We start from the raw sequence: 57,671 nt of genomic DNA on the forward strand, positions 1-57,671 counted from the left end.
TCAGACGATTAGCTGATGTTTGTAGGCGTTTGGCATTACGATCTGGTCTGAAAAAGTTAGCGCCACCATCCTTACGACCATAAACCTTCAAGCCTTCAAAAATATTTTGACCATAGTGTAGGCCGGTTGCAGCTTCGTTTACGGGGATATTTGAGTCAGTTTCTAGTCCACCTTCGTTCCACTGACCGTCTTTATAGTAAGCACGGAAACGATATGGCAAATCATGGTATTCAAATCCAAGTTCGGACCAGTTAAAATCTGAGGGTTTTACTTTTTCTTGTGTCATAAATATTCTTCTTTCTTATCAAAATATAATAATTATACTATAACGCTTAAATTATAATTAAACAACGTCTAAATGTAAATCGTTTACCTTTGTTTTGCCAGCTTTTTTAAGGAAATAGTACATGACCATACTGCTTACAACTGGAATAACAACACCGAATACAGCTACTAGTACCAAGCCACGTGGATCTGTTGCGGCGAGGGTTAGTGGTGCAATAAAGCCATTCAAACCTAATCCAGCTATCGCAAATGGTACCTTCAAATGGAATACACCAACAGCAACCATTGCTGACAATCCAGCAATAACTGCTGGGCCAACCATTAGTAACGGACTTTTAAGTAAATTAGGAAATTGTACTTTTGGTGTAACGATTGTTTGGGCAAAGTTAGCACCAAGATTATTTTGTGTCCATCCCATTGCTGTATAAACAACAAATCCAGCAGTAGTACCAACTAATGCAGCACCACCAGATAGTGGGTCTAACATAACAGCAATTGCCAATGCAGCAGACGAAGCGGGTGTCATTAGGAATAGGAACCATACGACTGAAACAACAAATGCACCAAGAAATGGGTTAACGCTCATTGTTGATGCCAATGATTCTGAAACCCAATTTAGAAACGGTGTTGTAACTGCAGCTGTGCCTAGTCCAAAAAATGTACCAGCTAATGTTGCACCGAAGGGCACCAATATCATATCTAGTGGTGTTTTGCCGGTTAACCAATTACCAACAAATACGGCAAGCAATGCTGCTAAAACTGCAGATACAGGTTGACCAGATGTCAAAACCAGAGAGCCTGCAGCTTGATCAGCAACCCAACCTGTTGCAGTGTGGGTTGCTGGTGAAACAGCCGATGTGAAATAAACAGCGTTTGAGCCAACTGTTGCGGAAATAAGTGCGGCTCCTGTTGTTAAAATATTTGATCGCATCATAATCGCAATACCGACACCAAGAGCGGGGGCGAGCATTTTTTGTCCCATTAATCCTGCTTGTACAAGCGGTGTATAATGAAGTATATTACCTAGTGATGCTAGTAGCAGTCCCATACCTAGCACTGCAAGAATAGCATTTGAGATGCCTGTTGAGACATCGAAAACGACCTCACGTGTAGTGCGTGGTTGTTCCTTTTTGTCCATTAATGTCATGTTGCTTTCAGACTCTGATGGTGTAGTTGTGCTCATGATGATTTCCTCCGTGTTCGCCTTGCAATACATATTACAAAGTCAGTAGTATGTTACGATACTGTGAATTTAAAAACTCAAAAGAAAAAGAGACGCTAGAATTCTAGCGTCTCCTGAAAATGTTAAATGCCAACATTTTGGACGCCAGTCGAAGTAACTTTCCGACTGGTGTGCAAAAACAGACCAGCGGAAAGTCAAATAATAATGACTACGTTGATCTTGACATTTTTTGTGAAGTTGTATGAACTTAACATGTGCATTGACATAATTTCCTTTGAGTTAATAAATAGTATTATGGCATCTACATGAAAAAATGTCAATACTTTCATTAAAAATTCATCTTGTGTCAATTGTATAATGATTTGCTATAATGATAGAAAATAGATTGGAGCTAATATATGTTACTTTTAGCTGTTAAAGCAATTAACGCCTCGAATCGTGAATTTTTATCCCAAAATGGTATTACTGTTGTAACGCCAGATACAATTACTGATGAACAAATTCCCAAAATTGTAATTAGTTATGCTTGGGATAATGATATTGGTGAAAAAATTTTGAGTGATCCAAATTCGAAATTGAAATGGATTCAAGCGCAATCTGCTGGTGTTGATTACTTACCTTTAGCGCAATTAAAGGAGCGCCATATTATTGTCACAAATGCCAGCGGTTTGAAAGCGACACCTATTGCACAAACGGTTTTAAGTTATATTTTATATTTCTCACGTGGCCTTAATGTTTATGCCACGCGACACCATTGGGAACCTTTTACAAATCAATATTTAATTAATGAATTACCTGTTTTAGTTTTTGGTACAGGAAAAATTGGACAACAGATTGCTGCACATATCAAAGCATTTGGGGGTACAGTGTATGGTGTCAATACGACGGGACATGATGTTCCAGGATTTGATGCAGTGTATTCAATGTCAAATTATCAAGAGGCTTTGGTAAAATCACGTGTCGTTGTTGATGGATTGCCAGGTACAAAGCATACTGAAAACTTTTTTGATAACCAATTTTTTGAGCAAGTTAATCAGCTATACTTATTTATTAATATTGGTCGTGGCACGACTTTAAATCAAAATGACTTACTTTCAGCTATTGATGATTCGCGAGTAAAATACGCAGCACTTGATGTGACAACACCTGAACCTTTACCAAAAAATCATCCGTTATTTGAGCGGCCACAGGTATTAATTACACAACATACGAGTTGGGGTGAACATGTTAATGCCGGACGTACTGGTGGCCTTTTTCATTTGTTTGAACTAAACGTACCGTCTTTCGTTTCACAAGGCATAATTGAACACAATGTTGTTAATCTTGAAAAAGGTTATTAGCTGTGAAATTAGAAACATAAATCAAAATAAATATAAGTTAAGTAGTGGTAAAATTAGTTTTTGTAAATCAATGAGGGGATATTATTTTATGAAAAAGATAGCACACCGTGGTATTTCAGCGCAAGCACCAGAAAATACGCGTGCGGCATTTGAAAAAATGATAGAGGTGGGGGCAAAGTGGCTTGAAACTGATATTGATATGACATCTGATGGTGAATTAGTTTTAATTCATGATGACAAAGTTGATCGTACATCGGATAGCCAGGGATTCATTAATGATATGACATTGGCTGAACTACAAGAAATTGATTTTGGTCAATGGTTTAGTAACGCATACGGAGATGAAAAAATAGTAACACTTAGTTGGTTGATTGATTTTATCAACAAGCATCATCTCAATGTTAATTTTGAATTGAAAACTGAATTAAAGGGCAAAAGACAAACTGACTATTTAACACGTGTTCATCAGGCTTTAAGTCATGTTACTACAGAAAGCAAAATGATTGTTTCCAGTTTTGATGTGGATTTATTGGCAAAATTTCATCAATTAATGCCTCAAATTGAAATAGGATTACTTTTTGAAGACAAGTTACCTGACAATTGCGTTGCTCTTGCTAATTTGGTTGGTGCAACATACATTCATCCTGATGTAACATACTTGACACAGGAACAAACTAAATATCTTATCAAAAATAATTTTGGTGTCAATGTGTGGACGGTTAATGAACGAACCACTTTTGATCGTCTAAAAAGATGGGGTGTTACGGCTATTTTTAGCGATTTTCCAACGGAAAGTCCTAATTGAATGATGGTGTTTTACTTGTTTGGAGAAGAAAATGGCAAAGTTAGTAGAGAAACGTGAAGCACATATATCAGCACGTTATAAAAGCATCCTGAAAAGTTTAGATAATACATGGCATCCTCTTGACGATTCGCGTGTAAAAATTGTGCGCGAAGTACTAGAATGGTTGGAACACCCTGATGAGAAGTTAAAGATAATACATATTGCTGGAACAAATGGTAAAACGTCCACAGGTGCGATGTTGGGATCGATTTTAAAAGCAAATGGTTATTCTTATGGTCATTTTTCGAGTCCATTTATCATATCGTCACGTGAACAAATTTGTATCGATGACGTCATGATTACGAAAAGTGAATTTATTGTTTATTATGAAAAATTAGTCACATGTTTTAAATTACATGGTGTTACAGCCAATCATCTATCTTATTTTGAATATTTTACTGTCATCTCGTTACTTTATTTTGCTGACCATCAAGTTGACTTTGTTTTATTTGAGGCTGGTTTAGGTGGTCTTCGTGATGCAACAAATGCGATTGCATCACCATTATTAACAGTGTTTACAAAAGTTAGTATTGATCATCAAGGTTTAATAGGACGTAATTTAACGGAAATAGCTGAAAATAAGGCAGCCATTATCAAACAAGGAACATGGGTGATAGATTATCCAGGACAAGAATTAGCGGTTCGTCAAGTATTAAAAGCGCGTACAGCAGCCGTAAATGCTAAATGGTGTGAATATCAGCCAGATCAAATAATTATTGCCAAAACAACGCTTTTGGGTTTGGATCTGATTATTAATGGCACACCTGGGTATTTTTTAAGTATGCCGGGGGCATTTCAGGTTCATAATTTTAGTATTGTGTTAAAAGTAAAAACAGCACTAGAAGAGATGGGATATAAATTTGAACAGGACAAAACACGTGAAGGTTTAACCAATGTACATCTATTAGGTCGCATGGATTATCATAAGGATTCAAATATTTTGTTTGATGCCGCTCATAATGTTGACGGTGTTACTGCTTTGGTGTCGGCAATTAATGCTTGGCACTTAAAAATTAAACCAACTTTGATTTTGGGTGTGTTAAAAGATAAAGATTATCATGGTATGTTGGACACAATTGTTCCCATTGTACAACGTATTATTACAATTACACCAAGTAATAAAACGCGTGCTTTGTCGGCAGAAGAATTGGCTGCAGAATTACTTGCAGATTATCCAAATATTGATGTTGAAATTGCAAGCGATGCTTCTGCAGCTATCTCACTTGCAATGCGTGTGCGTGAATCTTCTCAAGCTTTGATTGTTGTTACAGGTTCTTTTTATACATTGAGCGCAATACAAGCGGACTATAGAATCTAATTTTTTTATTTTTAGTTGTCTTAATAGTATGCGAAAATAATAAAAATATGTTATGGTTTATTTACTTACAAAAAACAAGGAGAATGTATATGACTTTAGAGTCTCCTCAAAATACTTTCTGGGATAATGTTGTTCAAACAGCGCAAGCCGGGCATAATAGCCTTGATAAACAGCCATTTTTTAGTATGGCACCAATGGAAGCAGTGACAGACACAGTTTTCCGACGTGTCATAGCGCAAGCTGGGGCACCAGATGTCTACTATACTGAGTTTACTAATGCTAGTTCAATGGTTCATCCACAAGCTAAATTTTCTGTTCAAGGTCGTTTGGCTGTCGCTGAAGATGAAACACAACCAGTAGCACAAATATGGGGTTCAAGGCCAGCTGAAATAGCAGGATCTGCTAAAATTCTAGCAACAATGGGTTATCATGCCGTTGATATCAACATGGGTTGTCCAGATAACACAGTGATTAAAAATAGTTCTGGTTCAGATTTAATTCGTCATCCAGAATTAGCAAGAGAAATCATAACTGCAGCTAAAACTTCCGGTCTGCCAGTATCTGTTAAAACACGTTTAGGTTTTTACAAGGCTGAAGAGTTTCGCGAATGGTTACCAATTATCCTACGTGAGCAGGTGGCTGTGTTAACAATTCATTTACGGTCACGAAAAGAGATGTCAAAAGCGCCGGCGCATGTCGAGTATATAGATGAAATATTGTCTATGCGTGACGAATTAGCACCTAAAACTTTAATCCAAATAAATGGTGACATTAAAACTCGCGAAGCGGGAATACGTCTTGTAAAAGAGCATCCTGGTGTAGATGGTATCATGATTGGGCGTGGTGTATTTGAGAATCCGTACGCTTTTGAAAAAATACCGCAACAACATACATTGGAAGAGTCAATTGCACTATTGAGATTGCAATTGGACTTATTTGATGACGTCAATAAAAATGTTGTGCCTAAGCATTTTGAAGCTTTGAAACGATACTTTAAAATCTATCTACGAGGTTTTGCGCATGCATCGGCATTACGACAAATGTTAATGGAAACGCATGCCACTAACGAAGTACGTGACATATTAAACCGTGAATTAGCAAAAGTCTACGCAACAGTTGCCTCAGATGAGCATATATATCGAGATAATAGTGCAGCGAGTGAAGATATGGCTGCTGCTAATGCATTGAAATTAGTGCGCAATGTCTAATGGACTAAAGTGGTATTTTCGTATATCAATGGGATAAGCGTCTGATCTTTCAAGTTGAGCAAAAAAACAACATTTTATTTAAAATGTTGTTTTTTTTGCTAGTTTGGTAGACACTGTAAATTTATTCCCACAGCGTTGCAACTTTTTTGTATAATAATACTATGAAACTCACCAGTAAAACAATTGAACAGTTATTAACAGAGCATGATTTATTAATATCAAAACCAGATATTGATCTGACTTTTGATTTTTTGCACTATGACACACGTCAAGTTAAAAAAAATACTTTATTTGTTGTTAAAGGGGCATTTCGAATAGAATACTTGCAATCAGCAACTGGCATAACAGGTCTGATTACAGCTGATTTATTAGCTGTAGACATACCGCAATGGCAAGTAACCGATGTTCAAAAGGCTTTATCTATCCTGTCAATGGCTTTCTTTGATGACCCACAAAACCTTTTGTGGATTGGTGCGTTCACAGGAACAAAAGGGAAAACCACTGCAGCATATATGGCTTACAATATTTTAAAAGATGCTACTCAAAATCATACCGCGTTATTTTCTACAGTTGATCGGATTACTGGTCCTAAACCAGCAGATAAGAAAAAATCAGATTTGACAACGCCAGAATCATATGAATTGTTTAAAGACATGCGTAGAGCGGTAGATAATGGGATGACACATTTAATTATGGAAGTCAGTTCTCAAGCTTATTTAAAACAACGGGTTTATGGCTTACGATATAATGTTGGCGCTTTTTTGAATATTTCTCCAGATCACATTGGTCCTAATGAACATCCCACGTTTCAAGATTACCTAGCGCATAAAATGATGCTCTTTGACCATTCAGACCAAGTGATTATTAATGCTCAAACTGATCATCTGGCCGATATCATTGCACATGCTCGTCAAACGCATGATAAGATATATACCTACAGTACAACTGGTAATGGCGGTCATTACACTTATGTTTCAAAAGAAAGTGCGATTCATGAAAGTCGGTTAGTTGTTGCACCCAGTGATTTGGAAGAACTGACTGGCAATTATCGCTTAAATTTGCCTGGTGACTTTAATGAATCAAATGCCATGGCTGCTTTGATTATGTCGTCATTTGCTGGTGCAAAACACAAAAGTATGGTTCATGGTTTAGATGTTGTGTTTATACCTGGTCGAATGCTAAGTTTACCAATTGCAGGACATGGTGTTGCGTTTGTCGACTATGCACATAACTATGCGTCAATGCACGCACTGCTTAGTTTTGCTCAAACACAGTATCCTGAAGGCAGAGTATTGGTTGTTATTGGCTCTCCTGGTAATAAAGGTGTATCACGGCGGGCGGATTTTGGTAAAGTAGTGTCTGAGCTTGCTGATGTTGTTTATTTAACAGCTGATGATCCACAATATGAATCACCGCTGGCGATTGCCAAGGAAATTGCTCAAAATATTACTAACGAAAACCTTGAAGTGCATTTTGAAATGGACCGTATTCAAGCAATAAATGCGGCTATCAAAGAAGCAGGTGAAAGTGATATTGTCATAGTTGCTGGTAAAGGTGAAGACCCTTATCAAAAAATTAATGGTATTGATGAACCGTATATTGGTGATTATGCTGTTGTAAAAAATTATCAAGATTAAGAAACCTAGAACGGAGTATGATATCATTAAGATATGAAAAAAAAGATAGTATCAAATAGTAAATCGGGGAAAATTCCTTTGCGAATTAAACCAGAATTACATGAAATGCTTGTTGAACGGGCAGATAAAGAGGGGCGCTCTCTCAATAGTTACTTGACAAAAATATTAGAGGCAGGTATACAGCCAAAAACTTTTGAGGATCGTCAATTTGTTGGACAAGTGATATTGGGCGAAAATTTTGACCTGTCTAGTCGATTAGTGTCAGTGTCAGGTATATATTATCGATATTTAATTGATAATGCTGACATTGCAAAAGCGGATGCACAATACGTTGTGATTGAAGCAAATGGAAATATTTTAACATTGCGAGAACTAAAATAAATAGTTGTTTTAGTTCAAATAAGGGAGAATGATATGCTTTTTTTTAGAATTGTACCGCAAAATAATGCAGGATTAGTTGAAACGTTGGGTAAGTACAGTCGTCGTAAAGAGGCTGGTTTGCACTTTTACATACCGTTCTTTCAAACAATTCGAAATGTTAGTTTGGCCATGAGACCATTACGTTTGCCAGATTATTCAGTCATTACCGCAGATAATGCTGATATTAAAGCAAGTGTTACATTGAATTACCATGTTACAGATGCTATAAAGTATATGTATGAAAATACTGATTCAGTTGAATCGATGGCACAATTGGTGCGTGGGCATTTACGTGATATTATTGGGCGTATGGAACTCAATGAGGCCTTAGGTTCAACGACAAAAATAAACGTTCAATTGGCTGAAGCAATAGGTGATTTGACAAATACCTATGGAATTAATGTTGACCGTATTAATATTGATGAGCTAAGACCTTCAGCGTCCATTCAAGAAGCAATGGATAAACAATTAACAGCTGATCGTGAACGTGTTGCCACAATTGCTAGAGCTGAGGGGCAGGCACGATCCATTGAGTTAACAACAAAAGCAACTAATGACGCCTTAATGGCTACAGCAAAAGCTGAAGCTGATGCAACTAAGACAAGAGCTGATGCAGAACGTTACCGTATTGATACTGTTCAAGCTGGTTTGGCTGGAGCCGATGATAAGTACTTTCAAAATCAGTCAATTAATGCCTTCTCTACCTTAGCTGGTTCTGCAGCTAACTTAGTGGTTGTTGATGGAAAAGATGTATCTCAATTAGGTCAACTACCAGTTGTTGGAAAGTTACTTGAAAAAGGATCAAAATAATCAAAATATTGAGCTAATCTATAAAAAACAAATGTGGCTCATGTTGTAGTTGTTTTGTTAAGATAACATTTGCTTATCGTGATAGTAGCATAATAAATCTGTAATTGTGGTGGAATGATGTTTAAAGGAAAAAATGTTTTAGTAATGGTTACAGGAAGCATAGCAGCCTATAAGGCTACGACACTTGTACGCCTTTTAATTAAATCTGGTGCGCAGGTTCGAGTTGGTATGACTACATCGGCACAAGAATTTATTACTAGCAAAACCTTGTCAATTTTATCTGGACAAGATGTGTTAACAGATTTATTTATTGGACACACATCACAAGTGATACATATTGAGTGGGCGAGATGGGCAGATGTTATTTTTGTTGTACCAGCTACTGCTAATATTATTGGTAAAATAGCAAATGGCATAGCAGATGACGCGGTCAGTGCAACAATTATTGCATCATCTGCAGACAAAGTCATTGCTCCGGCGATGAACGATGTGATGTTTCATAATCCAGCTGTTGAAAGAAATTTAGAGATACTTAAACAAGACGGTTGGTTAGTTGTTGAACCAGTTGTTGGTTATCTAGCTGAAGGCTATGAAGCATCTGGTAGGTTACCTGAACCAATCGATATTTTACAACAGGCTGATATTCGTTTAAGGGCAAAAAAAGGTCAGTTAATTGGTAAGAAGGTGGTCATCACAGCTGGTGGCACAAAAGAAGCTTTAGATCCAGTTCGTTATTTGACAAATCGTTCTAGTGGAAAAATGGGCTATGCATTGGCACGAGCTGCTGTTGAAAAAGGTGCAGAAGTTAAATTGGTTACAACAATAGATCGAGAAAATATTTTTGGTGTTGAAAAAATTATTGTCAGCTCAACGCAAGAAATGTTTGATGTGGCAACGCATGAGTTTACGGATGCTGATATTTTTATTGGGGCAGCAGCAGTCTCTGATTTTAAACCGGCTAAATTAGCTGAACATAAAATTAAAAAACAAGCGGATGGCGGATTACAGTTGACACTTGTGCAGAATCCAGATATCTTGAAAACAATTGGTTTTTCGAAGAAGGATCATCAAATTGTAGTAGGATTTGCGGCAGAAACAAAAGAAGTGATAGCATACGGTACAGATAAACTTGTTAAAAAGCATGCAGACATGCTAATTACAAATGATGTTAGTAACTCTGATACAGGTTTTTCATCCGATGACAATGCGGTCACAATTTTAGTGCCAGACCAATTACCTGAAGCATTACCAAAAACAACTAAAATAGAAATTGCGCGCGCAATTATAACCCGGATTATAACATTGAAATAAAGCACTATTTGTGATAGAGTAAGATGTTAGATATTGTTTACAGGAGGAAATGTGTTAAGGTTATCGCGATGGCGAAAGACACCTTTGCATACTAAAAAAATGGCAGACGAAGAAGAAAGCAAGGCTTCAAAATACAGCGTTGGCGACATTTTACTTGCACCAGCATATGGTAATTTGGAAAAGCCATTTACTGGACAAGTAGAAAAAGTATATGAAAATGCATTATTAGTTGAAATTACTGAAAATGATCCTGCAGATCAACCAGCAGTTAATGAAATGAATCATCGAGCAGTTGTTCGAATGGATGAAGTTGAAGTGATTAAGCATGCACCGAAGCCTGAAAAGGCTGATGAAGACGTTGAAGAGTAAATAGTTTCACAAAAATTCATGTTAAGCGAATCTGAGAAGGTGAGAGTCAGATGATGAATGAAACAGCGCGTACTCGGAGTTTACAATATTATATAGAGTGGCGAAAGCTATTAGAGTGGTACCGCGGGTGATAGCTCGTCTCTTGTTATTTTGTGACAAGGGGCGATTTTTTTATTCAATTAATCAAAGTAAGGTATAATGATAGTCAGAAAAGGTATAGGAAATATGGTAAATAATGAATTAATCGTTTTAACACTGGCACATGTGTTGCCTGATTTAACGCCAGAACAAATTTCAGAGAAACTTGAGTCACCAAAATCATCAGATTTAGGTGACGTAGCTTTCCCAACATTTTCATTAGCAAAGTTATTACATCAAGCACCACAAAAAATAGCAACAGATATTGTTTCAAAAATTGATCAAACCAAATTTGAAAAAATAGTTGCCACAGGTCCATATGTAAACTTTTTCTTAGATAAAAATGAAACAACGCGGACAGTTTTAAGTACAATTCTTAAAGAAGAATCTGATTTTGGTAGAAATACAGATGGTGATGGTCATAATGTTACAATCGATATGTCTTCACCAAATATTGCAAAGCCGATGTCTATGGGCCATTTACGATCGACGGTTATTGGGAATGCTTTGGCTAACATTACTCAAAAAAATGGCTATGTTCCTGTTAAAATTAACCATTTAGGTGATTGGGGAACACAGTTTGGTAAGTTGATTTACGCGTATAAAACGTGGGGATCAGAGGATGAAGTTAAAGCAGACCCAATTGCAACGCTTTTACGCTACTATGTTGAGTTTCATGAAAAGGCTAGTATTGATGAGACGCTAAACGATGAAGGGCGCGCTTGGTTTAAGAAACTAGAAGATGGTGATTTAGAAGCACATGAATTGTGGCAATGGTTCCGTGAAGAATCTTTAAATGAATTCACAACAATTTATGAACGTTTGAATATTGAATTTGATTCATTTAATGGCGAAGCCTTTTATAATGATAAAATGGATAAAGTTATTGATATCTTGAAAGAAAAAGAATTATTGGTAACTTCACAAGGGGCTCAAATTGTTGATTTATCTGATGTTAATCCTAATCTAACACCAGCTATGATTAAACGTTCAGATGGCGCAACATTATATATGACGCGAGATTTAGCAGCGGCTATTTATCGTAAAGAGACGTATGATTTTTCAAAATCTTTGTATGTAGTTGGTGGTGAACAGCGCGAGCACTTTGTGCAAATGAAAAGTGTTTTGTCACTGATGGGATTTGACTGGGCAACAGATGTTGAGCATATCTCATTTGGTTTAATTACATTTAATGGTAAGAAAATGTCAACACGTAAGGGCGATGTTGTCTTGCTAAAAGATGTTTTGGACGATGCGCATGATTTGGCGTTAAAACAAATTCAAGAAAAAAATCCAGCACTTGGTAATAAAGATGTTGTTGCGGAACAAGTTGGCGCTGGTGCGGTTGTGTTCCATGATCTCATGAATGATCGCACAAATAATTTTGATTTTAATTTGGAAGAAGTGGTACGTTTTGAAGGTGATACAGGACCTTATGTACAATACACTAACGCGCGTGCCAAATCAATTTTGCGTAAATCAAATCACGACGTAATAGGAAATTATTTAGTCCTAGATGATAATGACACATGGGATATTATTACGACGCTGAATGCCTTTCCAAGTACTGTTCAACGCGCATGGCAACAACGTGAAGCTAGCATTATCGCTAAATACTCACTTAATTTAGCTCGCGCCTTTAACAAATATTATGCAAATTCAAAGATTTTGACAGATGATGCACATTTAAATGCACGTTTGGGTCTTGTCAAATCAGTGACAATTGTTTTAACTGAAAGTTTACGTTTGTTAGGTGTTCAATCACCAGAAGAAATGTAATGTTGAAGTATGCAACACGATTACTGTATAAAATTTGAATATGGCAATTCTTCAATTAGGAGAAATATATGATTTCAAAACAACAACGTCAAGAATTGATTCTTGATATTATTCAAAATACACCAATTGCTAGTCAAGAAGATTTGCTTGAAGAACTTTTAAAACATCAGATTGAGACGACACAAACAACTGTTTCTCGTGATATTAGAGCACTTGGAATTGTGCGGATTAAAGACATGAATGGTGATTTACGTTATCAACAACTAAAAGAGCCAGTTCAGTCACCAGAATTAGTTACCACAAAAAATGCAATTGATGCTGCGATTATAGAATACGCAGTTACCGTACAACGTGTGCAATTTATGACGATTATTAAAACAACTGATTCTAGTGGCAATGCTGTTGCAGGAATTATTGATGATGCTAATTTACCAGAAGTTATTGCAACATTAGCTGGGTTTGATACAATTTACGTGGCGAGTCCAGATGAAGCGAGTGCAGAAGCGTTAACAAAACGTTGGTCAGCATTGATAGGGTAGTCTATGAATTGGTTGAAAAGTATCTTTAAAAATATTCGTGAAAAATTAGGCCCTATCGCAAAACGATGGCAAATTGGTCGCTTAGTGATTGTTATTTTTTTGACCGTATTTTTATTTATGAGTGTTTATTTAGTTGGTTTAGCTAAAACGGCTCACGTCAAGAGCTTACAAGCAACACTAGCTCAAACACCTACAGTTTATGATGATTCTGGTGCAAAAGCTGGAGAATTGTATTCACAAAAAGGGACGTACGTGAAGTATAGCAAAATATCTCAGAACATGAGAGATGCTGTAATTTCTAGTGAGGATCGTAATTTTTATCATGAATATGGTTTTTCAGTAAAAGGCATTATGCGTTCAGCAGTTCTGAATCTCCGAAATAAGTTGTTAGGTTCATCTGCAATTGCTGGAGGGGGTTCAACCTTAACACAGCAGCTTGTTAAGAATGCTTATTTAACACAAGAGCAAACAATAACACGTAAAGCTAAAGAAATTTTTTTATCCATGCAAGTTGAGCAAGATTACACCAAAAATCAAATTCTCACAATGTATTTGAATAATGCCTGGTTTGGTCATGGCGTTTGGGGTGTTGAAGATGCAGCGCAAAAATATTTTGGTGTTCATGCTAGTGAATTAACAACATCACAGGCTGCAACGTTAACTGCAATGCTACCCAATCCAACATTATATAATCCAATTGATCATCCCAAAACCTCGAAAATCCGTCGAAACGTCGTATTGGGTACGATGGTTGAAACTAAACGTCTATCAGAATCCCAACTAAAGGTAGCGCAAGCTGCACCGATGATTTTAAATGATACTTATGATAGTTCCAATAAGTATCAGTATCCTTGGTTTTTTGATGCCGTTATCAGTGAAGCGATTAAAACATATGGTTTATCAGAGTCTGATGTTATGAACCGAGGATATAAGATATACACCACGTTAAATCAACAGGATCAAACTAATTTACAACAAGACTTTAATGATAGTGCGATGTTTAACTATAACACGGATGCACAAGCAGCCAGCGTGGTACTAAATGCTAAAACAGGTGGGGTACGGGCATTAGTTGGCGGTCGTGAACAGAGTCACACTTTCCGTGGCTTTAATTTTGCAACACAATCAAAATTGTCACCAGGATCTGCAATTAAACCAATTGCCGTTTATGCGCCGGCCTTGGAACGCGGTTATAGTATTGATACGAGTTTACCGAATACGACACGTACGTTTGGTACCAACGACTGGGAGGTTCACAATGCTTTGAACGTGGAAACTGACAATGTACCTATGTACGCTGCTTTAGAACACTCATATAATGTGCCAGCCGTTTACTTATTAAACAAAATTGGTGTCAATGCTGGATATGCTAGTGCTGAAAAGTTTGGTTTACCCTTGTCAAGCAAAGATAAAAATTTGGCTTTAGCTTTAGGTGGTCTAACTTCAGGTGTTTCACCTATACAAATGGCGCAAGCATACACAGCCTTTGCTAACGATGGTGTGATGAGTGATTCACATTTTATCACGAAAATTGTGGATGCAACGGGAAAAGTCATTGTTAGTCGTCCTAAAGCCAAGCAAAAACGTGTTATTAGCTCTCGTGTCGCAGATAACATGACGCGTATGATGTTAGGCACTTATACAAATGGTACGGGACTAGGTGCAGCACCCGTTGGCTTTACCATTGCTGGTAAAACTGGTACAACGGAAAATCCTAATGATACAGCTAATACGCAATCATCAAAAGATTCCTGGGCATTAGCCTATACAAAAGATGTTGTGCAAGCCACGTGGATGGGACTAGATTCAAAAAGTGAAAACAATAGTTTACCACTTGGTCTAACAGCGACAATGGGACCATTGGTGAAAACATCATTAGAGCAAATTTTGCCTAATACGCCAGGCACTGATTTCACTGTAACTAATCCTAACGAAAGTGTTAAAACGTCGAACAAGCCTTTTGACTGGTCAAATATAGGTTCTGATTTCTCAAACGGTGTTAATAGTGTCGTAAAGGGCGCTAATAAAACTTGGCAGACAGTTAAAGGATTGTTTGGTGGTAATTAGTATTTACAGATTAAAAAGTAGTATAGAAAAAGAAAACAGAGGAAAAAAACATGACAGTTAATATTTACGATAATGCCAACGAGATGAGCAATGTGCTTAAGGAAACACAACAATATACAGCTTGGCAAGCAGCTTTTGATAATATTCAAAATGATGAGACAGCTAAAAACCTGTTTGGTCAATTTCAAGAAATCCAAATTGCAGTACAACAAATGATGCAATCTCAACAGCAGCCAAAGCCTGAACAGGAAAAAGAATGGGATGCAATCGCTGCTGAAGTTCAGAAAAATGAATTAATTACAGTCCTTTTGACAGCCGAACAAGCGTTGAACACATTGTTGACAGAGTTAAACGATATTATTACTAAACCGGTTGCCGATTCTTACGCAAAATTGCGAAATTAAGTGTTGAAACAACTGTTTTGATGAATTATATCACGTAAAAGAAAGAAATCTTATGCAGAATAAATTTATTCAGTTTCTAAAAGAATGGGTATTGCCAGTCGTAGTGGCTTTTATTGCAGTGACCTTGGTTCGTACCTTCCTATTTTCATTTGTATTAGTGAATGGCTCGTCAATGGCACCCAATTTACAAAATAAGGAACTTGTTGTTCTCAGTAAAATTTCAAAGTATCAGCATGGTGATGTTATTGTTTTTAATGCAAAACATGAGGATCCTCGAATTAGAGCCGGTGAAAAAGATTACGTTAAGCGTATTATTGGTATGCCAGGTGATACAGTATCGTATAAAAATTCTAATTTGTATGTTAATGATAAAATCATCAATCAAGACTATATTGGTATCAATGAGCGGACACAAGGAACAGAAATGTCTTTTGGAAATGATTGGTCATTGAAAAGTTTATCATCGACTAATCAATGGCAAAAAAAGGATCGTAACCAAACCAAAGTACCAGCCGGTGAATATTTTGTCATGGGGGATCATCGCTCAGTATCTAATGATGGTCGATACTTCGGATTTGTTGATAAAAAACATGTTACTGGTAAAGTGATTGTCCCATTTTGGAGCTCTAATCAAGAAGCCAAACAAAATATTAATGGACAAAATAAGAAGTTCTATGCAAAGTAAACGTTGCATAGTTAAAAAAAAAATGATAGTATATGAGAAACGATAAAAACCTTTAATTAAGTCCAGAGAGACTTGCAAGGCCTTTAGATACTCTGAGTTAAAGTCTATACTTTAACCATAATTTTCTAGAACCGCGTAAGTCATCTGACTTCGCGGTTTTTTGTATATAAAGGAGTATTATGCGACATTTTTTGAATATAAATGCACTCAACAAAATTGATGTGCTAGAATTAATTCAGCGGGCGTTAGAGCTTAAGGCAGGTGCTAAACCTAACTACAAGAGTTTGACGGTCAGTAATTTATTTTTTGAAAATTCTACCCGCACGCATAGTAGTTTCCAAATGGCAGAAAACAAATTGGGATTGCAACAAATTAAAATAGATCCACAAAGCAGCTCAATGTCAAAAGGTGAGAGTTTGATTGATACGCTAAAAACCTTGAAGGCAATTGGAGTTGATATTGCAGTGATAAGGCATAGTGTAACGAGTTGGTATGATGATGTTTTGAACTTAGAGGGGCATGCGATACCTCAACTTGTAAATGCTGGAGATGGTAGTGGCCAACACCCTTCACAAAGTTTGTTAGACTTAGTCACTATTTATGAACAATTTGGACATTTTAGTGGCTTGAACATTAGAATTGTCGGTGATCTCAAACACTCTCGAGTAGCAAGATCAAATGCAGAGGTATTAAAAAACTTAGGGGCAAAGATGACGTTTTCAGGGCCAGAAAGTTGGCGTCCAAAAGATTTTGAACAGTTTGGTGAATTTGTCGGAATTGATCAGGACTGGTCTCAACTTGATGTTGTCATGTTTCTGCGCGTACAGCACGAACGCATCACTCAAACTGAAAATCAAACATTTTTAGCTAGGCAATATCATGAACAATATGGGCTTAATATAGCCCGTTATGAACAATTAAAAGAGCATGCCATTATCATGCATCCTGCACCAGTCAATCGAGATGTAGAAATCGCTGATGAACTTGTGGAATCAGATAAATCAAGGATTTTTGAGCAAATAACTAATGGTGTTTTTGCCCGAATGGCAATACTAGAATACGTAATGGAGGCAGATAATGCAACTGATTAAAAACGCCAAGATTCTGGAACATGGCAATCTGGTCAAACGTGATGTGTTAATTGAAGCAAAAAAAATTATTCAAGTAGCTGAAAATGTTACTCAAGAAGATGCCGATATTTTTGATGCTAAAGGTGCATTTTTATCCAGTGGCCTTGTTGATGTACATGTCCACTTTAGAGAACCAGGTTTTAATTATAAAGAGACAATTGAAACGGGTTCAAAAGCGGCCGCGCACGGTGGCTTTACTACAGTTTTGGCAATGCCAAATCTTAATCCGGTTCCTGACACTGCGGCGCGTGTCGCATCACAAATTAAATTAAACAATAAAAGTAGTAATATACATATTGCACAATATGGCGCAATTTCAGCAAACTTAACACATCAAAATATTTCAGATATTGTAGGCATGTCAGAAGCTGGAGCAGTTGCATTTAGTAACGATGGCAAAGGTGTGCAAACAGCAGATACTATGCTTCAAGCAATGATTGCGGCAGCTAAAGTTGACAAACCATTGGCTGCTCACTTAGAAGATGATAGTTTATTACATCACGGTGTTATGAATGCTGGCAAGCAATCTGAAAAATTAAATTTACCAGGAATTACTGGTTTGGCGGAAAGCTCGCAGCTCGCTCGTGATTTGGTATTAGCCAAGGCAACAGGCGTACATTATCATGTAGCTCATATTTCTACAAAGACATCAGTTGAATTAGTTAGGATTGCAAAACAGCAAGGCATAAATGTTACAGCTGAGGTCTCGCCACACCATATATTACTTGCAGATACGGACATTACCAATGACAATGCTTTGTATAAAATGAATCCACCATTGCGATCACAAGCGGATCGGCAAGCGGTTGTTGCAGGTCTATTGGATGGTACGATTGACATGATTGCAACGGATCACGCACCACACGGATTAGATGAAAAAAGCAAATCATTTGTAGAAGCGCCATTTGGAATTACGGGCATTGAAACTAGTTTTCAATTGCTTTACACACATTTAGTTAAATCAGGTATCATGACACTAGAAACGCTCTTGGATCGTATGATTACTGCACCAATAACAGCTTTCCATCTTAATGCACCTAAAGTGATTAAATCAGGGAATACAGCGGATTTGGCACTGTTTGATTTAGATCACACCGTCACCATTGCTACTGAGGATTTCGAATCAAAAGGAAAAAACACGCCGTTTATTGGGTGGCAAATTTATGGTCAAACGATCGCAACTTGGGTTGATGGCGTAATAGTATATACCAATAACTTTGAACTATAATACATGAATGAGGATAATGAGACATGAAAAAACGCTACTTAGTACTTGAAAATGGTTCGGTATATGAAGGGGAGTCTTTCGGATCTGATACGGACGTTATGGCAGAACTAGTTTTTAATACGGGAATGTCAGGTTATCAAGAATCAATTACAGATTTGTCTTACCGTGGGGAAATGATTGTCTTTACTTATCCACTCATTGGAAATTACGGCATTAATCGTGATGATTTTGAAAGTTTGAGACCAGCTGCTTCTGCAATTATTGTTCACGAATTAGCACGTCGGCCAAGTAACTGGCGTAAAATGATGAGTTTAGGAGAATGGGCTGAACGCACTAACATGCCAGGTATAACAGGCGTTGACACCCGTGAATTAACACGTGAATTACGTGATAATGGGGTTATGAAGGCTGCTATAGTGAGTGAAGTAACTGATGGCATTATTGATGACATTAAAAACTTTGAACCTTCAAAAGATATGGTTATCAATGCAACTACAAAAACACAATATCAAAATCCTACGGATGGTGTTTCAATTGCATTAATAGATTTTGGTCTCAAAAATTCTATTTTACGATCACTAGCAAAACGTGGTGTAAACGTTATGGTATTTCCTGCAAATGTTGATGCTGAGACAATTTTGGCAGCTAATCCTGATGGTATTTTGTTATCTAACGGTCCAGGTAATCCACAAGATGCGGCGTACGCTATTCCCACAATACAAACATTGCAAGAAAAGTTGCCACTCATGGGTATTTGCTTAGGTCATCAACTATTTGCTATAGCTAATGGCGCAAAAACGTACAAATTAAAATTTGGTCATCGTGGTTTTAATCACGCTGTACGTCATTTGTCAAAAGAACGATTAGACTTTACATCACAAAATCATGGTTATGCTGTGGATCGTGACAGTTTGTCACAAACATCCTTAGTTGTAACGCATGAAGAAATTAATGATCATACTGTTGAAGGTGTACGATTAAAGAATCATCATGCCTTCTCTGTACAATTTCATCCAGATGCAGCGCCTGGACCACATGATGCTGAGTACCTATTTGATGACTTTTTGAATATGGTTGCAGACTCAAAAAAGGAGACAACACAAAATGCCTAAACGTAGTGACATCAAAAAAATATTAGTGATTGGTTCAGGTCCGATTATTATTGGACAAGCAGCGGAATTTGATTATTCTGGCACACAAGCAGCACTCAGTTTAAAAGAAGAAGGCTATTATGTCATTTTAGTTAATTCTAATCCAGCGACAATTATGACAGATGCTGAAATTGCCGATAAAGTTTATATTGAGCCACTATCAATCAGTTTTATTGAACGCATTTTGCGTAAAGAAAGACCAGATGCTATTTTACCAACGCTAGGTGGACAAACTGGTTTAAACATGGCTAAAGATCTATCTGAGGCGGGCATTTTAGATGACTTAAACATTGAATTGTTAGGAACTAAATTGTCAGCTATTGAAGAGGCTGAGGATCGTGAAGAATTCAAATCTCTCATGGAGCGTTTAGATGAACCAGTGCCAGAGTCACGAATTGCAACAACTTTGTCTGAAGCTTTAGATTTTGCTGATACACATGGCTATCCTGTAATTGTCCGACCTGCCTATACGCTGGGTGGAACTGGTGGTGGTATCGCTGAAACGCATGCAGAATTGATTGAAATTGCAACGAACGGCTTAGATTTGTCTCCAGTAACACAAGTGTTAATTGAACGTTCAATTGCAGGGTATAAGGAAATAGAGTTTGAAGTGATGCGCGATGCACATGATAATGCATTAGTGGTTGCATCGATGGAAAACTTTGACCCAGTAGGAATCCATACTGGGGACTCAATTGTTACTGCACCTGTACAAACTTTATCAGATCGTGAAGTTCAGATGATGCGCGATGCTGCCTTGAAAATAATACGTGCCTTGAAAATTGAGGGTGGTGTTAATATTCAAATGGCGTTAGATCCAGAATCATATAAGTATTATATTATTGAAGTGAATCCGCGAGTCTCTCGATCCTCTGCTTTGGCATCCAAAGCAACAGGATATCCGATTGCTAAAATGGCAGCAAAAATTGCTGTTGGTTTGACCCTAGACGAAATTATTAATCCAGTAACTGGAACGACTAAGGCTGAATTTGAACCCGCATTGGATTATGTTGTCTTTAAGATACCACGTTGGCCTTTTGATAAATTTGCCACAGCGGACCGCCATTTAGGAACACAAATGAAGGCGACGGGGGAGGTAATGGCAATCGGTCGTAACATGGAAGAAGCATTGCTGAAGGCTGTGCGATCATTGGAAATCGGCGCCATTGGTTTAGATGATATCACTTTTGATGAGATGTCCAATGAGGAATTACTACAAGCCTTAATGCCTGCTCGAGATGATCGTTTATTCATGATTGCTGACTTGTTACGCCGAGGGGTAACGATAGAAACCATCCACGATAAAACTTTGATTGATGAATTCTTTTTAGATAAATTACTTCACATTATCGAAATTGAAAAAGCATTGGCACAACACGTCGGGGAAATAGATTATCTAACATATGCTAAAAAGAATGGTTTCGCTGATGAAACAATTGCTAATATTTGGCAACAAACGACTGCTGATGTTCGCGCGTTAAGAAAACGTTCTAAAATTCTGCCAGTTTATAAAATGGTAGATACAGTTGCTGCTGAATTTGAGTCACAAACACCATATTATTATGCTACCTACGAACGCGAAAATGAATCCAAAAAATCTGATAAAAAATCAGTTATTGTGTTAGGATCAGGTCCAATTCGTATTGGGCAAGGTGTCGAATTTGATTATGCTACCGTTCATGCTGTAAAAGCGATTCAAAGAGCAGGTTATGAGGCGATTATTATGAACTCAAATCCTGAGACAGTTTCAACTGATTTTTCAATTTCTGATAAGTTGTATTTTGAGCCATTGACTTTAGAAGATGTTTTAAATGTGGTTGATTTAGAGCAACCCATTGGCATTGTTGTGCAATTTGGTGGTCAAACAGCAATTAATTTAGCACAACCTTTAGTCGAAAATGGCGTTCATATACTAGGTACGACTGTTGAAGATTTGAATCGTGCAGAAGACCGTGAAGCATTTGATCAAGTTATTAAGCAATTACAGCTACCACAACCTCTTGGCCGAACTGCAACAACAGTTGAGGGTGCATTAGCAGCTGCACAAGAGGTAGGCTATCCTGTCTTAATTCGCCCATCTTATGTTCTTGGTGGACGTGCTATGGAAATTGTTGCCTCAGATGACGAGTTGAAGGATTACATGCAACGAGCTGTTAAAGTATCAAATGATCATCCTGTATTAATTGACTCATATTTGGTGGGACAAGAAGCAGAAGTCGATGTGTTATCAGATGGACATACTGCAGTGATTCCTGGAATAATGGAACATATTGAGCGAGCAGGTGTTCATTCAGGAGACTCAATGTCTGTGTATCCACCACAATATTTGTCACAAAAAGTGCAAGATGAAATGACACAAGCAGCTATTAGTTTGGCGCAGGCCATGCACACTGTTGGTTTGATGAATGTGCAGTTTGTCATTCATGAAAATACGGCCTATGTCATTGAAGTAAATCCACGTGCATCGCGTACAGTACCATTTATTTCTAAGGTGACACATCTGCCATTAGCGCAATTAGCTACGCGTGTGATGTTAGGTGAAAAATTAGCAGACATGGGATTTGAGACAGGACTTGTACCTGCAGATGATATGGTGCATGTTAAGGCACCTATCTTCTCATTTACAAAGCTACCCGACGTTGACTCACTGCTTGGTCCCGAGATGAAATCAACAGGTGAGGTTATGGGGTCAGATACAACGTTACCCAAAGCACTTTATAAAGCTTTCGTCGCTTCAAATATTAAAGTACCTGAGTATGGCAATGTATTATTCACAGTAGCCGATGATGATAAGGATGAAGCGCTAATTTTGGCAAAACGTTTCAGTGATCTAGGCTTTGCATTATTTGCTACATCGGGCACTGGTGCATATTTTGAGTCACAAGACATGTCTGTTGAAATTTTAGATAAAATTTCTGAATCAAATAATAACTCCGTGGAAGCACTGCGTTTGCAAAAGTTACAAGTTGTAATCAATACAACACAAGCAGATGATCGTGCGGAGTCAGATGGTCGCTTAATTCGTAATGCTGCAATTGAAAATGCGGTACCATTATTTACAGCATTAGATACTGTTAATGCTTTCTTGGATGTTCTTGAAAGTCGAAGCTTTACTGTAAATGAGATGAAGTAAGATTTATCACATTTATTATTCTATGTTCATGCTAATAAAATTGTCCAGTGAGATAAATTAGGAGAAAAAATGAAAACAAAAAACCGCCTAGCAGTTAACTTACCGGGTTTAAATTTGAAAAACCCAGTGATGAATTCATCAGGATCTGTTTACTTTGGGCTGGATGAAGCAGGTTATAGTATAGAAAAAGCAGGGGCATTAGTTACAAAAACTGTGACGATGTCATCACGTGCTGGTAATCCACAACCGTGGATAGTTGACACACCAAGTGGTCGTCTTAACTCCGTTGGTTTGTCGAACCCAGGCATTGAAAAAGTATTGTCCGATTTTTTGCCGGCTATTCATAACAAGTATGGATCTGGTTTTCCTGTGATGGTTTCAATAGCTGGTGAAACTGTACAGGAATATGTTGAATTAGCTCGATTATTAACGCGTGTAGATTATGTGACAGCGCTAGAAATAAATTTATCGTGTCCAAATGTTGATCGTGGCGGTATTGCTTTTGGCGTTGATGCGCAGTTAGCTTCAGAAGTCATTTCGGCAATCCGTTTGGCAACAACACTACCAATCTACGCGAAGTTGTCACCAAATGTTAGTGACATCAAACCCATTGCCAAAGCAGTGGCACAAGCTGGTGCGGATGGCATTGTACTGATTAATACAGTTATGGGGATGAGCCTAGACTTAGAGAAACGGCGACCCCACTTGGTTCGTGGTGTTGGTGGTATGTCTGGTCGTGCAGTTCATCCAATTGCTGTTCGATTTGTTTATGAGGCCGCTCAAACAGTTGATATTCCAATCATTGGTGTTGGTGGCATTAATACAATAGAAGATGCCTTAGAACTCCTGATGGCTGGTGCGAGTGCTGTGCAAGTTGGCGAGGCATTAGCTCATGAGCCAAACACTATGTTAAATATCATCAATGCACTACCAGATGCTTTAGATAATTATAATTTTGAAAATGTTGACGAGGTTACCCAAACATTTAAAAAGTAGTCGTTATTGCTGTTATAAAGTAGAGAGGATTATTATGTCAAGACCAGTATTTATAGCTTTAGATTTTCCTGATGCAAAAACAACAATGTCTTTTTTAGAGAAGTTTAATGACTTGTCGGAAAAGCCTGCTTTAAAAGTTGGCATGGAATTATATTATTCAGAAGGTGCAGATTTTGTTCGTGAACTGCGTAAACAAGGTTTTACAATATTCTTAGATCTAAAATTATATGATATTCCCACAACTGTTGGGCATGCAGTTGCTAGTATTGCAAAATTAGATGTGCAATACTTAACTGTGCACGCAATTGGTGGTTCAGTTATGTTACAGCAAGCCGTTAAAAATAAGGGACAAAAGATGAAATTGCTTGCAGTAACGCAGCTAACTTCATTTTCAGAAATAGATATACAAAAAACACAGCTTACTACGGCTACCATGCAAGAAAGTGTACTTCATTTAGCTGACATAGCTTACCAAACTGGCATTGATGGTACTATTAGTTCAGCACAAGAAGCCGAACTAATACGGCAAAAGATTAATGATACATTTTTACGTGTAACACCAGGTATTCGGTTGACAGGTGATTCGGCTGATGATCAAGCGCGTATTACAACGCCTTTAAAGGCAAAACAAATGGGAGCAACCGGATTGGTTGTTGGACGATCAATTACAAAATCTGATAACCCAGTACAAGCATACCAACGTATTTTAACAGAATGGGGTAATTAAATGTCAGACTATGCAAAAAAAGTAGCTAACGATTTATTAGCAATTGGAGCAGTTAAGTTTTCGCCTGATTCACCTTTTACTTGGGCATCAGGAATTAAAAGCCCTATTTATACGGATAATCGCATGACAATTGGCCATCCAAAAGTTCGTAAAAATATCTATAACGGCTTATCTGAGTTAATTCAATCTGAATATGGTGAGGTTGAAATTATTGGTGGGGTTGCCACAGCTGGTATTCCTCATGCTGCATGGGTTGCTGAAAAATTAGATAAGCCGATGATTTATGTGCGATCTAAACCTAAAGACCATGGTGCAGGACGCCAGACGGAAGGTGCAGATATTGTCAATAAAAAGGTTGTACTTATCGATGATCTTATTTCAACTGGAGGTTCAGTGCTAGGCGCCGTTGAAGCAATTCGGAAGGAAGGCGCTGATGTATTGGGCGTTGTCTCGATTTTTTCATATGAATTACCAGCTGGTGTTTTAAATTTTAAGCAAGCACAGTTGACTTTCAAGTCGTTAACTACATATTCTCAGTTGATAGATGCAGCGATTCAACGAGGAGATTTGAATATATCGCAAGTATCAACATTGCAAGAATGGCAGGAGAATCCAACGCAATGGTCACTGTAGATTAAAGCATAAAAGCAGCTCCGGATTTTTATCCGGAGCTGCTTTTATGCTTTAATAAATTGCATCTCGATACAGACCAATAACTTTGCCCAAAATGGTAACATTCTTGAGAATAATTGGTGCCATTGCATCATTTTCTGGCTGTAGTCGAAAATGATCTGACTCTCGAAAAAATCGTTTAACTGTTGCTTCATTGTCATCGTTCATTGCAACAACAACATCGCCGTTATCAGCATTATCTTGTTTACGGACGATAACCTTATCGCCATCCAAGATGCCAATATTGACCATAGAATTCCCCCGCACATTTAACATGAACATATCACCATCAAATTGCATTAAATTATCTGGAATTGGAAAAAATTCAGTTGCTTCTTCTTCAACAGCTAGAATAGGTGTACCTGCTGTTACAAGTCCTAATACAGGAATACGGCCTGGTGTAGTAGCCACACCTAATGCTTCTAAGCCTGAATCCGTGACTTCAATAGCACGTGCCCGTGGTTTAGATGCGTCCTTTAAAAGGTATCCTTTTTTAACTAATCGTTCAATATGACCGTGAATTGTGGATGATGAAGACAAGCCAACCGCTTCACCAACTTCACGAACTGTTGGTGGATAACCATTTGTTACTTGGGCATCGTGAATAAATCGTAAAACTTGTAATTGTTTACTTTCTTGAATTTTAATTGTCATGGTGGGTTTAAGTCCTTAATACTACTCAATTTATTATAGTTTAATTGTAACTAAATATAAGTCATAAATCAAACATTTGTTCGTTTTTTATATTTTAATAAGTTATCAAATGATAATGTTTATTAAATCTTTAATTTTCCGTCAAATTCATGAGAAAAGCTGTGGATAATTGTATTAAAAAGTATGTCTTAGTATTAGCGTTAAAATTGGACGTCATACATTTGTTCTTTATGCTATAATTAATTTTAGAAATTTATTAAGGGGAATGCTATGAATATAGGTATCGGATACGTTATCTTGATTGCAGTTTTGGCCTTGGTTATCGGATTGGCAGGCGGATTTTTCTTAGCGCGCAACTCAATGAAGAGTTATTTAGCAAAGAACCCACCTATTTCAGAAGAAATGATGAAGTCAATGATGATGTCAATGGGTCAAAAGCCATCACAAAAGAAATTAAATCAGATGATGGCTCAAATGAAGCAACAAAGCGAACAAGCGCAAAAAAAATAAGCCAGTGGCTTATTTTTTTTCACGTTTTGGATCTGTATAGACCCAATCAGGATTGACTTCGTAATCTAGTTGATCAAAGGCATCTTGAATCATTTGTGTATATTTTGCGATATTGTCTTTGTTTAATCTGTCTTTACGATCGATTATGATAGGATCACCAAAATTAATAACAGTATTATTTCTTTTAAATAACTGACCAAAAGTAACAGGACCTTGATAAACTGTAGGTACAATTACTTTACCAGACATTTTTGCTATTAATAATGATCCTGATTTTAATTCGTCACTGTGACGAGAACCAGACGGGAACATAATTAAAGAGCGTTTGCCGTTTTTTAATTCGTCAACCGGTATTTTGATGACACTGGGACCAACGTTTTCTCTGTCTACGGGAAAAGCACCGGCAGATTTGACTAGCCAAGCTAATGGCGGAAACTTGAAAAGTTCAATTTTAGCCATAAATATAAAATGCTTGGGATAGGCAGCAATCGCATACCAAACCGGATCCCACCATGTACGATGTGGCCCAACCAAAATATAGTTGTCGTCAACAGGAATACGATCACGATTCATATATTTGATACGACCATTGATTGACCATATAATGCCTACAGCGATAACGCGTAGGAAATCATAAAATTTCATTTTATTCACCTCATAAACTACCCTAACTATTTTACACGATAAAGCGAGAAAAACACAATGAATGAAGTAATTCTTAAAGAAGGTGAGCGTATTGATGGGTTGCCTTCTCAAAATATTAATATTATCCAAAATCCAGATATGTTTTCATATTCACTGGATGCGATACTTTTAGCACATTTTGCTGGTGTGAAAGGTAAGGGACAGGGCCTGACAGTTGATTTAGGAGCTGGAACAGGCGCTGTAGGATTATTTTACGCGCCCAAAGTAGCGGGGCCTGTCACATTAGTTGAAATTCAGCCCGAATTAGCTGATATGGCAGTGCGGAGCATCGCCATGAATAACTTAGAAATGCGTGTGAATGTTTTACGTTCAGATATGAAAGCAATTTTTGATGACATTCGGCCGGGCTCGGTAGAAACGGTGTTGTCTAATCCACCTTATTTTCCATTACATGAAACAACTAAAACGAATCATGACGAGCATTATGAGCTTGCACGACATGAGCTAACAATTGATTTGCCAGGTTTGGCGCAAGTGGCTAATAAATTACTGAAAAACAATGGTAAATTTTATATGGTACATAGACCTGAACGACTGACTGATATTTTTTCTGCTTTCGCTGCACGAAAATTAATGATTAAGCGTATTCAATTTGTTTATGGAAAAGCGAATCGCGAGGCTAATATGGTACTTATCGAAGCAATCAAGTCAGGTCGTCCAGGTGGTGTTCGTGTGATGCCGCCAATTGTTGCCTATGAACAGTCTAACGAATACACAGCGCAGGTACAAGATATTTTGTATGGTCCCGTATGGTAACAACGAAACCTTATTTTTTTTATGTTTTATATACAGCTGATGGCTATTTTTATGCTGGGTTCACTGATAACGTGCAACGTCGATTTGAGACACATGCTGCACGTAAAGGTGCAAAGTTCACACGGGTTAAATCAAGACATCCGCTGCAATTAATTTATGAAGCACAATTTGATTCAAAAAGTGAAGCACTACGTGCAGAAGCAGCGTTTAAAAAATTAACACGACAAAAAAAAGAACAATTTTTAAGTCAAAATAATGTTGATAAAAGAATTTGGCAATAGTAACTTGCAATATGTATGATAATCTCGTATAATTATAGCTGTTGCAATTAGCAATAAATACACACGGCAAACGAGTTCACATAGGTGCAGAAATGTCATTGTGAATGTCGAATTTGTCGGCGGAAAAACCTAGGAGAACATATCATGGCAGTTATTTCAATGAAAGAACTTCTCGAAGCAGGAGTACATTTCGGTCACCAAACACGTCGTTGGGACCCAAAGATGGATGAATATATCTTTACAGAACGTAATGGTATTCACATCATCGATTTACAAAAGACGGTAAAACTTGTTGATGAAGCCTATAACTTCATACGCAATGCTTCAACTGATGATGCTAACTTTTTGTTTGTTGGTACTAAAAAGCAAGCTTCAGATGCTATCGCTGAAGAAGCAACACGTGCTGGTCAATATTTCATCAACCACCGTTGGTTAGGTGGAACTTTGACTAACTGGAATACAATTAAGACACGTATTCAACGTTTAAAGGATTTGGAAGCAATGGCCGAAGATGGCACATTCGAACAATTACCTAAAAAAGAAGTTGTTTTGTTAAACAAGCAACGCGAAAAGTTAAATAAGTTCTTGGGTGGTATCAAAGATATGCCTGGCTTGCCAGATGTATTGTTTGTTGTTGATCCTAAGAAGGAAGAAATCGCTGTTAAGGAAGCAAATATGTTGAACATTCCCGTTGTGGCTATGATCGATACAAATGCTAACCCTGAAGTAGTAGATGTTAAGATTCCTGCTAACGATGATGCTATCCGTGCTGTTCGTTTGATTACTGCTAAGATGGCAGATGCTATTATTGAAGGTCGTCAGGGTCAAGATTCAGCACCTGAAGATGCATTTGTAGCTGGTGATGAAAATACTGAATCAATTGAAGAAATTGCTAATATCGTTGAAGAAGGCAATAACTAATATTTAAGTAACGAATGCCGTTCCTGCAGACCTGTTTGGGATGCGGAATGGCATTTTTATTTGCCCGAAACATATAAAAAGCATGTTATAATAAAATCATAAATATTTTTAGAGGAGCAATACAATGGCAATTACTGCTGCACAAGTGAAAGAATTACGTGATAAGACGTCTGTTGGTATGATGGATGCAAAAAAAGCTTTGGTTGAATCTGATGGTGACTTGGATAAGGCTATCGACTTGCTTCGTGAAAAAGGCATGGCTAAGGCAGCGAAAAAGGGTGACCGTATCGCCGCTGAAGGTATGACTTATGTTGCTGTTAAGGGTAACAAGGCCGCTATTATTGAATTGAATTCAGAAACGGACTTCGTTGCTGGTAACGCGGAATTTAACGATTTATTAAAGGCCGTGGCAAATACAATTGTTGAATTTTCACCTGTAGATGTTGAAGCAGCATTAGCTTTAGAAGTTGGTGAAGGTCAAACATTGAACGACAAAATCATTGGTACAACACAAATTACTGGTGAAAAAATTACTTTGCGTCGTTTTACAGTTGTTGAAAAGTCAGATACTGAAACTTTTGGTGCCTATTCTCATTTGGCTGGCTCAATTTCATCACTAGTTGTTATTGAAGGTGGTTCAGAAGAAGTTGCCAAAGATATTGCTATGCATATTGCCGCTATTGCACCACAATATGTTTCAGATAATGACGTACCAGCTGAAGTTGTTGCTAAAGAAAAAGCTGTTCAAAGTGCATCTGAAGACTTAGCTGGAAAGCCTGATAATATTAAAGAAAAGATGGTTGAAGGACGTATTAAGAAGTTCTTGGCAGAAATTTCATTATTAGATCAAGCTTTTGTTAAAAATAGTGACCAAACAGTTGCGCAATTTGTTGCGTCAAATAATGGCTCTGTTAAATCATTTGTTCGCTACCAAGTGGGCGATGGTATTGAAAAGAAAGTAACTGATTTGGCTGAAGAAGTTGCTAAGCAACTCGGTTAATGATGTAAAGTGTGTTATATGTGCATAACACACTTTTTTTGCGGGATATTTTTGGTATAATTGATTAGATAGAAAATGAGGTAAATCATGACTGAAATGAAGTACAAACGTGTTTTGATGAAACTTTCTGGTGAGGCACTGGCAGGCGACAAAGGTCAAGGCATAGATCTTGAAACAGTTTCTGAAATTGCGCAAGATTTAAAAGAGGTTCATGCTTTAGGAACACAAATTGCGATTGTTGTTGGTGGTGGTAATTTGTGGCGTGGTGAGCCTGCATCAAAGGTGGGTATGGAACGTTCACGTGCTGATTATACGGGTATGCTTGGTACAACAATGAACGCGTTAGTCTTACAAGATGCCTTAGAACGTGCTGGCGTTGATACACGAGTTCAAACAGCCATTACAATGCAACAAATTGCGGAACCATATATACGTGGTCGAGCAATTCGTCACCTTGAAAAAGGACGTATTGTTATTTTTGCAGCAGGTACTGGTTCTCCTTATTTTTCAACAGATACGACAGCAGCTTTGCGGGCAAATGAAATCAACGCTGATGCCATTTTAATGGGTAAAAATGGTGTTGATGGTATTTATGATTCAGATCCGAACAAAAATGCTAATGCTGTCAAATTTGCTGAATTAACACATCTAGATATTTTGCAAAAGGGCTTAAAAGTGATGGATTCGACAGCGAGTTCACTTTCGATGGATAATAATATGCCACTCGTCGTATTTAACCTAAATACACCAGGTAATTTAAAACGTGTAATATTAGGTGAAAATATTGGTACAACGGTTACAGGAGGAAAATAATGGCTTTTGATTTAACAGATGCTAAGACACGTATGCAAGGCGCTCAAGATGCATTAGTGCGCGAACTAGGAAGTATTCGTACAGGACGTGCGAATCCACATATTTTAGATAGAATTGAAGTCGAATATTATGGTGCGATGACACCATTGAATCAAGTGGCTTCGATATCTGTTCCAGAAGCACGTATTTTGTTGATTACACCATTTGATAAGTCGGTTTTGGAAGAAATTGTGCGAGCAATCAACATTTCAGACTTAGGATTAAATCCAGCTTCTGATGGCAATATTGTACGATTAGCAATTCCGCAAATGACTGAAGAAGGTCGTAAAGATTTGGCTAAGCAAGTTAAAGCCGAAGCCGAGAAAGCGAAAGTTGCAATACGTAATGTACGTCGAGATGCAATGGATGCTGTCAAGAAAGATAAGGAATTACCTGAAGATGACGCACGTAATGCTGAAAATGATGTTCAAAAGTTAACAGATGAAAACATCAAAGGTATTGATGCAATTGCAGCAGATAAGGAAAAAGAATTGCTAACGATTTGATTATTGTACTTGAAATATGTTAAGTGTAATATGCTGAAATTGTGAGTCGTAAATTTTGTGAAATACTTGACCTTTTAACAGTTGCAGTGCATAATAATATATATTAGTTTTGCTAACTATGAAGTCACGTGGCGGTGATGGAGTTTGTAAACAAATCGAGTGTCGGGAAAACATTCTCGGAAATCAGGTGGAACCGCGCGTAAGCGTCCTGATGTCAAGTATTTTGGCATTGATGGACTGTGTACGCGCGGTTTTTGTGTCGGAAAGGAAAATGGATGTGACAGACTTTGAACATTTTTTTAATGATAATACAGTACCCTCTGAACATTTAGAACGTTTGCGTTTAACCAGAACGTTAATTCATAATATTTATCCTAATATTGATGAACAAGTATCGTATGCTATGCCTGCTTTTTATCCAATTGAAGGAAAAAAGGCAACACAAGTACTAATGATGATAAAGGCTAACAAACATTGGTTAGGCATTTATGCCTTGCCGGATTTTAATGAAGAATATACTGATTTTTTGTTGAAAAGAAATCTAAAGATGGGTAAGGGTTCAATTCAAATACCCTATGATTTTGATGCAGAACAGTTAGATATATTATTACGAAAAATCATTTTGTATAATTTAAAACGTTTAAACTTTGCTGTTCCGATAGAAATTGATGAAAGCTAACAATATTTTTCGTCATATTAATTTTTGTAGTTGACTAGTTATACATGATGTTCAGGTGATATTTTACTATCACAGTTTGATTATTAGGTTGTAAATATTTAAAAATAGAAAGTAGATAACATGACAAACACAAAATTATCTTTACAAGATATTATCTTAACTTTGCAACAATATTGGGCCCAGCAAGGTGCCAATTTAATGCAAGCGTATGATAACGAAGTTGGTGCTGGCACACAATCACCTTATACATTTTTGCGTGCAAATGGTCCTGAGCCTTGGAATGCAGCCTATGTGCAACCATCTAGAAGACCTGCTGATGGTCGTTATGGAGATAATCCAAATCGCTTGTTTCAACATCATCAATTTCAGGTTGTAATGAAGCCATCACCATCAAATATTCAAGAATTATACCTTGGTTCACTTGAAGCATTAGGAATCAAACCACTAGAACATGACATTCGTTTTGTTGAGGATAACTGGGAAAATCCTTCAATGGGAGCTGCTGGCATTGGATGGGAAGTTTGGTTAGACGGTATGGAAGTAACGCAATTCACCTATTTTCAACAAGTTGGTGGCATTGAGGTTGATTCGGTGACAGCTGAAGTGACCTATGGTTTGGAACGATTAGCTTCTTATATTCAAGATGTCCCAACTGTATATGATCTTGAATGGGGCAATGGCGTACTTTATGGTGATATATTTAAAGAACCTGAGTATGAACATTCTAAATATGCGTTTGAAGAATCAAATCAAGAATTATTATTAAAACATTTTGATGAATTTGAAGAAGAAGCAACACATTTATTAGCATTGGGACTTGTACATCCAGCGTATGATTATATTTTGAAGTCATCTCATGTCTTTAACCTTTTAGATGCACGAGGCACAGTTTCAGTCACTGAACGTGCTGGTTACTTACATCGTATTCGTACAATGGCACGTCGCGTATCAAGTGTGTTTATTGAAGAACGTGCAAAACTTGGCTTTCCATTATTAAAAGATGCTGTCTTGCGTGATAAATATTTGGGTTCAAAAGGCAAGTATGCACCAAAGGAAGGAAAATAAAATGTCAACATTTTTACTAGAGATAGGATTAGAAGAAGTGCCAGCACATTTGGTCACAAGTTCAAGAATACAATTGGTTGAACGCACGACAACGTTTTTAGCAGCACACCATTTATCAGTGGAACAAATCAAAGCGTATGCCACGCCACGTAGGTTAGCGGTGCAATTGATTAATGTGGCGGAACAGTCTGAAGCACTTTCAGAAGAAAAGCGCGGGCCATCAATTGAGCGCGCTAAAGATGATAACGGTGGTTGGACAAAAGCAGCGCAAGGATTTGCTCGAGGGCAAGGTGCTACGCCAGATGACTTTGAAGAACGAGAAGGTTATGTTTGGTTGACTAAACGGACACCCGGTATTTCAGCATCGGAAATTCTAGCCAAAATTGGTGATGAAGTTGTCATGCAAATGAAGTTTACAACCTACATGAAATGGGCAAATAATGATTTTTTGTATGTCAGACCAATCCGTTGGGTAGTTGCACTGTTAGATTCAGATGTTATTAATTTTAATGTTTTAGAAGTCAAGACAGGTCGTGTCACACGTGGTCATCGTTTTTTGTCAAACGAACATATTGAAATTCCTGATGCGGCGTCATATGTTGAAACATTGCAAGCACAGTATGTTATTGCTGATGCAGACGCACGTAAGTCAAAAATTCGAACACAATTAGAAACTATTGCAACACAAAATAATTGGTTGTTAAATTTAGAATCATCTGCTGCAGAGGATTTATTGGAAGAAGTTAATAATATTGTTGAGTGGCCGACAGCCTTTTCAGGTAATTTTGATAACAAATATTTAGAATTACCAGACGAAGTTTTGATGACATCAATGCGTGAGCACCAACGTTTCTTTTACGTAACAGATGAAACCGGGAAATTATTGCCACATTTCTTATCAGTCAGAAATGGAAATGTTGAGAATATTGACAATGTTGTTGCGGGTAATGAGAAAGTGTTGGTTGCACGACTGGAAGATGCTGAATTTTTCTACCATGAAGATCAACAAAAAACAATTGCTGAAAACATGGAGAAAGTTAAAAAATTAGTTTTCCATGAAAAAATTGGTACAGTTTATGAACATATGCAACGTGTTGGTGTATTATCAAAAACATTAGCCCGTGCATTGAATTTTGATGATGTTAAGAAAAATGATTTGGCACGCGCATCAGAAATTTACAAATTTGATCTCATGACTGGTATGGTTGGTGAGTTTGATGAATTACAAGGTATTATGGGAGAACATTATGCCAAGTTGTTTGGCGAAAGTGATGCAGTCGCAATTGCAATTAAGGAACACTATATGCCTACATCAGCAACTGGTAAAATAGCGACTACAGATGTTGGGGCTGTTTTAAGTATTGCTGATAAGTTAGATACAATTGTTACTTTTTTCTCTGCAAATCTTATTCCTTCTGGTTCAAATGATCCTTATGGTTTACGTCGCGCGGCGACAGGTATTGTGCGTACGTTACAAGATAAACAATGGCATGTTGCATTGAAGCCTTTGTTGGTGAATTATGTTAAATCAACAGGATCAGTCACAAAAAACGCAAATTTATCTGCCATAATTGAATTTATTTTGGATCGTGTGCGTAAGTTGACATTAGATAATGGTATACGCCAAGATATTGTTGCCGCTGGAACAACACAAACAGATGATATTGATATTGTCAACATTGCAGCTCGTACGCAAGTTTTGTCAAAGCATCTAAATGATGTTGATTTTCGTGACATTATTGAAGCATTAACACGTGTTTCACGTCTAGCCGGTAAAGTTGAAACAGATAATCGTGATGTGGATGCTAATTTATTTGAAAATCAGTCAGAAGAAGCATTGTTCTCTGCCACAAAAGCAATTAATCTCCAAACAATTAATTCACAAAGTAGTGAAGATGTTTATCGTAGTTTGTCTGGATTACAAGATGTCATTTCTAATTATTTTAATGCTACAATGGTTAATGTTGATAATGAAGTCGTTAAGAACAATCGGTATGCACAATTACACCAAATTAGTGATCTTATCTCAGAGTTAGGTGACTTGGAGAAAATAGTGATTAAATAAGGGTATTCGAGCATTACCTACGGCAAAAATCGAATAATGGTATATAATTTGACAAGTTTCATATTAACCGTCTTGTAACAAGTCAACATGTTTACTTGATGCTAAGCTGAATGCTCAATAAAAATTTACAATCGTTTGCTGAAGGTAACAACATAATTAGCAGTAGTATAGTAACCAAACTGGCAAGCAGTTGAATCAAATGAGATGCCACAAATTTTTAAATTTTAATAATAGTTAAATATGAGTTGTGATTTGATATCAGAAATGATTTCGGTCACGCTTTTTTTATGTTATTCATGATAAAATAGAATACATAGAATAATTGAAAGAGTGCGCACTTTTTGCGTGATAAAAAAATGACAGAAATCAAGTTAGAACAGCTTAAAGAACGCCAAAAACATATTAGGAATTTTTCCATTGTGGCACATATTGATCATGGGAAATCGACCATTGCAGATCGGATTTTGGAACAGACACATACTGTGGCTGAACGTGATATGCAAAATCAGTTGCTTGACACGATGGACTTGGAACGTGAACGTGGTATTACAATCAAACTCAACGCAGTTGAAGTGCACTATGATGCTAAAGACGGTGAAACTTATATTTTTCATTTGATTGATACACCAGGCCATGTGGATTTTTCATATGAAGTCTCACGGTCATTAGCTGCAGCTGAGGGCGCTATATTGGTTGTGGATGCAGCACAAGGAGTTGAAGCACAAACACTTGCCAATGTGTACTTGGCATTGGATAATGATTTAGAGATTTTACCAGTTATTAATAAAATAGATTTACCCGCTGCAGATGCAGAAAAAGTTCGTGCGGAAATTGAGGATGTTATTGGCATTGACGCATCAGATGCCGTGTTAGCTTCAGCAAAAAAAGGCATTGGTATTCCGGAATTACTGGAAAAAATTGTAACAGATTTACCAGCACCAACAGGTGATCTAGAAGCACCTTTGCGTGCTTTGATTTTTGATTCAGCCTATGATGCGTACCGTGGCGTTGTTGTTAACATGCGTGTTCGTGAAGGTATTGTTAAGCCAGGCGACAAAATTAAAATGATGAACACTGGTGCTGAGTATGAAGTCAATGAAGTTGGTGTGATGTCACCAATTGCTCAAAAGCGTGATTATCTCATGGCTGGCGATGTTGGTTATTTGACAGCTTCGATTAAAGATATCCATACAACACATTCAGGAGATACTATCACTTCGGTGGTTAATCCCGCCAGTGAACCATTACCTGGATATAAACCAATGACACCAATGGTCTACTCTGGTCTGTATCCGTCAGATAATGCTAAATATACGGACTTACGTGATGCATTAGAAAAACTACAGCTGAATGACGCAGCGCTAACATTTGAACCAGAAACATCACAGGCGTTAGGATTTGGTTATCGTGTTGGATTTTTGGGATTGTTACATATGGACGTTGTCCAGGAGAGGTTAGAACGTGAGTTTGACTTAGATTTGGTAACGACTGCACCTTCAGTAACTTATCATGTCATGACTAATGATGATGAACTTGTTGCAATTGAGAATCCATCAGAAATGCCAGAAGTCTCCAAAATTAAATATATTGAAGAGCCCTACGTTGATGCACAAATAATGGTACCAAATGACTATGTTGGTGCAGTTATGGAATTAGCACAGCGAAAACGTGGTGAATTTGACACCATGGAATATTTAGATGAAACACGTGTTAACGTCAAATATAAAATACCCTTGTCAGAAATTATTTTTAATTTCTTTGATAAGCTAAAATCTAGTACTCGTGGCTATGCGTCACTAGATTACGAAATTTCTGGTTATCGTCAATCAGATCTTGTTAAAATTGATATTCTGTTGAACTCTGAAAAAGTTGATGCTTTGAGTTTTATTGTTCATCGTGACTTTGCTGCAGAACGTGGACGTATAATCACATCAAAGCTTAAAGAAATTATACCGCGTCAAAATTTTGAAATTCCAGTGCAAGCAGCAATCGGTGCAAAAATATTAGCGCGTACTAATATTAAAGCTTACCGTAAAGATGTTACTTCAAAAATTCACACAGGTGACCCAGATCGTCGTGCAAAATTATTGGATAAACAAAAACGAGGAAAAGCTCGTATGAAGTCGGTTGGCACAGTTGAAGTGCCGCAAGAAGCATTCATGGCTGTCTTAAAAACAGATGACGATACACAGTATGCTAAAGGGAACTAAACATGTACTTCTTGTTTTATAAGTGAATGATGAAGGCATAGAATTGTAGGTTCATTTAGAAACAGGGCATAGAAAATTGTTCCAGTAAAGGGAAACGGATATGACACTATTTGCAAAAATTAAAAACTATTGGCCTTTTGGTGCTAAAAAAATGCGAGCAATCGGATTTGAACATGCACTAGCAATTGATCAGCACAATGTTTTTATTGAAAAGAAAATTTCACGACCAAAACCTACTGAACACGAAATTCTAGTCAAGGTGGCTGCCAGCGCTGTTAATCCGGTTGATATTAAAATGCGTAATAATTATCAAAACGATGGTCAATTTCGTATTTTAGGATTTGATGCTGTTGGGGAAGTTGTTGCAACGGGCAGTGGTGTTACAAAATTTGCAGTTAGTGATCAAGTATTTTATGCCGGTGTTCAAATCAATCAAGGTGCTCAGGCACAATATCAAACGGTGCATGAATTGCTAGCGGGTTTTGCACCAACTGCTCTTAACGCAGCTGAAGCTGCCGCCATGCCTTTGACATCAATTACGGCTACTGAAATATTAAAAGATGCCTTTGGTTATGATATTCGCGAAAATGTAGCTGTTGGAAAAAGTGTGTTCATTTTAAATGGTGCCGGTGGTGTTGGTTCAACACTAATTCAATTGGCAAAATACATTGGTATGACAGTCATTACAACTGCATCACAACCTGATTCTGTGGCTTGGGTTAAATCACTAGGTGCAGATTATATTTTAGACTACCATCAGAATTTACATGATCAATTAATACAGATTAATCATGAAAAAGTTGATTATATTGCTATTTTACAAGATACAAACGCATACTGGCCACTGGCTTTAATGTCAATCAAACCGTTTGGACGTATCGCATCCATTGTTGAAACGACCGCGCCAATTGATATTGGTCCATTGAAAAATATTGGTGCCCAATTTAATTGGGTATTTATGTTCGCAAAGGGTAACTATGGAGTAAATATGGCATCTCAAGGTGAGGCGCTCAATCGTGTTGCTGAGTTACTTGATGAGGGACGTATCAAGTCGACTTTAAATAAAACATACACAGGGTTAACAGCTGAAAATTTGCAGCAAGCAACTAAGGTAGTCGAGGATGGTCATATGATTGGTAAGGCAGTTGTTATACATGAGGTCTCTTCATGAACTGGCAGGGTATAACCATTGGAACTAATAATGAGGCTGTTGAAGCAATCGCTTATATATTGATATCAGCGGGGGCTGATGGTGTTCAAATTGAAGAAAAAGCAATTGTTTACGTTACAGCATATTATGAAAATAATGAACATTTAGCAACCGTTGTTGCAGGCATTGAGTCACGGATTCAACATTTAAAAAATATAGGAATTAATGTCTCACCTGGAACAGTAACGTTACAGAATGTCTCTCAAACAGACTGGGAGGACAATTGGAAACAATACTACCATTCTCAGCGAATTACTAGACATTTAACAGTTGTGCCATCTTGGGAAACATTTAAACCAAAGCAAACGGAAGAAAAACCAATAATCATGGATCCAAAGTTGGCATTTGGCACAGGAACACATGAAACAACACGATTAATGATGCAAGCGCTAGAATCTGTCGTACGTGGTGGTGAATCAATGATTGATGTTGGCACAGGCTCTGGTGTTTTGGCGGTCGCTGCTAAACAGCTTGGCGTGCGGTCGGTTTTAGCAACAGATATTGATGAAATGTCTACAGTAGTTGCAAGAGAAAATTTAAAGTTAAATCCTATAGCTAATGATATCAAAGTTGTGATGAGTGATTTATTAGTGAATGTTGAAACAGAACCTGTAGATTTAATCGTAGCTAATATTTTGGCAGATGTTATTGAGCGTTTAATTCCACAAACTATTCCAATGCTCAAGACAAATGGTTATTTTTTAGTTTCAGGAATTTATGATGCTATTGCCCCACACATTGAAGAACAGCTGGATTTTAACGGTTACACAATCATTCAGAAATCGCAGATGGGTGATTGGCATAGCTATATTGCACAACTTAAAGGAAGTGAATAATGCAGCGTTATTTTTTAAACAATGTGATTGAAGGCGAGTATATCATATTGACATCAGACCAAGATATTTTCAAACATTTTGGTAAAGTGTTGCGTGCTCGTGCTGGATCACAAGCAGAATTTGTTAGTGAGAATCGCCAGGTAGTCATTGGTGAAGTTGTCACTATTGACACGTCAAAAATAACCTTAAAAATTGTAAAAAGATTAGAAAATGATGTGGAACTGCCGCTTAATGTAACAGTGATTGTCTCGCCACTTAAAAATGATCGATCAGATTGGTTTGTTCAAAAAGCAACAGAATTGGGAGCTAATCGGATTGTTTTTACTGAAATGGTGCGCACTGTGGCCGATTGGAAGAAACAACGAGAAAAGAAAAAGCAACGTTTACAAAAAATTGCACAAGCTGCCGCAGAGCAAGCACATCGTTTAATGATTCCTGAAATCAGTTTTTTACATTGGCACGATATGATAAATTTACCAAAGCAGGTTGGCATTGTTGCTTGGGAGGAATCAGCTCGAGCTGGGGAAATATCAACTTTAATTAAATTAATTAAATTAGCACCTGAAAATGCAAATGTTAACTTAATCTTTGGTCCTGAGGGCGGTTTATCTGAGTCAGAAATTACAGAATTAACACAACTTGATTATCAGCAGGCTGGATTAGGTCCTCGCATTTTACGAGCGGAAACAGCACCACTTTACGCATTGTCGGCCATCAGCGTCTTGCGAGAATTAAATGAATAGTTTATAATAAAATTAACAATTTAAATTAATAATATTTCTTTTACATTAAAAATGTAAATTGCTCTATAAGGTGGTTATCGTATGAAAAAAGCGTTTAAAAAATATTATGGATATCAATTATTGACGGCTATCTTATTAAGCGTCCTACTACCTTTTTTGAGCCAACAAATGGGTTGGCATAGGATACACCGAGTAATTTGGCTCTACCTTGTTATTAATGGTATTTATACTTTGTATCTTGGATATGCAATACGTAAGAATGGTTATACGCCATTGTTAATTTTACTCACACCTGTTTTGTTTGCTGGCGTATCGTCAGTATGGTTGAATATTGTACCTATGCAATATGGTATTTATTTCAGTTTACTGTATCTTGTGTTAAGCTTATTCACGTTTTTTGGTGATACACGTGATGATCCCGATGAAAAATTAATTCCTATCGAAAATGGTTATCATAGTTTACCATCTGGCTCAAAAGAAGAATTATTATTACCAATTGATGGTGGATTCAAGTCTTAACAAGATATCATATTTTTAACTGATTAAATACTTAGATCAACATTGTGAAAAAGCGCGAACTTTCGCGCTTTTTCTGGTATAGTTAAAAGAGATATTTTACAATATTATGTTTATACTGGTATGGTTTATCAGCCTGTATGAATATAGTTCATTTGGAGGAAAAAAATTGATCACAGTATCAGAAATGAGTTTCAGCTTTGCTGGACCTAAATTATATCAAGATGTTAATTTGAAGCTGACTCCTGGAAACACATATGGCATTATTGGTGCTAATGGTGCAGGTAAATCAACTTTCTTAAAATTATTACAAGGTGAATTACAGCCAACTGAAGGTGTTATTTCAATTGGTGAGGGGGAGCGAATGTCTTCCTTGCAACAAGATCATTTCGCGTTTGATGATTTTACAGTATTAAATACTGTTGTCCAAGGACATAAGCGACTTTATGAAGTCAAGACAGAAATGGATGCAATCTACGCTAAGCCAGATTTTAATGATGAGGATGGTGTTCGTGTTGCAGATTTAGGTGCTGAATTTGAAGAACTTGATGGTTGGAATGCTGAAGTTGAAGCGGGACAACTCTTAAGTAAGCTTGGCATTTCAGAGTCTTTGCAAGATAATTTAATGGGCGAGTTGACAGAAAACGATAAGGTTAAAGTTTTGCTAGCTCAAGCCTTATTTGGTAATCCAGATATTTTGGTTCTAGATGAACCAACAAACGGTTTGGATGTTCAGACAATTAACTGGTTGGAGGATTTTCTAGCTGATTTTCCAAACTTGGTTATTGTTGTTTCCCATGATCGTCATTTTTTGAATGCTGTTTCAACAAATATTTTAGATGTTGATTTTGGTAAAATTACACCCTTTGTTGGAAATTATGATTTTTGGCGTGAATCATCAGAACTAGCACAACGTTTAGCTTCCCAACAAAACTCTAAAAAAGAAGAACAAATTAAACAGTTACAAGAGTTCGTTGCTCGTTTTTCTGCAAACGCCTCAAAATCAAAACAAGCTACTGCGCGTAAAAAGCAATTGGATAAAATCACACTTGATGACATTAAGCCTTCTTCGCGTAAATATCCTTTCATCAATTTTTCACTCGGACGCGAGATGGGGAATGATATGGTCCGTGTTGAAAACATTTCAAAAACGATTGATGGTGAAAAGGTATTAGATAATATTTCCTTCATCGGTCGTCCGGGAGACAAAATTGCTATTTTATCTCGATCTGATTTAGCGACTACAACTCTTATGCAAATTATTGCTGGCACAATGGCTCCTGATTCTGGTACTGTGACATGGGGCGTTACAACGTCACAGTCATATATTGCCAAAGATTTAAATGACAACTTTGAAAAACAAGATGTCACAATATTAGATTGGCTTCGTGATTTTGCTGAAGAAGAACAAAAAGATAATACGAGTTTACGCGGTATGCTTGGTCAATTGTTGTTCCGTGGTGACGATTCGCTAAAAGAAATTAAAGTGTTATCTGGTGGTGAAAAGGTGCGAATAACATTGGCCAAAATGATGTTACTTAAGGCAAATGTTTTGCTAATGGACGATCCAACAAACCATTTAGATCTTGAGTCAATTCAGTCATTAAATGATGCTGTTGTGAGTTTTAAGGGTGGTATTATTATGACTTCTCACGATCATGAATTTTTGGCTACAACCGCTAATCATGTTATTGAGGTTTCTGCTAAGGGTGCAGTTGATCGTGTTGACACGACGTATGATGAATTTATTTCCACTGAAAGCATTCAAGATAAGGTCAAGGATCTGTATTAATTTTTTAAATTAATACAGACCATTCAAAAGGCGTCTGATGACGCTTTTTTGCATGGTATAATAAATTAGAGGATTTCTAAATGATGACGGTAGGTATTGATAAAATAGCATTTTATACACCAAATTATGTATTGGATCTTGTTGAGTTAGCAAAAGATCGTAATGATGAACCAGATAAATACACAATTGGCATTGGTCAGGATAAGCAAACAGTGGTGCCAAATTTTGAAGATGTGGTAACAATGGGTGCTAATGCTGCCAGTCAAATTGTTACACATGAAAACCGTGACACTATTGATACAATTATCTTTGCAACTGAATCAGGCATTGATAATTCAAAATCTGGTGCGATATACATTCAAAAATTACTTAATCTATCAGAATTTGTTCGGACAATTGAAATTAAACAAGCGTGTTATGCTGGTACATTTGGTTTGATGCAGGCACGTGACTATGTGACATTACATCCAGATAGAAGCGTTTTGGTAATTGCATCAGATATTGCTAGATATGGTTTATCAACACCTGGAGAGGTAACACAAGGTGCTGGTGCTGTGGCTATGCTTGTTTCATCGTCACCTAAAATTTTGGCTTTTAATAATGATTCAGTTTATATGAGTCGTGATGTAGCAGATTTTTGGCGGCCGATAGATCGAGAAGAAGCAATTGTGGACGGCCATTTATCAACAACAATCTATAAAGAAATGTTTCTGTCGTTGTGGCATCGCTACAAAGAACAGACGAATAATGAATTAAACAGTTTTGCTGGTTTTGCATTTCATTTACCCTACACAAAGATGGGAAAAAAGGCTTTGGATCAGATTATGGATGAGGCTAATCCAAAGCAACAAATAAAGTTGGCTGATAATTTAAGAGCGAGTCAAATTTTTAGTCGTGATGTTGGTAATCTTTATACCGGTTCAGTTTACTTGAGCCTATTATCGTTGCTAAGCCATGCAAAAAATTTGAAATCGGGTGATAAAATTGCAATTTTTAGCTATGGTTCTGGTGCGGAGGCAGAGCTTTATTCTGTCACACTTCAAGATGAGTTTCTAACAGGCATACCTGCTGAGAAAACTAGGCAACTATTGTCAAAGCGTAAGAAAGTAAGCGTATCTGAATACGAACATATATTTAGTTCACAACGTTTTAACTCACACGAAGATAAAAAAACAGACGCCTCTGAGAATGCAACCACAGTTCAATTTCTAGGTTGGCAAAATGGCGAGCGTATATACCAATAGGTTAATTTTCACGTACGACCTGTCCCAGTTGAGATATTAAAAACATAGTATTTTATGACTAATTATTGTATAATATTTAAATAACTTTTAAAAGAGGAAGAAAATGGCTAAAGCAGTTGTAACAGTTATCGGGAAAGACAAACCAGGAATTATTGCCAGTGTAGCCAATACATTAGCAGATCATAACATTAATATTTTGGACGTATCACAGACGATCATGTCTGATATTTTCACAATGAGTATGTTAGTTAACTTGGAAAAATTAGACGAAGAATTTAATAAATTACAAGATGATTTGACTGTACTTGGTAAGCATTTAAATGTTGAAATTCATACACAACGTGAAGAAATATTTGATGCAATGAGTCGTGTTTGAGTAAATCACGTCAATGTTTTACAGGTGAAAACTGGGAGAAAATATGGAAACCAATCAAATAACTGAAACCATTAATATGGTTTCAGAAGAACATTTGGATATTCGGACTGTTACAATGGGTATTTCATTGCTTGACACAATAGCTGGAACACCACAAGAAACTGCAAAAAATATTTACAAAAAGATTACAACTTATGCAAAAGATTTAGTTAAAACTGCAAAACAAATTGAGCGAGAATTTGGCATTCCAATTACGAATAAACGTATTAGTGTCACACCAATTGCTCTGATTGCGGGGAAAGCAACACCAGATGAAATGCTTTATTATGCGCATGCTTTAGATGATGCTGCAAAAGCAGTTGGCGTAGACTTTATTGGGGGTTATTCAGCTCTTGTACAAAAAGGATTTGCTAACGGTGACTTGGCATTAATAGAGTCATTACCACGTGTTTTGACAGAAACAGACCTTGTCATGTCAAGTATTAATATTGGCTCAACCAAGGCAGGTATTAACTTAGACGCTATTAAATTAATGGGCGAAACCATTAAAAAAATTACAGATAAATCAGATACTGCTAACGCAAAATTAGTTGTATTTGCTAATGCTGTGGAAGATAATCCTTTTATGGCCGGTGCTTTTCATGGGGTCAGTGAAGCAGACGTTGTGATCAATGTTGGTGTCTCTGGACCTGGTGTTGTTAAACGTGCGCTTGAAAAAGTAAAAGGCGAACCAATTCAAAATGTCGCAGAAACTGTTAAGAAGACAGCGTTCAAAATTACGCGTGTCGGGCAAATGGTTGGCGCGTTAGCTGCAGAACGATTAGGTGTTGAATTTGGTATTGTTGATTTGAGCTTAGCACCAACACCGGCACGTGGAGATTCAGTTGCTGAGGTGTTAGAAGAAATTGGTCTTGAGATGGTCGGGGCACATGGCACAACAGCTGCATTGATGTTACTCAATGATGCCGTTAAAAAGGGTGGTGTTATGGCTTCTCAACGTGTTGGCGGTTTGTCAGGTGCCTTTATACCGGTTTCTGAAGATGCTGGTATGATTGATGCTGTTAAGGCCGGTGTACTGTCATTGGCAAAACTTGAAGCAATGACATCTGTTTGTTCAGTTGGATTAGACATGATTGCCATTCCAGGTGAAACACCAGCGACAACAATTTCTGCAATGATTGCTGATGAAGCAGCAATTGGTGTTCAAAACAATAAGACAACCGCAGTACGTATTTTGCCCACTAATGGCACCAAGGTGGGCGATTTGGTTGATTATGGCGGTCTTTTGGGTACAGCACCGGTTATGCCAGTTGTTGAGAAATCTAGTGCTGATTTTATCAATCGTGGTGGACATATTCCGGCGCCTATTCATTCATTTAAAAATTAAATTCATTAAAAAAGTGGCTAATTGTCTGTTTATTATAGACAATTAGCCACTTTTTTATTATTTGATACTGGTACTTTCAATAAAAATTTGTTTGTTTTTTAAATTATCTAAACATTCGTGTAAATATGTATCATTGTGTTCAGGATATATTGGTGATGTTAGTGGAACGGCGGGTAAGTTCAAGTACGCTGGGAGATGTTTACCACGGTAATAAGAATTCAACCATGCTACATCGGGTTTGTAGCCACGTTTTTGCATTTCCGTTATTACAAGGGAATGATATTGGTATAATTTATATGGTGAATAGTTAAAAACATAGTCGACGGTGGCATGTTTTTTACCCCAACCTTTCCCTCTTAGGGCGCAACATTCACGATGTTGTCCGAGTAATTGTTGGCGTGGTATTGCTTTTAGTAATGACTGATGCCATAATCTCATAATGTGTTTGCTCCAATTAATTATAATTTATTTTGGTCTATAATTTTATACGATAAAACACGCGAAAAATGGACACAATAACATGTCTGATTTTTTGCGTGTTTTTTGAGTCATGAGAATAATTATTGCCGTTGTTTAGTTTGATTTGTGAATAGGTTGTGTGATTGGTTGTTGGTTTGTTGTGGTAGCTTGACCTAACATTATTGCAATATAAACCAATAAAATAATGATAACAACGGTTGCTAAAATGCGTGCAGGATGATGAAACAATGATCTTGTCAAATGTCGCAAATTCCATGATTTGTGTGTATCGCTATTACTTTCGGTGATTGCAGATTCTAATGCATATGCAAAGCTGTTTGAATCAACAGCTTTAGCATTTGATTCGTAGGGCACAATAGCAATCTCTCGTGTATCGGACATTTTATACTTAATAGACTTTGACTTATGAATATCACGGTTTGTCAAAATGTTCGTACGAAAAGTTGCAATGCCATGTAGGGCACTATTTTGTAATGATGACATGTTATCACGTAGTTGCTCCAATGGTGTTTGGACAGGAATTTTCATAATTAATCCTCCTTCATGATCAGTTTAATAATTCAGCTTAAACCATATCTAACTATAATCATATCTAAAATAATAACGAAAATGTGGAAGTTTGGACGATTATAACCAAATTAAAGTCTTCTTAATTTTTAAAATAATTATAAAGGAGCGCGTATAATAAAGTTATGCAAACGCGAGAACAACAATTATATCAAATTTACTTACAAGCAGAGCGACAGTATTCGCCGTTGACATTAAAAGCATACTTATCTGATATTGATGAGTTTGCTGTTTTTTTACGTCAAAATGGGGGATTTACGTCATTTAGAGCAGTTCAAACCCTAGATGTGAGAGTCTATTTAAATGATCTTTATGAACGTAAGTTAGCTAGAACAACAATTTCTCGGAAAATTAGTAGTTTGCGCATGTTCTATCAATTTATGATAACAAATGAATATGCAGTGGATAATCCGTTTGACAATATTGCATTACGTAAACATCAGAATCATTTGCCTGAATTTTTCTATGAAACAGAAATGACAATATTGTTTGATGTGGCATATAATAGAGATGATGAATTGTGGCAAAGAAATGCTGCGATGTTAGAATTTTTGTATGGTACTGGGACACGAGTAGCAGAAATAGCTGATCTTACCATATCACAACTAGATTTTAAACAGCGCCTCGTGCTAATTCATGGTAAAGGAAATAAGGATAGATATGTTCCTTTTGGTCATTTTGCTGCGCAAGCAATGACACAGTATTTGCAAGAAACACGTCCTAATTTGATTGCTAAACAAGCACCACATGATTATGTCTTTGTTAACCATCGTGGAGAACCAATCACAACTGCAGGGATCACATATATCTTAAATAAATTAATGCAGCGATCAACGCTCACTGGAAAAATACATCCACATATGTTAAGACATACATTTGCTACACATTTGCTCAATAATGGCGCAGATATGCGAACTGTGCAAGAATTGTTAGGACATGTTAATTTATCGACGACACAGATGTATACACATGTCACACGAGAAAGCCTGCAAAAAAATTATCAAAATTTTTTTCCACGTGCGAAAAAAAAACCGTAAACGATTAACATTTAGACTTGAAAATTTGGTAGAATATAGATATTATGATTAAACTAGAAAATAAAGATTTAAAAATAGAAATTAACGAAGAAGGCGCTGAACTAACAAGTGTCTGGCATAAAGAAGCCGAATTGGAATACATTTGGATTGGCGACCCAAAATATTGGGGCCGTCATGCGTCAAATTTATTTCCAATTGTTGGCCGTTTGCGCGGTGATCAATATAAGATAGCTGGCGAAACATACTTTATGAATCAACATGGGTTCGCACGAAATACTGTTTTTGATGTCATTGAACAGACTGATAAGCATGTTATTTTTAGAATTCATGATACCGATTCAACGAGACGTATTTATCCTTTTAAATTCCAATTTGATATACGATACGATTTGACGGATGATAATGAACTTAAAATCGCCTACATTGTCAAAAATACTGATACAGAAGAATCATTATTTTTCAGTGTTGGTGGGCACCCGGCATTTAATTTACCACTTGATGGCGGAAAATTTTCGGATTACTATGTTTCAATTGAACCAGAAAAGCTCTATGATCGTGTTCGTTTAACTGGTCCTTACTCTAATCCCAATACACCAACACCTTTTAATGCGAACATACCGCTTCGTTTGCGTCAAGAAGACTATCATGATGACGCAATTATTTTAAGATTAGAACGCCAAAAAACATCATTTTTATTAGCTCGTTTAGCTAATCAACATGGATTACGTATGACTTTGGATAATGCGCAATTCTTAGGTATTTGGACGCCAGCCGGAAAAGAGGCACCTTTTATTGCTTTGGAACCATGGTGGGGAATTGCTGACACTGTTGATTCAACTGGTAACTTTAAAGAAAAATTTGGTGTCAATGTGTTAGCTGCGGGTGACACGTTTAATGGCACGTATAGTTTGCAGTTTTTTTAAAAATATTATTTAAAAGTATTGACAAAATATTCATTTAGATTTAATATTAGGTTAACAATTTAATCGTCCGAATAAACCAATGAGATGGAGATCAAACTTATTGTGCGCGCACAGGGAATCTGGGATACTGAGAGCCAGATCGAACGCAGATAAGCAAATGGACCATCGAGGGTCAGTTGAAAGCAGTAATGTTAGTAGGCTTGAACGTGTGGCATACGTCAGTTGTCAGGTTTGTGTTAGCAGACTGTGGAGGAGCGAGTCAACCAATTCAGTTTTTTTGTGGTGTGGTTGATTAGAAATCAGGTGGCACCGCGGGAAACCGTCCTGAAAATATTGCGAAGGCAAATATTTTCAGGACGGTTTTTTATTTGCCTTAAATTAAAAAAATATGAAATGCAATCAAAGGAGAAAATATGACATCATCAAAAAAGGGTTATTACGGTGTGTACGGGGGACAATTCATTCCAGAGCTACTTGTACCAGCTGTCACAGCGGTTGCTGATGAATTTGAGGCAGCAAAAAATGATCCTACATTTAAAACAGCTTTGAAAAATTTATTTGATGAATACGCGAATCGACCATCACTTTTGTATCATGCAAAAAACATGTCAACGAAATTAGGCGGCGCACAAATTTATTTCAAACGAGAAGATCTAAATCATACTGGTGCTCATAAAATTAATAACGTTTTAGGACAGGCTTTACTAGCTAAGCGCATGGGAAAAACGCGTTTGATTGCTGAAACAGGTGCTGGACAACATGGTGTTGCTACAGCCACTGCAGCGGCGTTAATGGGTATGGAAGCAGAAATTTTTATGGGTAAGGAAGATACAGATCGTCAAGCATTAAATGTCTATCGAATGGAGCTACTTGGGGCCAAGGTTCACCCTGTTACAACTGGGACGCAAGTTCTAAAAGATGCTGTTAATGCGACGTTCCAAGATTGGACGAAACGTGTTGATGATACCTACTATGTACTCGGTTCAGCTGTTGGTCCATATCCATTCCCTGAGATGGTGAAATATTTTCAATCAGTTATTAGTGAAGAAGCACGATCACAGTTTTTGGAACAAACAGGTCGATTACCTGATGTGGTGATTGCAGCTGTTGGTGGGGGATCAAATGCTATTGGTGCTTTTGCTAAATTTATTGACGATCCCGAGGTAGATCTGGTTGGTGTGGAGGCTGCTGGAAAAGGCATTGACACGAATCAAACAGCAGCTACGATGGCTCGTGGTTCTGAAGGTATTTTTCACGGTATGAAATCACAATTTTTACAGTCCCCTGATGGTCAAATTGATCCAGTCTATAGTATCTCTGCTGGTTTAGACTATCCTGGTATTGGCCCAGAACATGCCTATCTGAAAGACATTAAGCGTGCGCAATATGTCCCCATTACTGATGATGAAGCAGTGGCAGCATTTGAATATATTGCGCGTACGGAAGGTATTATTGCAGCAATTGAAAGTGCACATGCAGTGGCTTATGCTATGAAACTTGCACCAACAATGAGTTCTGATCAACAAATTATGGTGAACTTAAGTGGTAGAGGGGACAAAGATGTTGCTGCTATAGCACGATACAAAGGGGTAAATATTCATGAATAATGTTCAAGAAGCATTGAAGTTATTAGTTTTGCATCAAAACTTAACTGCTGAAATGGCTAGTGATGTGATGAATGACATCATGGATGAAAAAGTAACTGAATCAGAAATTGCAGCATACCTCATGGGTTTAGCCGCCAAAAAAGAATCAATTCCTGAGATTGTTGGTTCAGCAAAAGCAATGATAAAACATGCTGTTAGTATAACGCCTGAATTTGACGCTATGGATATCGTCGGAACTGGTGGGGATCTAGCGAATACTTTTAATATTTCAACAACTGCAAGTTTTATTGTAGCCGCAAGTGGTGTACCGATAGTTAAGCATGGCAATCGCGCTGCGAGTTCTAAATCTGGTACTGCAGATGTATTGGAGGCATTGGGTGTCAATATTATAATGACAGCAGAAAAGGCAACCAAAATATTACATCAAGCAGGTCAAACATTCTTGTTTGCACGCGAATTTCATCCAAGTATGAGAATTGTAGGTCCTGTGCGAAAAAAGTTAGGTTTTCGTACGATATTCAACATCTTAGGTCCACTCACAAATCCAGCACGCCCGCGTACTATGCTTCTTGGGGTATACTCACAACAATTGTTAGTTCCAATAGCACATGTCTTATCTGAACTGGGTGTGACGGATGCGATTTTAATTCATGGTCAGGACGGACTAGATGAAATCACTTTAAATGGTAAAACCAATCTAGCCATTTTACGTGATGGAGAAGTTAAAGAGACAATATTTGATCCTAAAGATTATGGATTTGAGTATGTTGCACCTGAAGAATTACTTGGGGGTACACCTGAAGAAAATGCGCACATTACGAGTGAAATTTTAAATGGTAAATTAACTGGTGCAAAAGCTAATATTGTGATTTTAAATGCGGGCCTAGCACTGTACGTTGCTAAAAAAGCTGCTACGATTGCTGAAGCGATCAGTTTAGCCAGAGAAACCTTAGCTAGTGGTGCTGCCTTGCAACAACTCAATTTATTACGTGAATTGACGCAGGAGGAGAAATCATGATTCTAGATGATTTAATTCATGCTACAAGTATTAATTTAGCTAAGCGCCGCTCAACCAAGTCATTGGAAAAATTAATAGATGAAGTAGCACAGCTACCAATTGTAACGCATAGTTTGCTTGAAACACAGTTACGACAACCAGAAATCTCTGTAATTGCTGAAATTAAACAAGCATCACCTTCCAAAGGTCAAATTGTTGCGGCCGATGACTTTAATTATTTGAAATTTGCACGTGAATATGAAGATGCTAACGTTGCTGCGATCAGTGTATTGACTGAAGAAAACTATTTCAAAGGGTCATTAGATATGTTGAAAAACATAGTTAATGAGACTAACACACCAGTTTTGCGCAAAGACTTTACAATTGATCCATACATGATTTATGAAGCTAAAGCAGCTGGAGCATCAATAATTTTATTGATTGTTGCTATTTTAAATGATAAGCAGTTATACGATTATTTAGCGTTAGCGACAGAACTTGGGATGTCAGTAATTGTCGAGGCTCATGATGAAGAAGAAGTTTATCGTGCCATTGCTGTGGGTGCAAAAATTATTGGTGTCAATAATCGTAATTTGAAAGATTTTACGGTTGATTTCAATAATACTAAACGATTACGTGAATTGGTGCCAGTAGACATTCTGTTTGTTTCAGAATCTGGCATTCAAAATCATTCAGACGTTGTAACATTAAAAGCGGCTGGCGTGAACGGTATTTTAGTGGGTGAAACATTCATGCGCGCGAATGATAAAAAAGCACAGATTAGAGACTTATTGGGAATTGGATATGACAAAAATTAAATTATGCGGTAATTTTAGAGTCGAAGATGCTGAATTACTTAATGTGGCAAAACCTGATATGGCAGGCATGATATTTGCACCAAATCATCGTCGTACAGTTAATATCGGTACAGCTATAAAAATTCGTGATCGTTTAGATGATAGTATTCCACTTGTTGGGGTTTTTATGGATCAACCTGTAGCTGATATCATGACTATTTATCAATCGGGTATGATTCAAGTTGTGCAATTACATGGTTCAGAGACGGAATTTGACGTTGAAATATTACAAGAAAATAATATTCCAGTCATTCAAGTGCATCAACCAGATAATTTTCTCAAGCCAACAGCAGCAGACTATGTTTTGTTGGATGCTGGTGCCGGATCTGGTCAAACATTTGATTGGGGAATGGTACCACCAAAACCATTGCGTCAGCAGCCCTTAATGTTAGCGGGCGGGTTGACAGTCAACAATTTACAACAGTCAATTAACAAAGTCCATCCTGATTTTGTTGATATTTCATCCGGGGATGAAGTCGATGGTATTAAAAATATTGAGAAAATGCAGGCATTAGTTGCCATTGCGCATGCCAATCTTGAGTAAGGAAAACAACATGACAGTAGAAAAAATAGAAAACGTTTTGAAAAATGGTAAAGGTTTTATAGGGTTTACCGTGGCTGGTGATCCAAATTTTAGTAAAAGTGTAGATTATGTTGTATCTTTAGCAGAATCTGGTGCAGACGTTGTTGAAATTGGTATTGCTTTTTCAGATCCGTCAGCAGATGGAGATACAATAATGAAAGCTGATTTGCGTGCGTTGAATGCTGGTTCAACAACTGAACGTGTATTTGAAATGGTTGGTAAAATTCGTGAACGTACCCAGGTACCATTGGTTTTTCTTACCTACGTTAATCCAGTTTTTAAATATGGTTTTGATAGATTTTTAGCCAAAATGCAATCACTTAATGTTGAAGGTATTATTATGCCTGATATGCCATTAGAAGAACAAGCGGAATTTGTGACACTAGCTGAAAAATATGAGCGATCATTTATTCAGTTAGTCACTTTAAAATCAGGAAATCGTATTCCAAAATTGATGTCACGTGCATCAGGCTTTGTGTATGTGGTCAGTTCATTAGGTATTACTGGTGCACGTAAGAAGTTAACAACTGAATCGCGAGCGATCATTGAAAAAATTCGCACGTTAACTGACTTGCCTATAGCGATTGGATTTGGCATTAGCACGCCAAAACAGGTGGCGCAGTTTGATTATGCCGATGCCGTCATTGTTGGTTCAGCCATTGTGTCTGAAATTGAGGCGCATCCATACGACGCTGAGCATTATCTTGAAAACATGGTACAAGCAATGAAAGCGGCAAGATAACACGAATGCAGTTGCGAAAGGTGAAAAAATGACACGATTTATTAAAACTATTGATGCTGATACCATTAGTGTTGTTAGTGCGTACTTACGGTTAAGAGGGGAACACACTTTTTTACTCGAATCAGTGCCGACAGAACAAACAACTGCTCGATACTCAATTATTGCCGTTGATCCAGTTCATGAGTTTAAAGCTACCGGCATTAAAGTAACGATTGATGGGTATACCAGTGAAAATGCTGATCCATTAGATGTTTTGAACGAATTGGTTGAAGATCAAACATATCTGAGCGAGAAATTGCCATTCCAAGGTGGTGCAATTGGATATGTGGGATTTGACACAATTGGAATTTATGAAAAGATAGGTCAGACACCAACAGATGAATTAAATATGCCTGATATACACATGTTTTTATATGAAACATTTATTATATTTGATCACCAAAAAGAAACGATTACAATCGTAGCAGATAATCTTTATTCCCATACTGATGAAATAACACTCAAACAAACCTTGGTGCAAATTGAATCAAAACTCAAAAAACAAGTATCGGCTGAATTAAATGCTATACAAGTGTCACCAATTTCTCCTAAATCAAATTTAACACCAACAGAATTCAAAACGATTGTGAATCGTACAAAATCATTAATTGTTGAAGGCGACATGTTTCAAATGGTACCATCTCAACGTTTTAGTTTTGATTTTAAAGATGATCCATTTGATTTTTATCGGCAGTTACGACGTACCAATCCATCCCCATACCTGTATTACATGGATTTTGGTGACAGTCAAATTGTTGGTTCTTCTCCTGAAAGTTTAGTGACAGTACGTGATCAAACAGTGACGACCAATCCAATTGCTGGTACGCGTAAGCGTGGAGAGTCGAATGCAGAGGATAATATACTCTCAGAAGAATTGCGACATAGTGAGAAGGAATTGGCAGAACATAAAATGCTAGTTGACTTGGGTCGAAATGATCTGGGGAAAATTTCTGAATATGGCAGTGTTGAAGTTACTAGCTTTTTAAAGATTCAAAAATACCGTTATGTGATGCATTTGGTGTCTGAAATTAAGGGAACTTTGCGTAAAAACACACCAGCAATTGACGCTTTAAAGGCGACTTTACCGGCAGGAACAGTGAGTGGCGCACCAAAAGTGCGAGCACTACAACGAATTTATGAAATGGAACCTGTTAAACGTGGTGTTTATGCAGGGGCAATAGGATATTTATCACGTGATAACCAAATGGATTTTGCCATTGCAATTCGTACAATGATTATCAAAGATCAACGTGGTTATGTACAGGCGGGTGCTGGCATCGTTTATGATTCAATACCTGAAAATGAATATCAAGAGACAATTAATAAAGCTAAAGCGTTACTTAATGTGGGAGGTGAGTCATGATTTTATTAGTTGATAATTATGATTCATTTACTTACAATTTAGCTCAAATTATTGGTCAAATTTCAGATCTGAAAATACTACGTAATGATGACGCGCAATTATATGAAGTGGCAGAAGAAGCTGATGGTATTATATTTTCGCCAGGTCCTGGTCGACCAAGTGAGGCTGGTGAAATGGAAAATATGATTCGACAATTTTCTGAAACTAAACCAATACTTGGCATTTGTTTAGGACATCAAGCAATTGCGGAAGTATTTGGTGGTGCGGTTGAAAAAGCATCAGAAGTTCGGCACGGTAAAGTATCAACCATGTTATCAAAAGAACCCTCAAAATTGTTTGGTTCAAAAAATACAGAAATTATGCGCTATCACTCATTAATTGTTGCTCGTGACAAAATGCCTGCGAATTTTGTCGTAACTGGTGTTGCTAGTGATGATCTAGAAGTGATGGCAATGCAACATATGTCGTTACCTATTTTTGGTTTGCAATTTCATCCTGAGTCAATCGGAACACCATCTGGTTCTAAAATGATTGAAAACTTTGTGACGTTGACTCAAAAATGAACGTAAAAGTCACACTAATCATTTACTAGTTCATTAAAATGCTATCAAAATTTAAGCTGTTTAAATATCAATCGTAATGGTAATTAGAGCTTGCCTTCTCCAGAAATGTTGATTAGTTTATTGTATGCTTGGACAACGTGGCTTCATATGGTAAAATAAAAAAACTAGTGAATTAAAAATATGTTACGAAATAAGGAGTCTCTAATGGCTAATAAACTAGTGGTAGCATCAAATAATTCAGCTAAAACTAATGAGATTAAAAATGTATTTTTTGAATTTGGTTTTGAAGTTGTTAATTATCGGGAATTGATTGATGAAAAGGTTTTTCCAGTTGAGACAACGACGAATCAATATAGCAATGCATTAAACAAGGCTAAATTTATTCAACATTTTCTTCCAGATGAAAATATTTTAGCAGATGATACTGGTGCTTATTTTTCGGCCTTTCCGAAACGTTTTGGGCTAGCCACTTCACGTGAACTAAAAGCACTTGGGTTGAAATCAATTTCTGAAGAAGACAACTATTTATTAAATTTGTATACATCAGAATTAGATCGTTCGGCTTATTTAGAGGCACTATTTATTTTAGTCACACCTACAGGTAAAATATTCAAAAGTATCGGTAAGGGTGGGGTAACATTGGCTCACAGTGAACGGGGATCATATTCTGTGGGATTTGATACATTATTTGAAGCTGAAAATAGTAAAACCTTTGCTGAAATGCCAATGGCTGAGCGTGTTATTTATTCACATCGTGGTCGCGCAGCTGAAAAACTAGTGAAGAAGATAAACCAGAATCTGTACGAACAATGAGTGTGTAGATTACTTTTGTTTATGACTTAAATTTAAAAAGGTTGCTATTTTCAAATTATTGAGATATAATAAATGAGACCAACTGGGTAGAATCTATCTACCTACCCGCCACTTATTCTTCGGAGTAAGTGGCGTTTTTAATTGAAAAAAAATTTTGACATGCTTAATTTTTTTGGTCATTATTTTGTATTCACGTTATAATGAATGGTAAATGTAAAATAACATTTTCTAAATAGGACAATATCAAATTTTGAAAGAAGATAACGGTAAACATTAAAATGACTGAACTTGCTTTAACTAAATTGACACAAACAGACACAGCTAAATATGTCGCAAAAATATTAAGTATTGGTTTTAAACAGGTCAACTCAACACTTACATTATTAAACGAGGGTTCAACGGTTCCATTTATTTCGCGCTATCGTAAAGAGATGACAGGTGAACTTGACGAAGTGCAAATTCGTGACATTCAATCAACTGCTAAGAAAGTTCAAGATTTAGCTGATCGTAAAAATACAGTTTTAAAAGCAATTGCGGATCAAGGACAATTAACACCAGATTTAAAATCAGCGATTCAAAAAGCAGAAACTTTACAGATCGTAGAAGATTTATATTTGCCTTATAAACAAAAACGACGTACTAAGGCGATGATTGCAAGGGAAAATGGCTTACAACCACTCGCTGATTTTGTCATCACACATATTACAGCAGATATCCCAAGTGATAACTACATCAATGAAAATTTACCTACAAAATCTGATGTTTTAGCAGGTGTACATGAAATTTTAGCTGAACAAATTGGTGAAAATGCGATTTATCGACAATGGTTACGCACGCGAATGGGCACGGCTGGTGTTTTAGTATCCAATTTAAAACGTGGTGGACAAAGTAAGGACGAACAAGAAGTTTATAGTCAATATTATGATTATAGTGCGTCAATTAAAACGTTACTTGAAAATAAGTTTCGTATATTGGCAATAAATCGTGGTGAAAAAGATGGTGTGCTTTCTGTTAAAATTGATTTTCCTGAAGCACGTATGGACCATTTTATTCAAACAAAAGAGTTAAATGGGCAAGCAACATTCGGGCCAGGTTATGACATCTTACGTTTGGCAATAGAAGATGCTTACAAGCGATTTATTCAACCTGCTGTTGAACGGGAAATTCGTCAGGACTTGACAGTTCAAGCACAAAATCAAGCTATTAAAGTATTTGGCGATAACTTATATCATTTACTGATGCAAGCACCACTTAAAGGTAAAATTGTAATGGGTTTTGATCCAGGTTTTAGAACAGGGTCCAAATTAGCGATTATTGATGAACATGGTAAATTTTTAAAAAAGCAAGTCATCTATCCGCACAAGCCTGCTAATGAAAAACAGCGAAATGATGCAGCTAAAACATTCGAGGCCCTTGTG

57 protein-coding genes (2 of these 57 only partly in view) are annotated in these 57,671 nt (G+C 37.1%); 51 read left to right on the plus strand and 6 right to left on the minus strand.

The window, feature by feature from the left end; genetic code table 11:
* Together K5Q13_RS01685 and K5Q13_RS01690 are read right to left on the minus strand one after the other, a co-directional pair.
* Positions 1–286, minus strand: the beginning of a protein-coding gene (locus K5Q13_RS01685; RefSeq protein WP_220739217.1) for a branched-chain amino acid aminotransferase. 755 nt of this gene lie to the left of the window's left edge; the window shows 286 of its 1,041 coding nt (coding positions 1–286); the start codon lies at positions 284–286; the stop codon falls past the left edge of the window.
* 57 nt (positions 287–343) lie between these two features.
* The gene (locus K5Q13_RS01690; protein ID WP_373306365.1) at positions 344–1,432 is read right to left on the minus strand and encodes a PTS sugar transporter subunit IIC; all 1,089 of its coding nucleotides are present in this window, start codon (positions 1,430–1,432) and stop codon (positions 344–346) included.
* A gap of 434 nt (positions 1,433–1,866) precedes the next feature.
* Between K5Q13_RS01690 and K5Q13_RS01695 the strand changes: the two genes are divergently transcribed.
* From K5Q13_RS01695 to pyrE, 21 genes are all read left to right on the plus strand, one after another.
* Positions 1,867–2,808, plus strand: a complete 942-nt coding sequence (locus K5Q13_RS01695; RefSeq protein ID WP_220739221.1) for an NAD(P)-dependent oxidoreductase — start codon at positions 1,867–1,869, stop codon at positions 2,806–2,808.
* Between the two features lie 88 nt (positions 2,809–2,896).
* The gene (locus tag K5Q13_RS01700) at positions 2,897–3,613 is read left to right on the plus strand and encodes a glycerophosphodiester phosphodiesterase family protein (RefSeq protein ID WP_220739223.1); all 717 of its coding nucleotides are present in this window, start codon (positions 2,897–2,899) and stop codon (positions 3,611–3,613) included.
* 31 nt (positions 3,614–3,644) lie between these two features.
* Complete coding sequence (locus K5Q13_RS01705) at positions 3,645–4,970, plus strand: bifunctional folylpolyglutamate synthase/dihydrofolate synthase (protein WP_220739225.1); 1,326 nt, start codon at positions 3,645–3,647, stop codon at positions 4,968–4,970.
* 89 nt (positions 4,971–5,059) lie between these two features.
* Positions 5,060–6,178, plus strand: a complete 1,119-nt coding sequence (locus tag K5Q13_RS01710) for a tRNA dihydrouridine synthase (protein ID WP_220739227.1) — start codon at positions 5,060–5,062, stop codon at positions 6,176–6,178.
* A 161-nt stretch (positions 6,179–6,339) separates the two neighbouring features.
* Entirely contained in the window at positions 6,340–7,815 is a 1,476-nt protein-coding gene (murE, locus tag K5Q13_RS01715; protein ID WP_220739229.1) for a UDP-N-acetylmuramyl-tripeptide synthetase, read from the plus strand.
* A 33-nt stretch (positions 7,816–7,848) separates the two neighbouring features.
* Positions 7,849–8,196 carry a toxin-antitoxin system HicB family antitoxin gene (locus K5Q13_RS01720; RefSeq protein WP_220739231.1) on the plus strand — a complete coding sequence of 116 codons (348 nt, stop codon included), beginning with the start codon at positions 7,849–7,851 and terminating at the stop codon, positions 8,194–8,196.
* A gap of 33 nt (positions 8,197–8,229) precedes the next feature.
* Positions 8,230–9,045 (plus strand): SPFH domain-containing protein, encoded by an 816-nt coding sequence (locus tag K5Q13_RS01725; RefSeq protein ID WP_220739233.1) that lies wholly within the window; start codon positions 8,230–8,232, stop codon positions 9,043–9,045.
* Positions 9,046–9,162: 117 nt separating this feature from the next.
* Positions 9,163–10,356: a bifunctional phosphopantothenoylcysteine decarboxylase/phosphopantothenate--cysteine ligase CoaBC gene (gene coaBC, locus K5Q13_RS01730; protein ID WP_220739235.1), complete on the plus strand. Its 1,194-nt coding sequence runs from the start codon at positions 9,163–9,165 to the stop codon at positions 10,354–10,356.
* Between the two features lie 99 nt (positions 10,357–10,455).
* Positions 10,456–10,725, plus strand: a complete 270-nt coding sequence (locus tag K5Q13_RS01735; RefSeq protein WP_220739529.1) for a hypothetical protein — start codon at positions 10,456–10,458, stop codon at positions 10,723–10,725.
* 225 nt (positions 10,726–10,950) lie between these two features.
* Positions 10,951–12,642: an arginine--tRNA ligase gene (gene argS / locus K5Q13_RS01740; RefSeq protein WP_220739237.1), complete on the plus strand. Its 1,692-nt coding sequence runs from the start codon at positions 10,951–10,953 to the stop codon at positions 12,640–12,642.
* 68 nt (positions 12,643–12,710) lie between these two features.
* Positions 12,711–13,181 carry an arginine repressor gene (locus K5Q13_RS01745; RefSeq protein WP_220739239.1) on the plus strand — a complete coding sequence of 157 codons (471 nt, stop codon included), beginning with the start codon at positions 12,711–12,713 and terminating at the stop codon, positions 13,179–13,181.
* 3 nt (positions 13,182–13,184) lie between these two features.
* Positions 13,185–15,248, plus strand: coding sequence for a PBP1A family penicillin-binding protein (locus tag K5Q13_RS01750; RefSeq protein ID WP_220739241.1), 2,064 nt, complete (start codon positions 13,185–13,187; stop codon positions 15,246–15,248).
* 50 nt (positions 15,249–15,298) lie between these two features.
* Positions 15,299–15,652 carry a YlbF family regulator gene (locus K5Q13_RS01755; protein ID WP_220739243.1) on the plus strand — a complete coding sequence of 118 codons (354 nt, stop codon included), beginning with the start codon at positions 15,299–15,301 and terminating at the stop codon, positions 15,650–15,652.
* A gap of 52 nt (positions 15,653–15,704) precedes the next feature.
* Positions 15,705–16,337 (plus strand): signal peptidase I, encoded by a 633-nt coding sequence (gene lepB, locus K5Q13_RS01760; RefSeq protein WP_220739245.1) that lies wholly within the window; start codon positions 15,705–15,707, stop codon positions 16,335–16,337.
* A gap of 179 nt (positions 16,338–16,516) precedes the next feature.
* Positions 16,517–17,428: an aspartate carbamoyltransferase catalytic subunit gene (locus K5Q13_RS01765; protein WP_220739247.1), complete on the plus strand. Its 912-nt coding sequence runs from the start codon at positions 16,517–16,519 to the stop codon at positions 17,426–17,428.
* Positions 17,415–18,695 (plus strand): dihydroorotase, encoded by a 1,281-nt coding sequence (pyrC, locus tag K5Q13_RS01770; protein WP_220739249.1) that lies wholly within the window; start codon positions 17,415–17,417, stop codon positions 18,693–18,695. Before K5Q13_RS01765 ends, pyrC begins: the two co-directional genes overlap by 14 nt.
* A gap of 23 nt (positions 18,696–18,718) precedes the next feature.
* Positions 18,719–19,807: a carbamoyl phosphate synthase small subunit gene (locus K5Q13_RS01775; protein ID WP_220739251.1), complete on the plus strand. Its 1,089-nt coding sequence runs from the start codon at positions 18,719–18,721 to the stop codon at positions 19,805–19,807.
* Positions 19,800–22,979 (plus strand): carbamoyl-phosphate synthase large subunit, encoded by a 3,180-nt coding sequence (gene carB, locus K5Q13_RS01780; RefSeq protein WP_220739253.1) that lies wholly within the window; start codon positions 19,800–19,802, stop codon positions 22,977–22,979. The genes K5Q13_RS01775 and carB overlap by 8 nt, the downstream gene beginning before the upstream one ends.
* Before the next feature lie 69 nt (positions 22,980–23,048).
* The gene (locus K5Q13_RS01785) at positions 23,049–23,975 is read left to right on the plus strand and encodes a dihydroorotate dehydrogenase (RefSeq protein WP_220739255.1); all 927 of its coding nucleotides are present in this window, start codon (positions 23,049–23,051) and stop codon (positions 23,973–23,975) included.
* A gap of 34 nt (positions 23,976–24,009) precedes the next feature.
* Positions 24,010–24,702: an orotidine-5'-phosphate decarboxylase gene (gene pyrF / locus K5Q13_RS01790; RefSeq protein ID WP_220739257.1), complete on the plus strand. Its 693-nt coding sequence runs from the start codon at positions 24,010–24,012 to the stop codon at positions 24,700–24,702.
* On the plus strand, positions 24,703–25,335 hold the full coding sequence (pyrE, locus tag K5Q13_RS01795) for an orotate phosphoribosyltransferase (RefSeq protein ID WP_220739259.1): 633 nt from the start codon (positions 24,703–24,705) through the stop codon (positions 25,333–25,335).
* A gap of 51 nt (positions 25,336–25,386) precedes the next feature.
* On the opposite strand, the gene lexA is transcribed toward pyrE, so the two are convergent.
* Positions 25,387–26,028 (minus strand): transcriptional repressor LexA, encoded by a 642-nt coding sequence (gene lexA / locus K5Q13_RS01800; protein ID WP_220739261.1) that lies wholly within the window; start codon positions 26,026–26,028, stop codon positions 25,387–25,389.
* Between the two features lie 270 nt (positions 26,029–26,298).
* Here lexA and K5Q13_RS01805 point away from each other — a divergent pair, with 270 nt between their 5' ends.
* The gene (locus K5Q13_RS01805) at positions 26,299–26,538 is read left to right on the plus strand and encodes a YneF family protein (RefSeq protein WP_220739263.1); all 240 of its coding nucleotides are present in this window, start codon (positions 26,299–26,301) and stop codon (positions 26,536–26,538) included.
* Between the two features lie 9 nt (positions 26,539–26,547).
* On the opposite strand, the gene K5Q13_RS01810 is transcribed toward K5Q13_RS01805, so the two are convergent.
* Positions 26,548–27,183, minus strand: coding sequence for a lysophospholipid acyltransferase family protein (locus K5Q13_RS01810; RefSeq protein ID WP_220739265.1), 636 nt, complete (start codon positions 27,181–27,183; stop codon positions 26,548–26,550).
* Positions 27,184–27,240: 57 nt separating this feature from the next.
* Here K5Q13_RS01810 and K5Q13_RS01815 point away from each other — a divergent pair, with 57 nt between their 5' ends.
* The 18 genes from K5Q13_RS01815 (at position 27,241) to K5Q13_RS01900 (ending at position 45,682) form a co-directional block, all read left to right on the plus strand.
* Positions 27,241–27,999: a tRNA1(Val) (adenine(37)-N6)-methyltransferase gene (locus K5Q13_RS01815; protein WP_220739267.1), complete on the plus strand. Its 759-nt coding sequence runs from the start codon at positions 27,241–27,243 to the stop codon at positions 27,997–27,999.
* Positions 27,993–28,280, plus strand: a complete 288-nt coding sequence (locus tag K5Q13_RS01820) for a GIY-YIG nuclease family protein (protein ID WP_220739269.1) — start codon at positions 27,993–27,995, stop codon at positions 28,278–28,280. Before K5Q13_RS01815 ends, K5Q13_RS01820 begins: the two co-directional genes overlap by 7 nt.
* 144 nt (positions 28,281–28,424) lie before the next feature.
* Positions 28,425–29,201, plus strand: a complete 777-nt coding sequence (gene rpsB / locus K5Q13_RS01825; RefSeq protein WP_220739272.1) for a 30S ribosomal protein S2 — start codon at positions 28,425–28,427, stop codon at positions 29,199–29,201.
* A gap of 124 nt (positions 29,202–29,325) precedes the next feature.
* Positions 29,326–30,201, plus strand: coding sequence for a translation elongation factor Ts (tsf, locus tag K5Q13_RS01830; RefSeq protein WP_220739274.1), 876 nt, complete (start codon positions 29,326–29,328; stop codon positions 30,199–30,201).
* An 87-nt stretch (positions 30,202–30,288) separates the two neighbouring features.
* Positions 30,289–31,014, plus strand: coding sequence for a UMP kinase (gene pyrH, locus K5Q13_RS01835; protein ID WP_220739276.1), 726 nt, complete (start codon positions 30,289–30,291; stop codon positions 31,012–31,014).
* Positions 31,014–31,559, plus strand: a complete 546-nt coding sequence (frr, locus tag K5Q13_RS01840; protein WP_220739278.1) for a ribosome recycling factor — start codon at positions 31,014–31,016, stop codon at positions 31,557–31,559. Before pyrH ends, frr begins: the two co-directional genes overlap by 1 nt.
* 277 nt (positions 31,560–31,836) lie before the next feature.
* On the plus strand, positions 31,837–32,238 hold the full coding sequence (locus K5Q13_RS01845) for a DUF1801 domain-containing protein (protein WP_246574108.1): 402 nt from the start codon (positions 31,837–31,839) through the stop codon (positions 32,236–32,238).
* Between the two features lie 120 nt (positions 32,239–32,358).
* Complete coding sequence (gene glyQ / locus K5Q13_RS01850) at positions 32,359–33,303, plus strand: glycine--tRNA ligase subunit alpha (protein ID WP_220739283.1); 945 nt, start codon at positions 32,359–32,361, stop codon at positions 33,301–33,303.
* A gap of 1 nt (position 33,304) precedes the next feature.
* A complete protein-coding gene (gene glyS / locus K5Q13_RS01855) occupies positions 33,305–35,368 on the plus strand; it encodes a glycine--tRNA ligase subunit beta (RefSeq protein ID WP_220739285.1) in 2,064 nt (687 codons plus the stop codon).
* 356 nt (positions 35,369–35,724) lie between these two features.
* Positions 35,725–37,578 carry a translation elongation factor 4 gene (gene lepA / locus K5Q13_RS01860; RefSeq protein ID WP_220739287.1) on the plus strand — a complete coding sequence of 618 codons (1,854 nt, stop codon included), beginning with the start codon at positions 35,725–35,727 and terminating at the stop codon, positions 37,576–37,578.
* A gap of 100 nt (positions 37,579–37,678) precedes the next feature.
* The gene (locus K5Q13_RS01865; RefSeq protein WP_220739289.1) at positions 37,679–38,749 is read left to right on the plus strand and encodes a zinc-binding alcohol dehydrogenase family protein; all 1,071 of its coding nucleotides are present in this window, start codon (positions 37,679–37,681) and stop codon (positions 38,747–38,749) included.
* Positions 38,746–39,624: a 50S ribosomal protein L11 methyltransferase gene (gene prmA, locus K5Q13_RS01870; RefSeq protein WP_220739291.1), complete on the plus strand. Its 879-nt coding sequence runs from the start codon at positions 38,746–38,748 to the stop codon at positions 39,622–39,624. Before K5Q13_RS01865 ends, prmA begins: the two co-directional genes overlap by 4 nt.
* Positions 39,624–40,367, plus strand: coding sequence for an RsmE family RNA methyltransferase (locus tag K5Q13_RS01875; protein ID WP_220739294.1), 744 nt, complete (start codon positions 39,624–39,626; stop codon positions 40,365–40,367). The genes prmA and K5Q13_RS01875 overlap by 1 nt, the downstream gene beginning before the upstream one ends.
* 81 nt (positions 40,368–40,448) lie before the next feature.
* The gene (locus tag K5Q13_RS01880) at positions 40,449–40,886 is read left to right on the plus strand and encodes a hypothetical protein (RefSeq protein ID WP_220739295.1); all 438 of its coding nucleotides are present in this window, start codon (positions 40,449–40,451) and stop codon (positions 40,884–40,886) included.
* Between the two features lie 166 nt (positions 40,887–41,052).
* Positions 41,053–42,675: an ABC-F family ATP-binding cassette domain-containing protein gene (locus K5Q13_RS01885; RefSeq protein ID WP_220739297.1), complete on the plus strand. Its 1,623-nt coding sequence runs from the start codon at positions 41,053–41,055 to the stop codon at positions 42,673–42,675.
* Between the two features lie 83 nt (positions 42,676–42,758).
* Complete coding sequence (locus K5Q13_RS01890; RefSeq protein WP_220739530.1) at positions 42,759–43,919, plus strand: hydroxymethylglutaryl-CoA synthase; 1,161 nt, start codon at positions 42,759–42,761, stop codon at positions 43,917–43,919.
* Between the two features lie 103 nt (positions 43,920–44,022).
* Positions 44,023–44,295, plus strand: coding sequence for an ACT domain-containing protein (locus tag K5Q13_RS01895; RefSeq protein WP_220739299.1), 273 nt, complete (start codon positions 44,023–44,025; stop codon positions 44,293–44,295).
* A 43-nt stretch (positions 44,296–44,338) separates the two neighbouring features.
* Positions 44,339–45,682, plus strand: coding sequence for a PFL family protein (locus K5Q13_RS01900; protein ID WP_220739301.1), 1,344 nt, complete (start codon positions 44,339–44,341; stop codon positions 45,680–45,682).
* Positions 45,683–45,739: 57 nt separating this feature from the next.
* Here the strand turns inward: K5Q13_RS01900 and K5Q13_RS01905 are convergent, their stop codons facing one another.
* Positions 45,740–46,120: a TIGR02328 family protein gene (locus K5Q13_RS01905; protein ID WP_220739303.1), complete on the minus strand. Its 381-nt coding sequence runs from the start codon at positions 46,118–46,120 to the stop codon at positions 45,740–45,742.
* Positions 46,121–46,255: 135 nt separating this feature from the next.
* A complete protein-coding gene (locus K5Q13_RS01910; protein ID WP_220739305.1) occupies positions 46,256–46,690 on the minus strand; it encodes a hypothetical protein in 435 nt (144 codons plus the stop codon).
* Positions 46,691–46,854: 164 nt separating this feature from the next.
* On the opposite strand from K5Q13_RS01910, the gene xerC reads away from it, so the two are divergent.
* The 11 genes from xerC to K5Q13_RS01965 all read left to right on the plus strand — a co-directional run.
* Positions 46,855–47,766: a tyrosine recombinase XerC gene (gene xerC / locus K5Q13_RS01915; protein WP_220739307.1), complete on the plus strand. Its 912-nt coding sequence runs from the start codon at positions 46,855–46,857 to the stop codon at positions 47,764–47,766.
* 44 nt (positions 47,767–47,810) lie between these two features.
* Positions 47,811–48,689 carry an aldose 1-epimerase family protein gene (locus tag K5Q13_RS01920; RefSeq protein ID WP_220739309.1) on the plus strand — a complete coding sequence of 293 codons (879 nt, stop codon included), beginning with the start codon at positions 47,811–47,813 and terminating at the stop codon, positions 48,687–48,689.
* 398 nt (positions 48,690–49,087) lie between these two features.
* Positions 49,088–50,296, plus strand: a complete 1,209-nt coding sequence (trpB, locus tag K5Q13_RS01925; protein ID WP_373306366.1) for a tryptophan synthase subunit beta — start codon at positions 49,088–49,090, stop codon at positions 50,294–50,296.
* Positions 50,289–51,314: an anthranilate phosphoribosyltransferase gene (gene trpD, locus K5Q13_RS01930; RefSeq protein ID WP_220739313.1), complete on the plus strand. Its 1,026-nt coding sequence runs from the start codon at positions 50,289–50,291 to the stop codon at positions 51,312–51,314. Before trpB ends, trpD begins: the two co-directional genes overlap by 8 nt.
* Positions 51,311–52,111 carry an indole-3-glycerol phosphate synthase TrpC gene (trpC, locus tag K5Q13_RS01935; RefSeq protein WP_220739315.1) on the plus strand — a complete coding sequence of 267 codons (801 nt, stop codon included), beginning with the start codon at positions 51,311–51,313 and terminating at the stop codon, positions 52,109–52,111. Before trpD ends, trpC begins: the two co-directional genes overlap by 4 nt.
* Positions 52,098–52,694: a phosphoribosylanthranilate isomerase gene (locus K5Q13_RS01940; RefSeq protein ID WP_220739317.1), complete on the plus strand. Its 597-nt coding sequence runs from the start codon at positions 52,098–52,100 to the stop codon at positions 52,692–52,694. Before trpC ends, K5Q13_RS01940 begins: the two co-directional genes overlap by 14 nt.
* Before the next feature lie 10 nt (positions 52,695–52,704).
* Positions 52,705–53,475, plus strand: coding sequence for a tryptophan synthase subunit alpha (gene trpA / locus K5Q13_RS01945; protein WP_220739319.1), 771 nt, complete (start codon positions 52,705–52,707; stop codon positions 53,473–53,475).
* A 28-nt stretch (positions 53,476–53,503) separates the two neighbouring features.
* Complete coding sequence (gene trpE, locus K5Q13_RS01950; protein WP_220739322.1) at positions 53,504–54,877, plus strand: anthranilate synthase component I; 1,374 nt, start codon at positions 53,504–53,506, stop codon at positions 54,875–54,877.
* On the plus strand, positions 54,874–55,440 hold the full coding sequence (locus K5Q13_RS01955; RefSeq protein WP_220739324.1) for an anthranilate synthase component II: 567 nt from the start codon (positions 54,874–54,876) through the stop codon (positions 55,438–55,440). The genes trpE and K5Q13_RS01955 overlap by 4 nt, the downstream gene beginning before the upstream one ends.
* A 204-nt stretch (positions 55,441–55,644) precedes the next feature.
* Positions 55,645–56,253 (plus strand): non-canonical purine NTP pyrophosphatase, encoded by a 609-nt coding sequence (locus K5Q13_RS01960; protein ID WP_220739326.1) that lies wholly within the window; start codon positions 55,645–55,647, stop codon positions 56,251–56,253.
* A 278-nt stretch (positions 56,254–56,531) separates the two neighbouring features.
* A protein-coding gene (locus K5Q13_RS01965) for a Tex family protein (protein ID WP_220739328.1) crosses the window boundary here: on the plus strand, positions 56,532–57,671 show its 5' portion. 1,056 nt of this gene lie beyond the right edge of the window; the window shows 1,140 of its 2,196 coding nt (coding positions 1–1,140); the start codon lies at positions 56,532–56,534; the stop codon falls past the right edge of the window.

It is taken from the genome of Leuconostoc miyukkimchii, assembly GCF_019656055.1.
Classification (GTDB): domain Bacteria; phylum Bacillota; class Bacilli; order Lactobacillales; family Lactobacillaceae; genus Leuconostoc; species Leuconostoc miyukkimchii.

Bases quoted from the DNA above. Each gene is read 5' to 3' on its own strand.
- carB (WP_220739253.1), top strand. From the start codon at position 19,800: ATGCCTAAACGTAGTGACATCAAAAAAATATTAGTGATTGGTTCAGGT.
- K5Q13_RS01745 (WP_220739239.1), top strand. From the start codon at position 12,711: ATGATTTCAAAACAACAACGTCAAGAATTGATTCTTGATATTATTCAA.
- trpC (WP_220739315.1), top strand. From the start codon at position 51,311: ATGATTCTAGATGATTTAATTCATGCTACAAGTATTAATTTAGCTAAG.
- K5Q13_RS01865 (WP_220739289.1), top strand. From the start codon at position 37,679: ATGACACTATTTGCAAAAATTAAAAACTATTGGCCTTTTGGTGCTAAA.
- K5Q13_RS01725 (WP_220739233.1), top strand. From the start codon at position 8,230: ATGCTTTTTTTTAGAATTGTACCGCAAAATAATGCAGGATTAGTTGAA.
- K5Q13_RS01710 (WP_220739227.1), top strand. From the start codon at position 5,060: ATGACTTTAGAGTCTCCTCAAAATACTTTCTGGGATAATGTTGTTCAA.
- xerC (WP_220739307.1), top strand. From the start codon at position 46,855: ATGCAAACGCGAGAACAACAATTATATCAAATTTACTTACAAGCAGAG.
- lepA (WP_220739287.1), top strand. From the start codon at position 35,725: ATGACAGAAATCAAGTTAGAACAGCTTAAAGAACGCCAAAAACATATT.
- prmA (WP_220739291.1), top strand. From the start codon at position 38,746: ATGAACTGGCAGGGTATAACCATTGGAACTAATAATGAGGCTGTTGAA.
- K5Q13_RS01920 (WP_220739309.1), top strand. From the start codon at position 47,811: ATGATTAAACTAGAAAATAAAGATTTAAAAATAGAAATTAACGAAGAA.
- K5Q13_RS01735 (WP_220739529.1), top strand. From the start codon at position 10,456: ATGGCAGACGAAGAAGAAAGCAAGGCTTCAAAATACAGCGTTGGCGAC.
- K5Q13_RS01955 (WP_220739324.1), top strand. From the start codon at position 54,874: ATGATTTTATTAGTTGATAATTATGATTCATTTACTTACAATTTAGCT.
- K5Q13_RS01785 (WP_220739255.1), top strand. From the start codon at position 23,049: ATGAAAACAAAAAACCGCCTAGCAGTTAACTTACCGGGTTTAAATTTG.
- trpD (WP_220739313.1), top strand. From the start codon at position 50,289: ATGAATAATGTTCAAGAAGCATTGAAGTTATTAGTTTTGCATCAAAAC.
- trpE (WP_220739322.1), top strand. From the start codon at position 53,504: ATGACACGATTTATTAAAACTATTGATGCTGATACCATTAGTGTTGTT.
- K5Q13_RS01720 (WP_220739231.1), top strand. From the start codon at position 7,849: ATGAAAAAAAAGATAGTATCAAATAGTAAATCGGGGAAAATTCCTTTG.
- K5Q13_RS01755 (WP_220739243.1), top strand. From the start codon at position 15,299: ATGACAGTTAATATTTACGATAATGCCAACGAGATGAGCAATGTGCTT.
- K5Q13_RS01690 (WP_373306365.1), bottom strand. From the start codon at position 1,432: ATGACATTAATGGACAAAAAGGAACAACCACGCACTACACGTGAGGTC.
- glyS (WP_220739285.1), top strand. From the start codon at position 33,305: ATGTCAACATTTTTACTAGAGATAGGATTAGAAGAAGTGCCAGCACAT.
- K5Q13_RS01695 (WP_220739221.1), top strand. From the start codon at position 1,867: ATGTTACTTTTAGCTGTTAAAGCAATTAACGCCTCGAATCGTGAATTT.
- K5Q13_RS01900 (WP_220739301.1), top strand. From the start codon at position 44,339: ATGGAAACCAATCAAATAACTGAAACCATTAATATGGTTTCAGAAGAA.
- K5Q13_RS01820 (WP_220739269.1), top strand. From the start codon at position 27,993: ATGGTAACAACGAAACCTTATTTTTTTTATGTTTTATATACAGCTGAT.
- pyrC (WP_220739249.1), top strand. From the start codon at position 17,415: ATGCAACTGATTAAAAACGCCAAGATTCTGGAACATGGCAATCTGGTC.
- lexA (WP_220739261.1), bottom strand. From the start codon at position 26,028: ATGACAATTAAAATTCAAGAAAGTAAACAATTACAAGTTTTACGATTT.
- trpA (WP_220739319.1), top strand. From the start codon at position 52,705: ATGACAGTAGAAAAAATAGAAAACGTTTTGAAAAATGGTAAAGGTTTT.
- pyrE (WP_220739259.1), top strand. From the start codon at position 24,703: ATGTCAGACTATGCAAAAAAAGTAGCTAACGATTTATTAGCAATTGGA.
- K5Q13_RS01775 (WP_220739251.1), top strand. From the start codon at position 18,719: ATGAAAAAACGCTACTTAGTACTTGAAAATGGTTCGGTATATGAAGGG.
- argS (WP_220739237.1), top strand. From the start codon at position 10,951: ATGGTAAATAATGAATTAATCGTTTTAACACTGGCACATGTGTTGCCT.
- frr (WP_220739278.1), top strand. From the start codon at position 31,014: ATGGCTTTTGATTTAACAGATGCTAAGACACGTATGCAAGGCGCTCAA.
- K5Q13_RS01815 (WP_220739267.1), top strand. From the start codon at position 27,241: ATGAATGAAGTAATTCTTAAAGAAGGTGAGCGTATTGATGGGTTGCCT.
- K5Q13_RS01905 (WP_220739303.1), bottom strand. From the start codon at position 46,120: ATGAGATTATGGCATCAGTCATTACTAAAAGCAATACCACGCCAACAA.
- glyQ (WP_220739283.1), top strand. From the start codon at position 32,359: ATGACAAACACAAAATTATCTTTACAAGATATTATCTTAACTTTGCAA.
- murE (WP_220739229.1), top strand. From the start codon at position 6,340: ATGAAACTCACCAGTAAAACAATTGAACAGTTATTAACAGAGCATGAT.
- pyrF (WP_220739257.1), top strand. From the start codon at position 24,010: ATGTCAAGACCAGTATTTATAGCTTTAGATTTTCCTGATGCAAAAACA.
- tsf (WP_220739274.1), top strand. From the start codon at position 29,326: ATGGCAATTACTGCTGCACAAGTGAAAGAATTACGTGATAAGACGTCT.
- K5Q13_RS01960 (WP_220739326.1), top strand. From the start codon at position 55,645: ATGGCTAATAAACTAGTGGTAGCATCAAATAATTCAGCTAAAACTAAT.
- pyrH (WP_220739276.1), top strand. From the start codon at position 30,289: ATGACTGAAATGAAGTACAAACGTGTTTTGATGAAACTTTCTGGTGAG.
- K5Q13_RS01750 (WP_220739241.1), top strand. From the start codon at position 13,185: ATGAATTGGTTGAAAAGTATCTTTAAAAATATTCGTGAAAAATTAGGC.
- K5Q13_RS01875 (WP_220739294.1), top strand. From the start codon at position 39,624: ATGCAGCGTTATTTTTTAAACAATGTGATTGAAGGCGAGTATATCATA.
- K5Q13_RS01910 (WP_220739305.1), bottom strand. From the start codon at position 46,690: ATGAAAATTCCTGTCCAAACACCATTGGAGCAACTACGTGATAACATG.
- K5Q13_RS01880 (WP_220739295.1), top strand. From the start codon at position 40,449: ATGAAAAAAGCGTTTAAAAAATATTATGGATATCAATTATTGACGGCT.
- K5Q13_RS01700 (WP_220739223.1), top strand. From the start codon at position 2,897: ATGAAAAAGATAGCACACCGTGGTATTTCAGCGCAAGCACCAGAAAAT.
- lepB (WP_220739245.1), top strand. From the start codon at position 15,705: ATGCAGAATAAATTTATTCAGTTTCTAAAAGAATGGGTATTGCCAGTC.
- coaBC (WP_220739235.1), top strand. From the start codon at position 9,163: ATGTTTAAAGGAAAAAATGTTTTAGTAATGGTTACAGGAAGCATAGCA.
- rpsB (WP_220739272.1), top strand. From the start codon at position 28,425: ATGGCAGTTATTTCAATGAAAGAACTTCTCGAAGCAGGAGTACATTTC.
- K5Q13_RS01705 (WP_220739225.1), top strand. From the start codon at position 3,645: ATGGCAAAGTTAGTAGAGAAACGTGAAGCACATATATCAGCACGTTAT.
- K5Q13_RS01895 (WP_220739299.1), top strand. From the start codon at position 44,023: ATGGCTAAAGCAGTTGTAACAGTTATCGGGAAAGACAAACCAGGAATT.
- K5Q13_RS01940 (WP_220739317.1), top strand. From the start codon at position 52,098: ATGACAAAAATTAAATTATGCGGTAATTTTAGAGTCGAAGATGCTGAA.
- K5Q13_RS01805 (WP_220739263.1), top strand. From the start codon at position 26,299: ATGAATATAGGTATCGGATACGTTATCTTGATTGCAGTTTTGGCCTTG.
- K5Q13_RS01890 (WP_220739530.1), top strand. From the start codon at position 42,759: ATGACGGTAGGTATTGATAAAATAGCATTTTATACACCAAATTATGTA.
- K5Q13_RS01765 (WP_220739247.1), top strand. From the start codon at position 16,517: ATGCGACATTTTTTGAATATAAATGCACTCAACAAAATTGATGTGCTA.
- K5Q13_RS01810 (WP_220739265.1), bottom strand. From the start codon at position 27,183: ATGAAATTTTATGATTTCCTACGCGTTATCGCTGTAGGCATTATATGG.